This is a genomic window from Marivita sp. (assembly GCF_051859345.1).
In the GTDB taxonomy this organism is placed as follows: Bacteria; Pseudomonadota; Alphaproteobacteria; order Rhodobacterales; family Rhodobacteraceae; genus Marivita.
In genome coordinates this window covers 97397-148479 of sequence record NZ_JBHYFV010000007.1, presented here as the reverse complement: position 1 = coordinate 148479, position 51083 = coordinate 97397, and the positions used below count along the sequence as shown (strand labels likewise).

The window sequence follows — 51083 nt, the reverse complement described above, 5'->3', positions numbered from 1 at the left end:
GCCACGCCATGTCCTGATTGGGCAGCCATTTGCCGCCTTGAATCGTGTCCATGAAATGTCGTTCGACGCTGTCGCCATGGCCCAGCGCCACGTTATAGCCGCCCTGCACCATCCGCGTGCAGCCGCATTTGCCGATCAACCCCTTGACAGCAATCGTCACCTTGGTGCCCTCGGGTGCGGTCTGCATCGCGTGCAGGGCCGCGAACATGCCCGCCCCTCCGGTGCCCAGGATCAGGATGTCGGTGTCGTGCCGGTCGATGTCTTTTGTCGTGAACATATCAGATCGCCTGCATGAGAAAGGTTGTGGAGACAAGGAACGACCCGGCCACCGCCGCCGCCGCCCATGTCTTTTGCGGGGCCGACCAAGGCAGCCACTCCAGCGCGATCAGGCGCAAACCGCCAAAGAGATGCACCGCCAGAAGGAACACCAGACCGAACTCAGCCGCCTTGACCAGCGGTTGCTCGGTCAGCGTCAGGAAAGCATCCAGCTTGGCCGCGTCGTTCAGCGCATAGGACAGCACCCAGAAATGCAACGGCAGGAACAGGGCAAGGCCCAATCCCGACAGCCGGTGCAGGATGTAGGCCAGCCACAGCGGATGGGCGCGTTCGACCCTCATGTCGTCACCGCCCAGACGGCTTGTGCGCCCAGAGCGAAGAGACCCAGGCCGATGAGCACCGCCACAGAGTCACGCGCCCCACCGCGCAGGCCCGCCCATTCGCCCAATATCGTGCGCAGCCCGATGGATGCGTGGATCGATACGGCGACCACGAACATGCCGTAGAAGGCGAACCAGAACACCGACCCTTGCGTGCGGCCAAGGATTTCCGACGCCGACAACCCGCCTTGGATGGCGTAGATCATCACGCCGATATGCACGATCACGAAGGGCGCCATCACCAGCGCCGACAGACGTTGCGCCATGTAGAGGTGGAACTCGTTCATCCCTTGCGCCCTCCGAAGAACCGCTTGGCCGTCGCGCGCTTGAGGCCAAGAATGGCCGACAGCGGGTCAAGCTCGTTTGGGCAATAGGTCGTGCACGACCCCATCGAATGGCAGGAATGGCAGCCGCCCTTGCCCGACACCGCGTCAAGGATCGCGTCGCGGTCGGTATCCTTGGCGTCATTATAGAGCGTCCAAGCGCGTTGAAGCGCTGCGGGGCCAAGATAGTCGGGATTGCCCGCCACCGTGTCACAGGCCGAATAGCAGACCGAGCAGTTGATGCATTCGATCCCGGCGTTTGCCTCTTGCCGCTCCGACGCCACCGGATCAATCGCCTCGATGGCATCGTCGCGGGTGCGGGTCGGGTGGTGCCTGCCTTCGGCGGCGACCCATTTGTCGAAAAACGGGTCCATGTCGGCGGCGAGATCCTTGATCACCGGCAGGTTGCGCAGGGGCCCAACCTCGATCGTGTTGCCCTTGAGCACCTTGCTGACATGGGTGCGGCAGGTCCAGCGCGGCACGCCGTTGACCATCATCGCGCAGCTTCCGCACATGCCGACGCGGCAGGCAAAGCGGTAGGTCAGGGTCGGATCGGTGTTCTGCTGGATCCACGACACGACGTCCAGAACGGTCTGATTGTCATAGGCCGGAACTTCGAAGGTCTGGGGTCGCATTGGCGCATCCGGGCCACCGCGTTGCACCGTCACAGTCAAGTGGTCTTGCTCTGGCACCTGAGAGCCCGCCTCTTCTTGTTCCCAATGATGGAACAAGAATAACGGTCAGCTCCGGTAACGAAAAGGCAAATAATTTAACCGTATCCGTAACTGATGCTTACATAGTTGCTCCAATATGTTTTTTACCGTTTGGTAAAAAATCCGTGCCTGGTCAGACAAACGTCACCGTCTTGCCGAAAGGCATCTCGCGCAACCGTGTGCCCGTCGCAGCCCAGATCGCCCCGGCCAAAGCAGCGGCAGCAGGCGGCACCGGAGGCTCTCCGATCCCCAGAACCCGGTCGCCATTCTCCAACCCCCGCACAAAGATTTGCGGGCATTGATGCAGACGCATGCCGGGGTTCAAATCGAAATTCGACTGCTCGGCCACACCGCCCGCATAGGTGATCTCGGAATTCATCGCGTGACCAAGGCCGTAGATCACCCCACCCTGCACGAGGTTCTCGAAATTCACCGGATCGACGACGCGGCCCACCTCGGCGGCGACCCAGACAGTGTCGATGCGGATACCATTGTCAGTGTCCGTGACTTCGATGACCTGCGCGCAGTGCACGCCGAAGGACTTGGTCAGCGCCACACCGCGCCCGGTTCCATTTCCGCCGATACCGGACCAGTTCGACATCTCGGCTACGGCTTCCAGGACCTGCCGCGCGAGTGGATCATTGCATAGGCGAAGACGTTCTTCCATCGGGTCCGCGCCTGCCGCCTCAATCAACTCGTCCAATGCAGCGTTGTAGAAAAACCCGTTCGAGGATGCGCCGACCGAGCGCCAGGAACTGATCGGCGCCAATTCCGGCGCACGGTAGCCGGTCACGCGTTGGTGTGGAATGGCGAAGGGCTGTTCCCATGCGCCGGACACGATCTGGCTGTCCGGGCCGGGGGCGGATTGGTTCTGACGGCCCAGTTGCGAGGCCATGACCGAGGGCATGGCGATGCCCAGATCCAGCGCTTCGACCTGACCATTCGCCACTTTGCCCCGCATCCGGGCCATCGCAATCTGGCGGGGGAAGTCGTGCAGCATATCCTCTTCGCGCGACAGTGTCAGCTTGACCGGGGTGCCTTTCATCTGCATCGCGATCTCGGTCGCCTGCTTGACCACCTCGTCTTCAAGCCGGTGCCCGAAACTGCCGCCCATCATCAGGACATGCACGGTTACATTGTCGGCGGGGATGCCGGTGATGCGGCTGACATTGGCCTGAATGAAGCGCGGGATTTGCGTGCCGGTCCAGACCTCGGCGCGGTCGTCATCGACGCGCACGATGGCGTTGACCGGCTCGAGCGGAGCATGGGCCAGATAGGGCGCGCGATATTCTGCGGTGAGGATATCGCCGTCGCCCAGCGCGGTTTCCACATCTCCGTCATTGCGCTTCTGGCTGTCCTGCGCGTCGGGGGTGAAGGCGGCCTCGAGCGTTGCCCAATGATTGGCTTGTTCGAGAGGATATGCGGGGTCTTCCCACATCACCTGCACCGCTTCTGCCGCGCGGAATGCGCGCCAGGTGTTGTCGGCAATGATGCCCAACCCGCCAGTGATGGGAACGACGGCCTGAACGCCGCGCATATTCAGCGCCTCGGAAGCGTCGTAATCGCCCATGCCGCCACCCTGTGCGGGGTTCATCAGGACCGTGGCGTGGACCATGCCGTCCACCGCGGCGTCGATTCCGTAATCCTGTGTTCCCGTGCTCTTGGCCAGCATGTCGATCCGCTGCATCGGCTTGCCGATATAGCGCCATTGGGACGGATCGCGGAGGGGAACGTCCTGCACCACCTCAGTCTCTGCCAGATCGGCGGCGAGACTGGTGTAGGGGATTTTTTGACCATCTGGTAAAATCACGTTGCCGGCGGATGTTGTCAGATCAGAGACCGGAACACCGGTCTGCTCGGCCACCAAAGCCTTGATGGTCTCGCGGGCCGATGCCCCCGCCAAACGCAGTTTTTCGAACTGGTCCGGCACAGTGGTCGATCCGCCAGTGATCTGAAGGCCCATGACCTTCATCACGCTGTTCACGGCGCCTTCGGCCATGTTGTGCATCATTCCAGCGGCGGGCACCATGAAATCAGCCGCCTCCGCCGCAAGCGCGGTGTTCCAATAGGCGGGGCTTGGCGGGCCGGGATCGGCCTTGATCTGGTCGAGGTCAACATCCAGCTCTTCGGCAATCAGCGCGGCCTGCACATGATACGCCCCCTGCCCCTTGTCCGCGCGGGGCGTGATGAGGGTGATGCCGTCAGCGGTGATCTTGACGTAGGGCGTCAGAACCGCCTCCCCGGCCTGCGCCGTGAGTGGATTGGTGTGCGGTTTGCGCACTGTGTACACGCCAAAGGCGACGCCACCGACAACAGCGGCGGAGCCAATGAGAAATGTACGGCGGGCGATGGTTTTCAGGCGACCCATGATCAGCCCTCCATCATGCGGGCGGCGCGCTTCACGGCGGCGCGGATACGCGGATAGGTGCCGCAACGGCACAGGTTGCCGGACATGGCGTCGTCGATATCCTGGTCTGTGGGGCTGGGGTTGTCCGCCAACAACGACGCGGCCTGCATCATCTGGCCGGACTGGCAGTAGCCGCATTGCGCGACCTGTTCGGTGAGCCACGCGGCCTGCACGGCGTTCAGTGCATCCGGTGTGCCCAGACCTTCGATGGTGGTGACATCCGCACCTTCGGCGTCGATTGCCCAAGTCTGGCAGGACCGGACGGCGACGCCATCGAGGTGCACGGTGCAGGCACCGCATTGCGCGATGCCGCAGCCGAACTTGGTGCCGGTCAGGCCCAGCTCGTCGCGCAGCACCCAGAGGAGCGGCATGTCGTCCTCGACATCGACCTCGTGAAGGGTTCCGTTGATCCTGAGTTGCATGGTATCGCGCTCCGTCTGTCAGCCTGAATTCAGAGTATCACATAGGTGCCCGGTTGCGCGATGGAGCATTGACCTTGGGTCATGCACATCGGCCCTGCAAAAATGCAAAACGGCCCGCCGATGTGGCAGGCCGTTTGCAAAATCATCAGACCGGGATCAGGCCGCTTTGCGCGACCGGCTGCGACGGCTTTGACCACCGGGCTTGGCACCGGCGTTGGCCTGACGCGGCTTGCCGCCTTGCCCCTGACCGCCGCGACCGCGACCGCGCGATTGCTGTGCGGGACGGGCAACCGGATCCTTGGGGGCCGTGCCGCTGGCGACGGGCACCTCGATCTTCATCAGCTTTTCGATCTGGCGCAGCAGATCTGCTTCGTCCGGCGCGCAGAAGGCAATTGCCTCGCCTTCACGGCCCGCACGGGCGGTCCGGCCGATGCGGTGGACGTAGTTGTCGGGCACATCCGGCAGGTCGTAGTTGATGACATAGGCTACGCCCGGAATGTCGATGCCGCGCGCGGCCACGTCGGTTGCGACCAGCACCTTGATGTCACCATCGCGGAACGCCTTGATGGCGCGGTCGCGCTGGCCCTGGCTTTTGTTGCCGTGAATCGAGGCGGCGTTGTAGCCGTCGGCCACGAGACCCTTCATCAGCTTTTCGGCACCGTGTTTGGTGCGCGAGAAGACCAGTGTGAGGGCGTCGAGGTCGCGCGACAGGATCTCGCGCAGCTTGCCGGGCTTTTCGCCCTTGCCGGACAGGTGATGTACCGATTGGGTCACCTTGTCGGCGGCCTTGCCCGGAGGGGCGACCTGAACGCGCTGCGGATTGGTGAGATAGGCCTTGCTGAGGTCTTCCATCTGTTTCGGCATGGTGGCCGAGAACAGCATGGTCTGGCGCGGCGTGCCGAGTTTCGGCGCGATCCGGCGCAGGGCGTGGATGAAGCCCATGTCGAGCATCTGGTCGGCTTCGTCCAGCACCAGGTGCTTGACCGTGCGCAGATCGACCGCCTTGCGGTCCATCAGGTCGATCAGGCGACCGGGTGTCGCGACAAGGATGTCAGTGCCCTTGAGCAGGTGGTGGATCTGCTTGTTGATGGACTGGCCGCCAACGACGACATTCACCTTGAGGTGGGTTTTCTTGGTCAGGGTGCGCAGCGCTTCGGCGATCTGGTTCACCAGTTCGCGGGTCGGCGCGAGGATCAGCGATTTCGCAGTTTTCGCGGCGGGGCGATCGGGGCTGTCCATCAGGTGGCTGACCAGCGGGATGCCAAAGGCCATCGTCTTGCCGGTGCCGGTCTGGGCGAGGCCCAGAACGTCGTTGCCCGCCATCGCCAGCGGAATCGCCTTGTCCTGGATCGGGGTCGGGGTGGTGAGGCCTGCGTCTTTGAGAGCGGCGAGGAGAACGGGCTTGAGGCCCAAGGTGTCAAAATCAGACAAAAGGTATCCTTTGCGTCCGCATGCGATTGCGCACACGGAGGGTATGGTGCCGCATCATCGCGGCAAACGAGGGTGTCGCAGAACCTTAAGAAAATACGGGATCGCCCCGTACCGTCTGGTGCTGCGTCAGGGACCCTGCGTGATGGGGAACTGAATTCATGTATCGCCGGTGCGCCCAAGACTGCGGGTGCGGCAAGCTCACGCGGCTGCGCGGCGATGGGCTGCACATGGGGCCTAAAGACCGGCAAGTCAACCGATAAAGCGCTTGGAGGCGGTGATGTGTGTCATGGCTTTCGGGCGATGCCCATGTAGATGATCATCGTTCCCGGCACCCGTCCAAAGGTAATATCACCTCTGCCGTTGATCCCGCGCGGGCCGAGGCCGACCATTTTGCCCACCGCGAACCCGGCATTTTCGAGTTCGACGCGCAGTTCTGACGGTTTGATGAACATGTCTGGGTCATGGGTGCCTTTGGGCAACAGCTTGAGCACATCCTCGGCCATTGTGATGGTGGCCAGACGCGCGACCGGGGTGCGGTTGATCGTGTCGAACAGGAACAGCCCGCCGGGGCGCAGGACGCGGGCGGTTTCGGAAATGACCCTGGGCAGGCTCTGCACATGTTCGAGGACGTCGACACAGACCACCGCGTCGAAACTGGCGTCGGCATAGGGCAACGCCTCGCCCAGACCGACATCATAGCGGATGTCCCTGCCCGCGTCTTGAGCATGTGCGCTTGCGGCGGCAATGGCATCTTTCGCGGGGTCGATGCCGGTGACACGCGCGCCCCGATCATCCAGCGCCTCGGCCATGAAGCCCCCGGCGCAGCCAAGATCGAGCACATCCTTGCCTTGCCAGTCGATATGCGTGTCAAACCACTTGAGCCTTCCCGGCACCATGTTCTTGAGGGTGCGGATCCAACGGATGTCATCCGACCACCAATGCGCCGCGACATCATCATATATCTCAAGCTTGTTCCGCCGGGTTTGCGTCATCCGAACGCTCCTTCAAACTGCGTTTGCTCCGGACATAGCGCACGGTTCGTCAGCCGTCATGCCGGGGGTGCCGACATGGGGGCACTTTCATCACCCATGTCCCACTTGGCGACAAATCCGGCGGTTTTTGCCAGTTGCAGAACCGCGTGAAAGTCTGGCGTGTCATGCGGGATCATCTGCGCGCCGTGATCGAACTGAAACCCATCTTCGGCCCTGCGGGTGGCGACCCGTCCACCAATCCCGCGCCCCTTGTTGAAAACCCGTGGGGTCAGGCCCGCATTGGTCAGACGTTGTACGCAGGCAAGACCTGTGACCTCAAAGCCGATAATCGCGATGTCTGAAACGAACAACGCGCCCGTCGAGGGGCGCGCTGTCACAGGATCAGGGATGTGTGGTTCAGATTGCGAAAGGATCGTCGACCACACCGACCAGCTGGATCAGGAAGTCGCCGTTTTCTGTTCCCAACGCCTCGGTATAAAGGGTGTTGATCGCCTCGAACGCATCGTTGATCGTGCCCTGATCTCCACGCAAGAAGATATCCATGACGGTGTTGGCATCGGACACGTCGGACAGGCCGCGGATCACGGCAAAATAGGTGCCGAGATCGGTCTTGTCCGAAAGATAGGCGCGGTCCCCAAGCTGAAGGGTGATGTCTTCCTGCGAAGCCTCCGGGCCAAGATCGACCTTGGCCCCTCTGAGGGCTTCCAGAATGAATTGATCGCGGGTTACGAAACTGTCGTCGAGCGCCCCTGCCCAGAAGTCGAGCCCTGCCTGATCCGGCGTCCGGCCAAGAACGTTGGAGTAGACCTGTGTCACGAAATCCAGCGTGCTGAGCGTGTCGGGATAAGTGGCACGGGTTTCGGGTTGATCGAGGAACAGCGTTGCAATCTGTTCCAGCGAAAACCCGTTGGCAAAGGCCGATCCCCAGAAGTTCAGACCTTCGGCATCGGGCGCGCGGTTGAAATAGGCAATATAGAGTTCAACGAATGTCGCGATGTCGTCCGGGCTAAGCGATGCGATGCCCATTTGATTGGCGAGGTTGAAATCATCGCTCCCGGCGAAGGACAGAAGTTCGATCTCGCTGAGTGTGTCGGTGCCGTCACCTCCAGCGCGGTCGACGATGGTCACGCCATCAGCCGCGATCTGTACGGTGTAGCGCGCCTGCGGTCCGGAATAGACCGCCGTATCCGCGTTGCCATCGCCGCCAAACAGGGAATCGTCATCCGCGCCACCGGTCAAGCGGTCATTGCCGCCAAAGCCGAACAGAATGTCCTGTCCGCTGCCCCCGTCGAACACGTTGGGTCGATCATTGAGATAGAACCAGTCGCCTTCATCCGATCCGCTGACGCTTCCGTCCAGATTGACCACAAAGGTCGGATCAGAGTTGCGCGACCCTACAATCAGGTCGGCCAATGCGCCTTCAAGGCCCGGCAAGGTTCCGGTGATGGCATTGATGATTGCGTTGAACTGCGCGAGCGCCAACGCTTCGAATGCCGAAAGATCGACGTCACCTTGCCCCGTCAGGTCCGCACCGAACCCTTGCAAGGCCTCGAGTGCCGTCGCAGAGGCCGCTTCAACCGCTGTTTCCGCCTGCGCAAACGAAGCAACGGACACACCATCATTGATCAGCTGCTCGACAAGCGCCGTCTGCGTGTCAAAATACGAAATGATCGCACTGCCGGCCGCTTCGCCAAGAAGGGTCCACAATTCGACAAGCGTTGTACCGCTGAGCCCGGCCGCCCCGGCACCCGGAATAAACCAGCTTCCGGTATCCGGGTCGATCGTGAAGGTCGGCGACGTGAAAAGACCGTCTGTCTGGCTCCACAGCAATTCCGCAAGACGCGCCTCGGCATCGGCAAATGCCAGTTGAATATCGTCCTCAAGGGTTCCGCCGTTCCCGTCGAGCCCCTCTACGTTGATCAGAAGTGTGCTTCTGGGCACGCCGGACAGTTCGCCGCGAATCTGCTCGAAGGCCTGCGTCACGACGCCAAGATCGCCACTGGCCCAGTCCTGAAGAAACTGAAGCGACTCCGCATCAAGGTCCGCAGTAAACTGCGGATTGCTCAGTAGTGCCTGAATTTGCGGCCGATAGGTGACAAGCGCCTGTTCAGCGAGATCTAGCAGGTCAAGATATTCTCCTACGGTCAATTGCAGAAGATCAGCTTCGGATGTTGGCACCGTGAGGTTTCCAAATCCGGCAATTGGAGTCAGTGAAGCCAGCGAAGCCGCAAGGCTTTGTTCAAATTCATTTTCCATATATCCAGAAAAATCCCAAAAAGAGTTACCGTGTTGGTAAAGACCCAATTTTCCCACACTGAGTCAATTGTCATGATGCGTGGGCATGAAAAAATCGAACAAAAGTCGGGAGTTGAGAGCCCTCGTCAGGAAAACGCCTGTGACAGGCGCAGTTTTTGGAATCTGTCCATGTCATGCCGCGTCACTTGGTCAGCGTTTCTTCGGGGCGCCTTACAGAGGCAAGACGGTTGGTCGCGTGACCATAAATGCGAGTCGTGACGTGCGGGGTGCCTCTTCGTGTTCACCCTGGATCGGTCGCAGGAGCGCCGAGCTAACGTAACGTAACACCCTTGATACCACGCGGAATTCCGCCGGGCCTCGCGGAAAACCGCCGAAGTGTTGTGCTCCGATTCAAGGCGTCCAGATCGCAAAAAACCGGCCACGGGTCCCCCCGTTTCCTTTACGAAATGCACGACCGGCACGGCGACTCAGTTGCGGCATTTCGGTCACCACCTTCATCCGAGCTGGAATCGGGTCGTCACGGCGCAATGCCGGCACTTGGAAATCTGCTTTCTTGTGACCGAGCAAGCGCACATCCCAGTACCGACGGCCTGGTTTCGAGTCAGCGTGTTATGTCACCCATAAGACCGCAAGTGCTTCACAACACTAACGATTTCGGGATTTGAGTTGACGCAGCAACGCCACGACTACCCCTGAATCCGCAATCACACCTTGTTGCAAAAAACCGCCTCGATACTCTTGGAATCCCTCTGACATCTGGGTTAGACAGTCAGCCTGTTCTTTCGTGTTCCAAACGGGTCTCGTGCGTGTGTAATGTTGAGGCCGCTTTTGCCGCGACTTGGTTTTCTTAGCATGACATGCCGGAATTCACCCATGGCCCGGACAAAGTGCGCTGTACATGCCTGATGACAAGGTGGAGCCTGCCCGACTAAATGGATTGTTCGGAGTTTAGCAACAATCAGCCCAAAGTTGCTTGAATGACGACGAACACCGCCCTATAATTGAGTCACGGTGTTCGACGGTACTTAGTAAACTAGGTTCCAACTCTCTCAAACCCCAAGGCCTCCACCACCCTCTTTAAAGAGTTCTTGTGAGCGCAACGTGCCTCACAGCCAAAACATCCCGTGACGGTCCCACTACTGGAAACCAAAATGATAGACTTCATCGTCGGCGTCATCGCGCTCGCATATTTCCTGCTGATATCAGCCGCTACGAAGCAACACTTCGTGTCGGGAAAGTACGCGGCGGGTATGTATGTTATCTCTGTTCTTTCCTTGATCGGGATCTTCACATTTCTGATTCATGCGTTCGTCACTGGGCTGAACCTTCCTGTGGTTGCTTTGGCACTCATTCTGGCAGCCTTTTTGCTTTTTGGCTGGTCCATAAAGCACAGCAGACAAACGAGATTGGCGCTCGCGTTTGATCCGGATTCGAAAACGAGTGGAATCATCACAAACGGTCCCTGGAAATATACAAGGCATCCATTTTATTTGTCTTATTGCGCGTTTTGGTTCGCTTGCGCACTGGGCACCGCGCATATCTCATCCATTGCTGTTTTCTCGACCTTGCTTCTTGTCTATTGCTACTCGGCGATCAAAGAAGAGACGGAGCTTCAGAAAGGTAGCTTTGGGGATGAGTACAAGAATTATCAAAAGAAAGTCGGCTTCATTTGGCCCAAACTTCTGGTCAAGAATTGATTGTCATGCCCAAAGATTTCGATATCCAGCAAGTTCGATCCAAAAACGAATTGCGCGCAGTGGGTGCGCTTCGGTACAAATGTTTTTTGGCTGATGATCTGATCCACCCTGACCAAGAAGAAAGTCTCTTGGACAAATATGATTATGCTACGGCGACGCAAACTTTTGCCGTCAAGCATGAAAACGCTATTGTCGGTACAATCCGACTCCATATCTTGAACAAGGCCAGCCATAGATCGGCGACCATGTCCGCCTTTTCGGATATCTTGATGCCAAAGATCCTGTCTGGATCAACCATCATTGATGGCGCGCGCTTTGCAATCGACCCGGACCTGGGCGCTTACAGAATACTGATAGCACGATTGATCTTGCGTCAATATCTGAGCGTTGCAAGAGCCAACAATGCAAAACATGCAGTCGCTGCAGTACCCGTAAATCGGATCGAGCTATATCAACGCCTATACGGTTACACACAAATGTCCGAGCCGCGGGCGTACAGCCGCCTGAAAATCAAGTTGGCGCTGATCGGTGTGGACTTGCCACCTTACCGACCTGAAATGCGCAAGGAAAAAGAGCTGAGCAGCCAGACTTTCTGACGTCTGTCAGGATTGCTGATGACGCAACGATCAGCCGCGCGCTTAGGCGCGTGAACAGCCCGGTGGCTTGTGACCGAAAATCCGCTTTGACAGGCACAAGATCGCATGGGGATTGGGCATCTGACAGGGCAAACCCAGTTTGGGTCCAACCGGAAAAACTGTGGGCTTGGCACCCCAAGTGTCAAAAGGGCCGCTTTCTCATCATAGTATCGCCAAACTTCAACGATACCCAAGAGGCGTAACCATTACCAAGTTCCTCATAGTTTGCGACGACGTACTGACTTGCTAAATGGGTTGAAACGGAACCTCGATGCCCTCACGTTCACACAGAGTGCCTTGCTCAATGGAATGGGAATTGCCTCATAATCAGTTGCTTGAAGGCAGCTGGAAGGTTTTTTCGTGCGGTCAGAGAGTGTTTGGTGGCTTTGATGGGCGCTGATTCTCCGATCACCCGGTTTTCTTCCAAGTCTGAACAACTGCAAGAGAACCTGCGCAACTATTCCCGTGCCGTGAGGACACTGACCTGGCAGCGACAGGGGATCTTCACGGCGGTCGCGATTCTCACCGGATGGTTCTTTGTCCCCTGGAAGGCGGCGTTGTTCTTTGCCGTGTGCATGTTCTGCGAATATGTCGACCTCAAACTTGCGAACTGGGTCATGCGCATCAAACCCGGCGCAACAAAAGTGACAAGACGGGTCTATGCGGCCTTTGTCGTCAACACGATTGTCAGCGCCTTGGCAATCAGCAGCTACACGGTCTGGGTCGGCGTCACTGAACCCGGCGTCGGGACGTTCTCGGCGTTGTTCTGCCTGTTTGCCGCCGCCCTCTATGCCGCCATGAACAACCACCAGATTGTCAGCGCGCTTGCCGTCCGCCTGACGATCTACGGCATTTCGTTTCTTATCATCACCGTTCGGGATCTTTGGGTTTATCGCCCGCCATTGTCATCAGACATGTGGCTACAGTTTTTCATCGTCATCTTCGTGATGTACTTCCTGATTGATTGTTCCATCGGGTTTCTACGCCTTTACCGAAACGACCTTGGTCGCCTTAAAGAGCTTGAGATCGAGCATGAACGAGCAAAGGCAGCGCTCGTTCTGAAGTCGCAATTTATTGCTGTTGTCAGCCACGAACTCCGCACACCACTGACGTCTATAAAAGGGTCTCTGGACCTTATTAATTCCGGTCGGTTTGGTGAATTTACGCCGCAAGCACATTCACTGTTGCAGCTGGCTGGCAAGAACAGCAATCGCTTGGCAGACTTGGTTGACGACCTTCTTGATTTGCAGAAAATCGAGGAGGGTAAAATGAACTTCACGAAAGAAATGGTGAACATCCGCGACTTCATTTCAGACGCAATCGAAACCCATCAGGGTCTGGCGGAAAAGTATGATGTACACCTCAACGCTGACCTCAAAGGCATGGGTTCAATATTTGTGAACACGGATCCATCCAGGCTGATGCAAGTCTTGGGTAATGTCATTTCGAATGCTGCAAAGTTTTCGAACGAAAAGGGTGAAGTTGATATCTGGCTATCCACGTCGGATGATCATGTGCGCATATTCGTTCGCGATCATGGCGTCGGAATTCGCGACGATGCCAAGGAAGAAGTGTTTGGTCGTTTTGTCCAACTTGATTCCTCGGATCAGCGCCACTATGGCGGAACCGGGCTTGGAATGAATATCTCGCGAGAGATCATCGAGGCGCTTGGCGGGACAATCGACTATGAAAGCCAATTGGGCGCCGGGACCACGTTCTTCATCGAACTGCCATATACCAAGCCGCCCCTTGCGAAAACCAGCGCCAAGCCAATTCAAAAATCATCCGGGCCTGTTATTCCAAGCGCGTCGCGTGCCGAACTTGTGCGCTCTTAGGGTTCTGCTTGATTGACGGGAAGAACCGCTATTCACTGGTGACTGCGCGTCTGGCCATGGCTGATGGTGATCGAATGTTGTCGTCAGGACCTGCATATTCACCAATAGTTATCTGGCGCAAATCGCGAAGCGTCCAAATGGACCGCTTTAATGCGGTGGCACCAATTGGTGGATGTGCGTGATCAGGGATGCAGGGTCGAGGGGCTTGGGAAAATAGAGGCTTGCTTCGGCACGCCGGGGATCACCCGTTCTTGGATGATCAATCTCTGCGGTCATCAGGATAATGGGGGCGCGGCGGTTGGGATTTGCACCGCTCCGCAGGGCGCGGATGGCCCGGTCGCCTTGTATCGGCGGCATGTGTCGATCAAAGAGCAACAAGTCAAAAGGGCGCGCGACCGCTTCGACGATGCCGGAATGCGTATCGGCGACAGCCGTAACCTCGAAACTGCCCATACTTTCAAGGATCTCGGACAGTATGGCCTGGACGATGGCATCATCGTCGGCAACAAGGACCGTTCGTTTGGCACGGGCGTCCGGCGTGGCTGTGGGCTCATTCTTCATCGCGATCCGCCTTCGATTGCGAGATCAGGAATGGGGCCATGACATCCATCAGGGTGGCACGGCGGAAAGGCTTGGCCAGATAGCTGTCGAACCCAGCCACGATATAGTCCGCGATCTGATGCGCCATGGCATTTGCGGTAAAGGCAATGACCGGGGTTGGCGGCAAAGAGCGGGTCGCTTCTATCTCGCGAATGCGCCGTATTGCCTCGAATCCGTCCATCACGGGCATGGCGATGTCGAGCAGTATCAAATCAAACCGGTTTTCCTCTGGTCCGTCCAGGGCCGCCTCGAACGCCGCAACGGCCTCTGCCCCGTTATGGGCCTCGGCAAGCCTGCAATCTGCATGTTCGATCATACTGCGCGCGACGAAAAGGTTGGTGTCGCTGTCATCAGCCAAAAGCAAGCGGCGCCCCGCAAGCAAGGCTGCTGCGTCGTCTGTCGATAGATCGTCGACGGAGTCCGCTGTCACAGAGGGCAACGGCACCTCTGGCAAAGGCAGCGTGACGCGAAAGACTGTCCCGACATCGGGTGTACTTTGCACGTCGATCCGCCCGTCCATGAGACCGACAAGTTCCCGCACAACAGACAATCCAAGCCCGGTTCCACCGAACCTTGCCGATGTCGTGGTCTCGGCCTGTTTGAATGGTTCGAACACAACTGCGATCTGGCTGTCCGTCATGCCGATCCCGCTGTCACGGACTTCCAGGATCACTGGTGCCTCGGGCTCTGCGCTTACATGAAGGCTGACTGTCCCCTCGGATGTGAATTTCACCGCATTGCTCAGCAGGTTCTGCAGGATCTGGCGCAGGCGTTGCAGATCACCGGACCTGCCCCGATCAACCGCGCCATTCATCGTCAGATTGAACGAGATTCCCTTGGCCGCGCACAAGGACCCCCAAACTTTCCGGGTTTCCGTCGCGAGCTGTTCCATTGCAAAAGGTGCCGGGACAAGCTCGAGTTGACCCGCCTCGATCTTGGACATGTCGAGAATATTGTTGAGCAGACTGAGCAACAATTCTCCCGACGAATGGATCGTCGAGATCATCATTTTCTGGCGCTCGTCCTTCAGGCTGGGGGCCAGTAGTTCAGCCATGCCAAGAACGCCATTCAGAGGCGTGCGAATTTCGTGGCTCATATTGGCCAGGAAACGGCTTTTCGCCTCGTTGGCCTGAAGAGCATTCAACCGCTCATTGTAAAGCTCACTGACGTCTGTGCCGACACCGCGCCAACCCGTAACGGTTCCGTCAGCGGCTGCCATTGGCGTCATGGCCAACCGTAACCAGCGAGAGGTGCCATCGCGTGCCTTCGCCTCGAAAAAGTAAGGTTCGACGAGACCCTTGTCACTAAGAGCCGCCGTCAACTCTGGCCACCGCGCATTGTCGCCCCGCAACACTCCGGAAAGATCCCGCAGCTGGCCCAAGTGACGTCCGAGGAATTGAATGTTGGCAATCCCGGTCAATTTGGAAAAATTTTCGGACAGATAGGTGTGCCGCAATCCGGCATCCAATTCGAAGAACCAGTCGGTCGACAAGTCGGCAATATCGAAGAAGCGCCGCTCTGCTGCATCCCGCTGTGCCAAAGCCTCGGTCAAATCGGAATTCGCTTGCTTGAGCGCAAGTTCAACAGCTTTGCGTCCAGAGATGTCCATTTGCACGCCTGACACCCGCAATGGCCGTCCATCCGCGCTATACGACACTACCCTGCCCCGCGTTTCGACCCAAACGGCGTGGCCATCTTGGTGACGCATGCAAAATTCGCTGGAAAAGGTGTTGGATTCGCCAGTTACCAGATCTTGCATTGCCTGCGCCACACGTTCGCGATCCTTGTCGACGACCAGACTGATAAAACGTTGCACGGGTGCTCGATAAAGCTCGTCCATGGGGCGGCCCAGTATGGTGCAATAGCGTTCGTTCACCAGAACTTCATCTACGCCACGGACCCATTCCCAAGTCCCAACCTGCGCCCCGTCGATGATCCCGCCCAGGCGTTCCTCGGCCCTTTTCAGGGCAGTGATATCGACGCGCATCCCGACGCGACCGCCATCGGCGGTTGGCTGCTCAAGTATCTGCAGCCAGCGCCCATCGCTTAGCGATTGCTCAAGCGGGACACCCGGATTGCGGTGCCGATCAAGGCGATCCGCGATCCAGTCTTCCTCCTGTCCGTTCGCGGTGGCGTATTCCCCATGCGCTACTCCGTAGCGAATGAGGTCTTCAAAGGTCACACCCGGTTTGATGATTGGCGCGGTCTTTGGATAAAAGTCACGATAGCGTTCGTTGCAAATCACCAGTTTGTCGTCCGCATCGAAATAGGCGAAGGCATCGGGCAAAGCGGCGATGGCACTTTCGAGCAGGGACTTATAGTGCGCGAGTTCGGTCTGGACGGTTTTCTGCTTGGTAATATCGGTAGCGACATGGATCACGATCTTGCGACCGGAAACGCTTTCTCGCCGGAACGAGATGTTCAGATCGACCCAGTATTCCTCACCATGACGTGTCGCGTTCAGAATCTGGCCGGAATACGGGCGCTCCTGCGCCATTGACCTCATGATTTCGGACGAAGTTTCAGGGTCCGAGTTCGACGAACGGGTAAAATTGATCAGCGGCAACCCCTTCATCTCTTCGATCGCATAACCGGACTTATTGATGAAAGCGGGGTTGGCCCAGATCACCCGACCGTCCGTTTCGGTCAAAATGACAAGATTGGTCATCATGCGCGCGACAAGGCTCATCATCTCGATGTTGCTGCGCGCGCGCTCGTCCTCTGTTACGTCGCGCACAATGATGATGCTGCGGAAATCGTCAGATCCGGGAAAGCCGACCGGCGCAACACACATTTCGTGCCAAAGTGTCTGGCCACGACGCGTCACCTCGTACCGTTCTGGCTCAGAAGTCTTGCCGGTCTCGGCAACATCGACGCCGCGCGCTGCGATCTCGGCAATTTCCGGAGGCAAGACGTCGTGAATCCAACGCCCCTTTCGCTGATCCATAGGAACAAGCATGTCCTCAGCGCGCCCCATGGCAAGGCCGGTGTATCTCCGATCCTTGTCCAATTCGAAAATCAACACAGGGATTGCATCAAACAATCCGTTAAGCCGCCTGGCGCCAAGCAACAGTTCGTCCTGTGCATGCTGCTTTTCTGCTGAAATGCTCAGACGTTGCAGGGTCGTGCCGATAACGTCAGCCGCCGCTTTCAACAACGCCACAAGCGCTTCGTCGAACGGGACAGACTCGCGCGTGTTGTCAAACCCGACAAAGCCGGTCGCTTGCCCATCTTCGTTCCGAAACGGCACCAAGAGGATTGCCTTGATCCCTTGCTCCATCAGCATGTGCTGCATTTCATGGCCCTGCGCCCAGCGTCGCACATCAACGATATGCACAGGAGTGTCGGCATCGAAGTCCGGCATACACGGATCAAGCACGCTAAGCGGAACATTCTGCATATTGTCGATTTCGGCCGAGATCCCTGGCGCCACCCATTCGTGGGTGTTGCTGAACCGGCGTCCGGGAACAAACTGGAAAATGTAGCATCTGTCGGCGCACGCAAATCTGCCAAGCTTGGCCACCGCATCATCAAGAAGAGAATCCGCCCGATCCGCGCCGACACGGACCAGGTCGGCCAGAAGGCGCACAATCAGGCCCTCGCCCTTGAGGTCGACGGGTTCCCCGCGCACTGATGCCAACTCAACGTCGTGCATGATCAAACCTGATCCATTTGCAAGACCCGGAACCCTACGCCAGCGGACGCGGCGCACCTGCCGATGATCGAACGTGACCCAGTTCGACTGTTTCTGGCATGTCTTGCGGTGATCACACTCGTTTTGGCGAATGTCCGTCCAAAAACTGCGTGTTTCGACCCAATCACTGCACTGTCACCTTTCTATTCAGCGGATGCGTGCGGCGAACCCACGAACATCATCCACACTAAAGGTACGTGAGTTGTTTGTTTATATCGTGGCAATCACGATAGTAAGCATGAGAGAACGCCGTGATTCAATCAAGACGAAAGTCCATCCGAGACGGAAAAGACACAGTACCGCAACAATCCGGCGTTATTGACATGTGTCGCGATACAAGAAAGGCGTCAACACGCAGAAAAGAAGCAATATAAATATATCTTTCTCTTCCGCCTCCACGCGGAAGACCATGTCAGTGAACGCACAAGCACGCCTTCGTGCCGTCATTTGCGCATCAATGCCGCGTTGTTACGATCAGGCCTATGAAGAAAGCGACAGCACCAAAGGCGATTGGCCCTTAAACGCTTAACTTCAAGGGCTCGGAATCGCGCAAGTACATTTTCCTTTGCTCCATTCTGGCAATACTTGCCTTCATGGCACGTTTGAAATTGAGCTTGCTTGACCCGGACAATACCAACGGATCGCCAATCACAATCTCAAACGACAATTCTTCGCGGAATATTTTCGGCAGACCAACACTGTTGACCCAACGCGTAATCGACTGCTCTATTTCCGACGGATCGAACTCCCCTGCTTTGTCGATGGAAATAAGAAAGATTCCATTCCCGGCATGGGTGATAAACGCATTTTCCTTGGCCAGGACAGACATCGCCGCATCAGCGACAATCTTGAGAAATTCGACAAATTCAGCAGGCTTCACCTTGGAAAAGATATAGTGAACCTTTTTGACTTCCAAGGTGATCAGGTGAATTTCAAACCCGTCCGCGCGGGACAACTGTTCCACATAATTTCGAAACACAGAGAGAGACAGAAGTTTTTCACCCCGCACCGGCAGCTTTTCGCTTGTCAGATCAGAGTCCAGCTTGTACTTGCTTAGCTTGGATGAATCCTTCGGGTAGTCATAGGGCAAACTGTGCAGCGCAATATAGCTGTCCAAAGCCGCCTGACGTTCTTGAACAAGGCGCTCGGCAACTTTGATCCGGGTCAAGACCTCGAAGAATTCAAAGGGCTTGGTCACATAATCCGTTGCGCCCTTTGCAAAAGCTGCCTCAACGGCAACGCGGTTCTTGTGGCGTGTAATCATCAGAATCGGAGTATTCTGATATCCGTCCAAAGCCCGAATCTTCGAGCACAACTCTGTACCGCTCATATCCGGCATTTCAATATCCAAAAGGATACAGTCATAAGAAACGGGCGCCTCAGAGATTTTCTTCAAAGCAGCCTTGGGAGATGTCTCATACGTTACTTCACCAAACCCGCCCTGAGTCAGGCATTCCTTCAAGATCTCCAGAGCGGTTTGATCGTCATCGACGGCAATGATCCTCATGGAAATGTACTCCCCGGCTGTGAACGGTAGGCCTATGTCGCCGACATAGTTAACTCTTACACCCACAACAATAGTCGGGAACGTGGTGAAAATATGGAATTCCCAAAAATCCTTGGGTTTGCTGCCGTCGTCAAAAATAAAGCAAATTAATTCAACACCTTGGTTAATACGCGATATCCCGCCGGAATAGATGACCCCAAAAACGTTTGACGAGATTAAGACATTCAAATTCTCATATGTTAATTAACGTCGTAAAACCATAGACTTAGGCCAATCATGATCGTAATGCATGCCATAGCCACGGCCTCAAAAACACCATTATTGTTGGTCATCAAAACCCGTTATAACGACTCCTGATGACAAGGAGGTGAAAATCAATGCGCATCCTTTTGGTTGACGACGATCCGATCTTTACGGAAATGCTGACCGCCAGCCTGACCACGCGAGCCTCTTGCGAGACAACCGTGGTGCATTCCGCGGCCGAAGCGCTTGCCGTTGTTGATGAACAGCGTGTCCCATTTGATTGCTTTCTCCTCGACATCATGATGGAGAACACCGACGGCGTCGAGCTTTGCCGGCTTCTTCGTCAGCGAAAGGATTGCCGGTCGGCCCCCATCATCATGATCACCACCGGTTCCCCCGATCTTTACATGGAACGGGCTTACGAAGCAGGAGCCACGGATTACCTTCGCAAGCCACTGGACTTGGTTCAAATGGTCGGTCGGATCAAAACAGCCATGATGCTTGTAGAGGCCACCAAGCGAGAGAAAAGAGGCCGCTGGGCCTTGCGTACGCTGATCTCATATTCCTCTGAATTCAATCTCATCGACCTTAACGAACGGATTAGCTTTTCAGAAGTTGATGGTATGGTCGATTTCTACCAGATGGAGAATCGTTTGCTCCGACTAGAGCAAGGTCTCTATCCCATCACCTTGCTTCGCGTCCAAATTCGAAATTTCTCTGACCTGTACAGTAGCGCAAATCGCGGATACGTTCTTCAACATCTGCATGCGATCAGTTCAATTATTTCAGATGAAATTGTCGTGAAGCCATTTCAGATGGCGTATATTGGATATGGAACTTTTCTGATTTGCGTGGACGAGAAGAATTCCATCGTGCCGCAGTCCTTTCAAGGTCAATTGAACAACAAGGTTTCGCGTGCCATATGGGACGCCCCAGCCGAAGGTATAGAAGATGTCATCCTGGACGTTACTGCCCTGTCATCAAATCAGCTTCAGTCACGCGATGCGGTTCTTGAAACGCTGACCAAAGAAATCAATCGGATAAAAAGACGCGGGGTATCTTATTTGCCAAAGATTGATGATATCGAGGATTATATCTTCTCAAGGATAAAAGAAGAAGAGGAAAAGCAGTTTTCCGATCACTGAACTGCGATGATCAAAGTCTTCCACATCAGCGGCAAGTCACCGTCTAGTATTCTGCTGGTTGAGAGTTACTTGTCTTCTCGGCCTCAGGACACCAACCATTTGGTCTTAACCCGACATAGTTTAGCCAAGATCTTGGTGTAACATGGGTCAACGGAAAATGTTTGTTGCGTCGGAAAGCCGTGCAACGTTTGGGGGAACTCCAAGATGAAAATTTTGGCTGTTGATGACGACCCGATTATTCTGAGCCTTCTGAAAGAGGTTTTGGGGTGTATAGGCCTGACCAACGTCAGGTTTTGCATGTCGGCTGCGGAAGCGATCCAGACGATCGAGGACGAGGATGTCAAATTTGACTGTTTTCTCCTTGATATTCAAATGCCCGCCATGGACGGCATTGAACTGACGTCGATTATTCGCCGCATGCCTCAATATGCGCGATCACCAATTCTGATGATCACCGCGATGTCCGATCGTCAGTACATTGATCGCGCATTTGCAGCTGGCGCCAGTGACTATGTCACCAAGCCGTTTGAACTTGGTGAAGTTCACGCCAGGCTGAAATTGATCGCCGATCTGGTCAATCAGCGGAACCAAATGGAAGATCGCAATCCCGTGGCTTCAAAGGGGGACATGCGATCGCTCGTCAATCAGTCAATCCTGGACGAGCGTTTTCCATTGGTCGAAATTGATGGCTTCATCGACTATCTTGCGCTGGAAAACTACTTGCTTCAAGTGTCGCGAATGTCTTTGTTCGGGACTTATGCCTTTGGGATAGTTGTCCCAGATTGGCAACGCATGTTCCGCTCGAGTAGCGTTTACGAATACACCTCAGCGGTAAGTGATCTGGCCGAAGCGATCTCGGACAGCCTCAAACCAATGCAGTTTTTGGGATCACATGCTGGGCGAGGAGAATATGTATGCGTTCTCCTTGAGGGGGCACAATTCGACGTACAGCGCTTTGAATCCGACTTGAACAAGACAATTGCCGAGATGGATCTGCACTTCTGCGATGGACGCCCCTTGTCCCTAAGAGCAATTGTCGGTGACATGCTTTCATTGCAGACAAAGTCTCGCCGCAACATACCGATTTCATTGGTTCAGGCACTCGACCTTGCCGAGGCCGCGGCCAAATCCCCACGCCCCAAAAAGACAAAATCACTTGGACCACTCAAGCTTCTGTTCGACTTGTAGAGTGTCACAAATGACGAAAGTATGACCAATGACGACCCCAAGCCTGACAAGCGGACTTGCAAAAATCAGGATTCGATTTCTTGATGAGTTGAAACCGCGGCTAGAAGAGCTGACCATTCTACGCGCGCAGGCTGAACATGCCGATTCCGCAGAGACATCAATGACTCAAATTGGTTTTATCGCCCATAAGTTGGCTGGAACTGCAGCAACACTCGGATTTCCCGATCTTGGTCAAGCAGCGGCTGAATTAGATGACGTGGTCACCTTTGAATTAGGACACCGGAATTCGAAGAGTGATGTCCTTCACCGCGCCGATGATTTGCTCGCAGCAATGCACAGCGCACTTCAAGCGGAATCCGTTTCCAGTGCTTGATGTGCTTTTTCACACTTGGGTTCTTCGATAAGCGGAACGCAACTGGGGTGTGTATTCGGGAAAAGCGTTCACTCCACCACTTCGAAAAAAGTCCTTCGGTCAGAGTCCCATAACGATGCTGGCGGAGGCTCAGGGATTCGAACCCTGGGGACGCTCTCACGCCCAACGGTTTTCAAGACCGCCGCATTCGACCACTCTGCCAAACCTCCGGTGGCGATCACATAGCCCCAGGTTTGCGATTCTGAAAGCGGGGGATTGGGAATTTCTGCGCAACTTCACCGTCAGACTTTTCTTGGCGCGATGAAGACTGTAAGCTTTCGGCAAAACAAAAGCGGCGCGGGGCGGTTGGCCTGTAAGTGTGCACGCATTGGCATAGCAGAAAGCGAGCAGGCAATGAACATCAGGATCACCAACTCTCCGCTGTGGCGCAGCACACGAACCTACGCGATGTGTGGCGTTGCGGTGCTTGCGCTTGCCGGATGTGAGGGGGCCAACCTGCCCGGCTTCTTGCAAGGCGGATCAGGCACCGCGTCCGAGACCACACCCGTTGCGGACGGAGCCCGCGCGACACGACTTGTGGAACGCGATGTCGAAGCGCCCGAGGTGTTTCAGGTCTCCGAAGCTGGCTTGTGGGATGGACGCCCATCGCTGGGTGGAGTCTGGGCTGCACATCCGGATGTGTCTGATCCGGAGCGGGTCATCATTCGCAATGACGCCAATGGAAACTTCGTGATCGGCGCGCTGTTTCGCAAGGAACGGGAAACCCCCGGTCCACGTCTGCAGATCTCGTCTGATGCCGCGGCCGCGCTTGGCGTGCTGGCCGGCGCACCGACACAGTTGAACGTGGTCGCCTTGCGGCGCGAAGAAGTGCCGGATGATGCGACCGCAGCCCCGACGCAGGATGCGCCCGTCGCGGATGGCACACTGGCGGCACCGACCGAGGTGGCCGAGGCGACGCTGGATCCGATTGCGCAAACCGCAGCGGCTGCGTTGGACGCCACCCCGACCCCGGCCACCGCACCTCGCCCGGCGGCGTCCTCGCTGGACAAGCCCTTTATCCAGATCGGCATTTTCAGTGTCGAACAGAACGCCAACAACACGGCCACCGCGATGCGCCAGGCGGGCATGGTTCCGACGGTGCTTGAGCAATCCTCAAGCGGAAAGGCATTCTGGCGTGTGGTTGTAGGACCGGCACAGACCCGCTCAGAGCGCGATGCCCTGCTTGCCAAGATCAAGGCATCCGGCTTTACCGACGCTTACGCAGTCACGAATTGACCCCAAGCCCTCGCAGGTATGACAGGAGAGCTGCCATGATCCGCAAGTACCGTGCATTTCTCGCCGCCAGTGGTGCGGCGCTGATGTTGTCGACCAGCCAACTTGCCGCCTTTGATACAAGCGCCAGCGCGGCCTTTGTTCTGGACGAAAAGACCGGAACGGTTCTGCTGGCCAAGAATGCGGACGAAGCTTTGCCACCCGCCTCGATGTCCAAGCTGATGACGCTTTATATCGCGTTTGAGGCCGTGCGGGACGGACGTTTGCGGCTGGAAGAAGAACTGCCTGTCTCGGCACATGCCAATTCCTTTGGCGGTTCGACCCTGTTTCTCAGGCAGGGGGAACGCGTCTCGGTCGAAGACCTGATCCGGGGCATCATCGTTCTGTCGGGCAATGACGCCTGTGTGGTTCTGGCCGAAGCCCTGTCTCCGGATGGTTCCGAAGCCGGGTTTGCCAGCATGATGACCCAGCGCGCGCAGCAGATGGGTATGACCAATTCGGTGTTCAAGAACTCAAGCGGCTGGCCAGCCGACGGGCATCTCATGTCGATGCGCGACCTGACCTTTCTGGCGCAGCGCATCATCGAAGATTTCCCCGACTTCTATCCGATGTTTGCCGAAGAAGAATTCCTGTTTGACGAGACGGAATCGTCGAACAGGTTCAACCGCAACCCCCTGCTGACCCTCGGGATCGGGGCCGATGGTCTCAAGACCGGCCATACCCAGGAAGCGGGCTATGGGCTTGTCGGGTCGGCGAAACAGGGTGACCGCCGGGTGATCTTTACCATCACCGGGTTGGACACTGCGCAGGCACGGGCACAGGAATCGGAATCCATCGTCAACTGGGCGTTCCGTCAGTTTGCGGAAAGAACCGTCACCCGCGCCGGGGCCGTGGTCGCACACGCGGATGTGTGGATGGGCGCCGGCGATACGGTTGGACTGGTGGCCAGGGAAGACGTGACGCTCCTCTTGCCGAACACGCCCGGTCAGGATGTCACCGCCGAAGTTGTCTATACCGGCCCGATCGACGCACCGATTGCCGAAGGGCGGCAACTGGCCGAATTGATAATCAGCCCCGAAGGACTGCCGGAACACCGGATTCCCCTGTTCGCCGCAAGTGCCGTTCCCGCCAGCGGATTTGTGGCCCGCATGATGAGCGTGTCGCAGGTCTTGCTGGGTCGTCTGCAAGCCCCTGCCGAGGATACGATGTGAACCGATCCGGGCTGTTCGTCAGTTTTGAAGGGATCGACGGATCGGGCAAATCAACACAGGCGCGCATGTTGGCGGACCACCTTCGCGAGGCCGGACAAGACGTGGTGCTGACCCGCGAACCCGGCGGCAGCCCGGGGGCCGAGGAAATTCGCGCCCTTGTGTTGCAGGGCGATCCGGACCGCTGGTCGGCGGAAACCGAACTTCTGTTGTTCACCGCTGCCCGTCGGGATCATCTCGAACGCACAATCCTGCCTTCGCTTGATGCTGGCAAGATCGTGATCTGCGACCGCTTTGCCGACAGCACGCGCATGTATCAGGGACTGTCGCGTGGCAACTTGCGGGCCAAGGTGGACGCGCTGCACGATCTGATGATCGGGGTGGAACCTGACCTGACGCTGCTGATCGACATGGATCCGGCCACGGGGCTCAGCCGTGCCAAGGCCCGCAACACGCATGAAGAGCGGTTCGAGGATTTTGGCGCAAGTCTGCAAGAGGCGATGCGGGAGGGCTTTCTTGCTTTGGCCAAGGAATTTGCCACCCGCTTTCGTGTCATCAACGGCGCGCGCAGCACCGACTCCGTTGCAGAGGATGTCTGGGCTGCGGTAAACCCGCACCTGCCATGAGTGACGCGACACAGCCAGAACCAGACCGCATCGAGGGCGCGCCGCACCCGCGCGAGACGGTTCGGCTTTTCGGACAGGACAGCGCGCAGGCGGATTTCCTGCAGGCCTTCAGCTCGGATCGGCTGCACCACGGCTGGCTGATCACCGGGCCGCGTGGCGTTGGCAAAGCCACGCTGGCCTGGCAGATCGCGCGGTTTCTACTGGCAACGCCCCTGGCGCAGGGCGATGGCCTGTTCGGCGCGCCTGCACCGCCGACTGACCTGCATGTCGATGAGGAGCATCCGGTGTCCCGGCGCATCATGGCCGGATCGGAACCCGGCCTTTTCGCCCTGCGCCGCCCCTATGACGAAAAGGCCAAGCGCCTGAAGGCCCAGATCACCGTGGACGAGGTGCGTCGGCTCAAGAATTTCTTCGCATTGTCCGCTGCAGATGGCGGACGGCGCGTGGTGATTGTGGATGCCGCGGACGACATGAACGTGAACGCCGCCAATGCGCTTCTCAAACTCCTGGAAGAACCACCAGCCCGGACAACCCTGCTTTTGGTCAGCCACCAACCCTCGCGGCTGTTGCCGACCATCCGATCACGCTGTCGGGAATTGCGACTGGCACCGTTGGAGGCAGCAGATATGGCACAAGCCTTGGCGGCAACCGACATCGAACAGGCAGATGCCGACGCAGCCGCCCTTGCGGCGCTTTCTGGCGGATCGGTGGGCGAGGCGGTGCGCCTGATGCAACAGGACGGTCTGAAGCTTTACGCCGATCTGGTGAAACTGATGTCCACACTGCCCGACCTCAGCCGCCCACACGCCATCGCTCTGGCCGAAAGCGCTGCCGGACGGGGCAAGGAAGACCGGCTTGACCTGCTGCTTGGACTGTTTGACCGGGCACTGATCCGTTTGGCACGGACCGGTGCAACTGGACACCCGCCAATCCCGGAAGCGGCCAAGGCAGAGGCAGAGACATTCCAACGTCTGTGCCCGACACCCGGCGCTGCCCGGCAATGGGCGCAACTGGCGCAGGTTCAGGGCGAACGCCTGCGCCATGGACGTGCGGTGAACGTAGAGGCGGGATCGCTTGTGTTGTCCAGTTTTCTGGCGTTGCAGGACGGCTGCCCAAGGTCGTAACCCACGTCTTGACGCCCCTGTCTGCATCCCCGATACCACAGCCATGTCTACACCACAGATCACCGACAGCCATTGCCATCTGGACTTCCCGGATTTTGACGACGAACGCCCCGAGATCATCGCGCGTGCGCTTGATGCGGGTGTGCGTCGGATGGTCACGATCTGCACAAGGTTGCGCCTTGAGCCGCAGGTCCGCGCCATCGCCGAAGCGTTCGATCCGGTGTTCTATGCGGCTGGCACCCACCCGATGAGCGCCGCTGACGAACCGCTGGCGACGGTCGACCAACTGGTCTCGCTGGCGAAACATCCCAAGTTCGTCGGGATCGGGGAAACCGGGCTTGATTACCACTACACCGCCGAAAGCGCCGGGGTTCAGAAAGATTCGCTGCGCGTTCACATCGAAGCGGCGCAAGACACCGGCCTGCCGCTGATCATTCATGCCCGTGCGGCGGATGACGACATGGCGCGTATCCTCACCGAAGGGTTCAGGGCACAGCCCTATACCTGCGTCATGCATTGTTTTTCGTCGTCCGCAGCGCTGGCCCGCGCAGCGCTTGACCTTGGGTTCTACCTGTCGATGTCCGGCATCGCCGCATTCCCCAAAAGCCAGGAGTTGCGCGACATCTTTGCCGCCGCGCCGGTGGACCGGGTTCTGGTCGAAACCGACAGCCCGTATCTTGCGCCCCCACCACACCGGGGCAAACGCAATGAACCGGCCTATACCGCGCATACCGCGCGGGTCGGTGCAGATGTGTTCGGATTGGATTATGCGGATTTCGCCACGCAGAGCGAGGCCAATTTCGAACGCCTGTTCCACAAGGTCGCCAAGTACAAGGCTGCCGCGTAATGGGCGAAACGCGTTTTACCATACTGGGCTGCGGGTCTTCGGGTGGCGTGCCGCGGCTTGGCGGCATCTGGGGCGCGTGCGATCCCGAGAACCCCAAGAACGTGCGCCGTCGCTGTTCCCTGCTGGTCGAACGGGTGACGGATGCAGGTATCACCCGCGTGTTGATCGACACCAGCCCGGACATGCGCGCGCAATTGCTGGGCATCGGGATCGGAGAGTTGGACGCGGTTGTCTACACCCACAGCCATGCCGACCACGTCCATGGGCTCGACGATCTGCGGATGATTGTCTTCAACATGAAAAAGCGGCTCCAGGTCTGGGCCGATGGCGACACGCAGAACGATCTCTATTCCCGTTTTGGCTATGCCTTCATGCAGCCCGCAGACAGCCCGTACCCGCCAATCCTTGAAATGAACACGATCAAAGGACCGGTTCGGATTGACGGCGCAGGCGGGACGATCACCCTGACACCCTTCAAGGTCAATCATGGCAGCATCGACGCGCTTGGGTTCCGGATTGGAGACCTGGCCTATCTTCCGGATGTGGCCAGCATTTCCGAAGACGTCTGGACAGACCACCTGCAAGACCTCGATGTCTGGATCCTTGACGCGCTGCGACGCGATCCGCATCCGACCCATGCCCATCTGGCAAGATCGCTGGAATGGATGGACCGCGCGAAACCGCGACGGGGGGTTCTGACCAACATGCATGTCGATCTGGACTACGCCGCCGTGGACGACGAAACGCCTGATCACATCACCCCCGCATTTGACGGCATGGTGATCACGCAGCCACTTTGATGGTTGGTTCCGTACGATATCGCGGTCGAACCGTACGATTGCGCCGCTGACATGCAGGCTCTGATCGATGTCATCCTTCCTGTCTTTCTTGTTATCGGCTTTGGCTATGCAGCCGCGTGGCGCGGCCTGTTGGCGGAAACCTCTGTCGATGGGTTGATGATCTTCACCCAGAACATCGCCATTCCCTGTCTTTTGTTCCGGGCGATCTGGAACCTTGATCTCGGGGACAGCTTTTCGCTGCCCCTTCTGATCAGCTTCTACAGCGGGTCACTGACCTGTTTCCTGTGTGGCCTGTTCGGCGCGCGCTACCTGTTCAAGCGGGACTGGGAAGATGCGGTTGCCATCGGGTTTACATGCCTGTTCGCGAATTCGGTCCTGCTGGGCCTTGCCATCACCGAACGCGCCTATGGCGCGGATGCCCTGTCGGCCAACTATGCCATCATCGCGCTGCATTCGCCGTTCTGCTATGGACTCGGCATAACCGTGATGGAATTCGTCCGCGCCCGCGCCGCTGATCAACCCAACCGCGATGTTCCGCTGATCGTGGTCAAGGCGATGTTCCGCAATGCGCTGGTGATCGGGATTGCCATTGGCGCGGTCTTCAACCTGTTCAACGTCACCCTGCCGGGGCCGTTCACCGACGCGCTGGACATGATGGTGCGCACGGCCCTGCCCGCGGCGCTTTTTGCCGTGGGTGGGGTGCTCTATCGCTATCGACCAGAGGGTGACATGCGGATCATCCTGTTCGTCTGCGCGATCAGCCTTCTTCTGCACCCGTCGATCACCTGGACTCTTGGCACCGCCTTTTCGCTCGACGACAGCGCGTTCCGCAGCGCTGTCATCACTGCGGCAATGGCACCTGGCGTGAACTGCTATGTCTTTGCCAACATGTATGGCCGCGCCCGACGCGTGGCGGCATCGTCCGTGCTGATAGCAAGCGGGCTATCGGTCCTCACAGCATGGCTCTGGCTGGGGACGTTGCCCTAGGAACGGGCGGAGATCGCGCACCAGACCTTGGTGCATTTTGCCGATGATCCACCACACCATGTGACCCGTGCCGTGCCTGTTCGGGAACCTTAGTTGGTCTGATGCGTTATATTCCCGAACCGCTGCTGACGGAAACCGAGGATATGAAACATTTTTTTGCTGCTCTTATCGCCATCTCACTCCCCGCCAGCCTGAGCGCTGCGTCGCTATCAGAGGTGCTGGACAACTATGTGACATCGTTTGATGTGACAGAGCTGACCCAAGGTGCACGCGACGAGATCACCACGATCCATTCGCGCGATGATCTTGCCCACGGGATGAAGGTCTTGCTGGTGCATGATGTGCTGCTGAAGGCAGATGCGCTGGAACATGCAAACATGCATTCCGCAACCCCGCAACCGTTTCAACTGTCGTCTGCGGACTGAAGCCGCCGACCTTTACCCTTCGAAAACGCGCCCGCCCCGGCGCGTTTTTTTGTGCTGGGAACAGTCTCTTGGAGCTGTTTGACACTGTCTGGCGTCTTTCGTAAAACGTCTGTATCCAAACGGATACAATATGTTCTCATCAAGTCACACCCCCCATTCCAGCGGTGAAGCCGCCTATGCCAGTCTGATCGAAGCATTGCGCAGCGGAGAGTTCTCGCCCGGTGACCGCCTGCGCGAAGAGGATGTCGCAAAGCGGCTGAACCTGTCGCGCACCCCGGTGCGCGAAGCGCTGCGTCGGCTTGAGAACAACGGCATTGTCGAGCACCGTCCCCGGATCGGGGCCGCGATCCGAAAACTGTCCCACACCGAAATAGTCGAACTGTACGAGATGCGGATCGTGCTGGAACGCACCGCTGCCGACATGGCGGCACAACATGGATCAGAGGCCGAGTTCGACGCCCTGGACGACATGAACACCCGGATTTCCCTGATGGAAGAGACCCCGACGCTTGGTGCTGCGATCAATCAGGACTTTCACGAGACGCTCTATCTTGCCGCCCGCAACCGATTTCTGATCGCGGCGGCCAAGGCGATCAACAACGCGCTGATCCTGCTTGGCCCGACAACCTACACCGATCCCGACCGCATCCGGATCGTCGTCGCTGAACATGGCGACCTGATCAGCGCCCTGCGTCAGCGTGACGGATCACGGGCGGCGCAGGCTGCCGAAACGCATCTGCAAACATCGCTGCGGTATCGGCTGAAAAGGACACCAACGTGAAATCCATCCTGTCCACATTCGCGGTTGCGGGCGCAGGTGTTGCCCTGTTTCACCTGCTGCACTTGCCCCTGCCCTGGCTGCTGGGCCCGATTTCAGCCTGCCTGATCGCCGCCTTGTTGGGAATGCCGATGCAGGGGATCAAACCGCTGAACGACGCGATGCGCACCATTCTGGGTGTTGCGGTCGGCGCGACATTGACCCCGGCCGTGCTTTCCACCTTTCCGGGCATGTGGCCCACGCTGCTTCTGGTCCCGGTCATGGTGGCCTGTATCGGGTTGATCGGTGTGCCCTACTTCCAGCGCATTTGCGGTTATGACTTTCCAACCGCCTATTACGCGACCATGCCCGGTGGCCTGCAGGACATGATCGTTTTCGGCGAAGAGGCGGGCGCGAATGTGCGCGCACTCAGCCTGATCCATGCGACACGGGTGATGGTGATCGTTGCCGCCCTGCCCTTTCTGTTGATCGGGATCTGGGACGCGGATCTGTCCAACCCGCCCGGCGCACCGGCGACCAGCATTCCACTGATCGAACTGGGTTTGATGGCGCTATGCGCTATCGTCGGTTGGCGCGTGGCCGAACGCGTTGGTCTGTTCGGAGCGTCGATCCTTGGTCCGATGATCGTCACTGCCGCACTGACCCTTGCCGGTGGTCTGCATTTCCGTCCCCCGGCCGAGGCCATCTGGGCGGCACAGTTCTTTATCGGCATTGCCATCGGGACGAAATACACCGGCATCACCTTTGCCGAAGTGCGCAAGGATCTGACGGCGGGACTGGGTTTTTGTCTGATTCTGATTGTGCTGACGATGATCTTTGTCGAGGGCATTTACAGCCTTGGTGTCGCGCCAGGCCTGGAGACATTGCTGGCATTTGCCCCCGGCGGTCAGGCGGAACTCACGGTTCTGGCCTTGATCGCGGGTGCCGACATTGCCTTTGTCGTGGCGCATCACGTTCTGAGGATCGTCATCGTGATCATGGGCGCGCCGCTTGCCGCACATCTTTTCAGGAAGAGCTTCGACAAATAGGCTGGATCAGTCGTTCGGGAAAATATGGTGCGGTCGGAGAGACTCGAACTCTCACGGGTGTTACCCCACAGCGACCTCAACGCTGCGCGTCTACCATTCCGCCACGACCGCACTGTCTTGACTTGGTAGGCGGGTCATTAGCGAAACGTCCGACAAGGGGCAAGTGCAAATTTCGACAAACCGTCAGGCCCAAAGCTGTGTCCTGAATCGCGGCAGCATCACCCGCAGCACAACCAGTCCCAGAAGCGCCGAGATGACCACCCAACCCAGCTGTGATGGCTCTCCGAACAACATCCGGTTCAGCGTCCGTCCCGGCAGAAACGTGAACGAACCGGCGATGATCAGGCCGTTGGAATAGAGGCTGCGCAGGATCGCCTCGTGCCGGGCGATGTTGCGGGCGATGGCGGCGTTGATACCGGCCCAGAGCGACCAAAGCGTCAGAATTGCGAAGCCATGGAGCGGACCAATGCCGATCGGCGTAAAATGCGACGGGATCAAGAAAGAACTGATGGCCAGCACCGCCATGGCCGTCACCCAGATGTAGCCGACCACCTTATGTGTCCGGTCCCGCCTCCGCCGATAAAGGGCAACCGGCCCCAGCATCAGGGCCAGGCAGGCGGCAATCGCATGGACCTGAATCGGCAGCGGAGCAGAGAGAAAAGGTAAAAGTGTCATGGCATCCTCTTGTGGTGAAGGTGTCGATGAGGCACCAAAACGACGTCGCAGCGAATGCTGCCAGAGAGGATACGCAAATGACGGCCCAGTTTCGTGACTGACCCACGTCCGCAGCCCGCGCTTCGTGAATGGTGGCAGCATTTGCTGCATCCACTCACGTTGACGGCGCTTGCGGGGGTCAGCGCGATCTTGTGCCTGATCGGACCGTTCGGAACGATCTCGTCCCTGTCGCTTCTGCCCCGCGCCATATATTGGACAACGCTGACAGTGGCCGGTTACGTCATCGGGTATCTTGTCAGTTATGGCGTGTTGCGCGGGTCACGGTCGCCGCTGTCCCATGTGGTGCGCATCCTTGTGGCAGGTGCTCTGACAGGCATCGCGATGACCGCTTTGGTCAGCCTGTTGAACTGGGTGGTGTTCGATACCAGGCCGCTGGGCGACAGCCTGCAGACGCTGGCGGGAACGACGCTTTTGATCTCTGTAATCGTGATGGCGGTGATCGACGTCTTCTCGCGCCATCTTGGGTTGGACCCCGACACAACGGGCGCTGTGCCGACCGGCGCGCCGATCCTTGACCGCCTGCCTTTTGAAAAGCGCGGGCCGCTGGTCGCGCTGTCGGTTGAGGATCACTATGTCCGCGTCCGCACAACCAAGGGCGAAGAGATGCTGTTGATGCGGCTTGCCGACTCAATCCGCGAAGTCGAACCGACCCCCGGCGCGCAGGTGCATCGGTCCCATTGGGCCGCGTTTGACCAGGTGGCGTCCGTTACCCGCGAAGGCGACCGTGCGGTGCTGCACATGACCACGGGGGGTGACATCCCGGTCAGCCGACGTCATATCCCGACCATCAGGGAGGCGGGGCTGTTGCCCCGGTAAGACGCATGGTTGAATGGCGCATCACCGACGGGTTGACTGATTACGACGAGGCCGTGGCCCTGATGGAGGCTCGCGCGGCGGCGATTGCCGAAGGCTCTGCGGATGAGCTTGTGTGGCTGATCGAGCATCCGCCGCTTTACACGGCAGGCACAAGTGCGCGGATCGAAGACCTGAAAGACGCCGACCGCTTTCCCGTCCATCCCTCCAAGCGCGGTGGGCAATATACCTATCATGGGCCGGGGCAGCGGGTGGTCTATGCCATGCTCGATGTCGGCAAGCGCGGACGCGATGTGCGCTGTTTCGTGCAGGATCTGGAACGCTGGGTAATTGCGACCTTGGGCGAATTCGGACTGACCGGCCACATCCGCGACGGGCGCGTCGGGGTGTGGATCGAACGGCCGGACAAGAAACTTTTACCAAACGGTAAAATCGCCGAGGACAAGATTGCTGCCATCGGCATCCGCCTGCGCAAATGGGTGAGCTTTCACGGCATCTCGATCAATGTGGAACCGGACCTGAGCCATTTCGATGGCATCGTGCCCTGCGGGATCACGCAATACGGGGTGACATCGCTGGTGGATCTGGGGATGCCGGTGACGATGGACGATGTGGATGTCGCGTTGCGGCGCAGCTTTGACGGTGTTTTTGGCGATGCAGCAAAACTGACACAAACCTGTCACGGATCTGATACCCGAATCCGGTGAATTGCCTGCGACCGGAGCGGCGCATGTCGCTGCTGCCGGGTCAGGCAATCATCATCGGACATGGATCATGACACCCAAAGACATTCACGACCTTTCTGCAGACGACTGGGACGAACTGAACTTCCCGCGGCCCGAGGGCAATGACTTCGACAAAGTGGTCGAGCGCGCGATCTCGCGTCGCGGGTTCCTTGGCGGAGTTCTGGCCTTCGGGTCGGGTGCAGCCGTCATGGGCACAGCGATGCTCAAGGGCAGCACCGCGATGGCGCAGCCTGCCTCGCGCTTCCCGTTCACGCCGATCGCGGCACAGACCGACGGCACGATACATGTTCCCGAAGGCTACGCCTGGAAGACGCTGGTCCGTTGGGGCGATCCGCTCTTCTCGGATGCCAAAGGCGCGTTTGACCCCAAGGCAGGCGTATCGCTTGAACACGCAGATCGCGTGATGGGCGAAAACACTGACGGGATGGAGTTGTTCGACGTCGATGGCCGCGAAATCCTTGTCGTGAACAGCGAATACACCAACAACAAGACCAACCTGCCTCACCGCGAAGACGGGCTGCCGGGCAGCCTTGACGACGTGCGCATCCTTCAGCACCTTCAGGGTGTAACCGTGATGGAACTGGCGCAGGGTGATGACGGCTGGTCCGTCGTGGTCGACAGCCCCTACAACCGCCGCATCCACCACAACACGCCGATGACCTTCTCGGGTCCGGCGGCGGGTCACGACCTGCTCAAGACAGACGCCGATCCAACCGGCATGGCGTCGCTGGGCACGATGAACAACTGCGGATCGGGCCGGACGCCGTGGGGCACCTACCTGACCTGTGAAGAGAACTTCAACGGCTATTTCGGTGCCGCCTCCGAAGTCTCGGCAGACGAGATGGTGATGGACGGCTTTGGCCGCTACGGCGTCGTGACCAAGGTCGATCCGGGCCGCTACAACTATCACGGCTTCGATGCGCGCTTCGACATCGCGACCAACCCGAACGAACCGCACCGCGCAGGTTACATCGTGGAAATCGACCCGGCCAACCCGGACATGACCCCGATCAAACACACCGCCCTGGGCCGGTTCAAACACGAGAACGCGGCTTACGGCATCGCTGCCGACGGTCGTGTCGTGGTCTACATGGGTGACGATGAGCGCGGCGAGTTCATGTATCGCTGGGTCAGCCGTGACGTGTACGTTCCGGGCGAGGACACGTCATCGCTTTTGTCCGACGGCACCTTGTCGGTTGCCGTGTTCGAAGACGACATGAGCGGCAGCTGGGTTCCGCTGACACCTGCGACCACCGGCATGGATGCAGCACATATCGCTGTCTTCACCCGCATGGCGGCCTCCAAGGTCGGCGCGACCACGATGGACCGTCCCGAGTGGATCGCGGTACATCCGAACGCTTCTGAGGCCTATTGCTGCCTGACCAACAACTCGCGTCGCGGCGTGATGAACGACGACGGCACCGTGCGGACCAATGCCGGTGGCGATCCGATGACCGTGAACGCGGTCAACCCTCGCGAGACCAACAATTACGGTCAGATCGTGCGCTGGCGCCCCACGGGCGGTGATCACGGTGCCGACGGGTTCGCGTGGGATCTCTATGTGATGGCGGGCAACCCGACCGTTGCAGACGGCGCTCAGGCCGGGTCTGCCAACATCAACGCGGGCAACCTGTTCAACTCGCCGGATGGCATGGTCATCGATTCAACCGGGTTGATCTGGATTCAGACCGATGGCGATGACAGCAACGAAGGCGACTTTGCCGGTATGGGCAACAACCAGATGTTGGCGGGCGACCCGGTCACAGGCCGCATCGAGCGTTTCCTGACCGGTCCGAACGGCTGCGAAGTGACCGGCCTCTGCTGGTCGACGGATCGCCGCACCATGTTCATCGGCATCCAGCATCCGGGCAGCAACTGGCCGGATGGCGAAGGCGCCTTGCCGCGATCTGCGGTGATCACCGTCACACGCGACGATGGTGGCCTTGTCGGCTAACGCCAGACGGACACGGACACGACCCCGGGCACACCAATGTGTCCGGGTTTTTTTGATCAAACAGACATTTTGTAAACAATTGCAGAATGTTACCCGGAAATGCGCATATTTCACCTGGGGACGTACGCGACCAAAGTGCGACAATAAAGTTTGATCTGCGTCAAATACGTCCGTTGCCGCCACCAGCCTCACATTCTAAAACGGCAATGGAACAAATGGCGCGTGGAGAATCCCTGCGCCTTTTTATTGGGAACCAGCAGGAGGCAGATATGGCAGACGCCGCCATTCACGGCCACGAGCATGAAGACCAGCGGAGCTTTTTCACCCGCTGGTTCATGTCCACGAACCACAAGGATATCGGGATTCTCTACCTGATCGCCGCCGGTCTCGCGGGCTTCATCTCCGTGGCATTCACCGTTTACATGCGCATGGAATTGATGAACCCCGGGGTTCAGTACATGTGTATGGAAGGCGCCCGCCTGACCGCTGCTGCGGTTGGCGATTGTACCCCGAATGGACACCTCTGGAACGTGCTGATCACCGGTCACGGCATCCTGATGATGTTCTTCGTGGTGATCCCGGCGCTGTTCGGCGGTTTCGGCAACTATTTCATGCCGCTCCAGATCGGTGCGCCGGACATGGCGTTTCCGCGTCTGAACAACCTGTCCTTCTGGCTGTTCGTGGCTGGTACGACGCTGGCGATCTGTTCGGTCTTTGCGCCGGGCGGCAACGGTCAGCTTGGGTCTGGTGTGGGCTGGGTTCTGTACCCACCACTGTCGACGAACGAAGGCGGCATGTCGATGGACCTCGCGATCTTCGCGGTCCACGTCTCGGGTGCGTCGTCGATTCTGGGTGCGATCAACGTGATCACCACCTTCCTGAACATGCGCGCACCGGGCATGACGCTCTTCAAGGTGCCGCTGTTTGCATGGTCGATCTTCGTCACAGCCTGGCTGATCCTGCTGGCGTTGCCGGTTCTGGCGGGGGCGATCACCATGCTGCTGACCGACCGCAACTTCGGGACCACGTTCTTTGATCCCGCAGGCGGTGGCGACCCGATCCTCTACCAGCACATCCTTTGGTTCTTTGGCCATCCGGAAGTCTACATCGTGATCCTGCCCGCGTTCGGCATCATCAGCCATGTGATTGCCACGTTCAGCCGCAAGCCGGTCTTCGGCTACTTGCCGATGGTCTGGGCGATCATCGCGATTGGCGCACTGGGCTTTGTCGTGTGGGCGCACCACATGTACACTGTGGGCATGTCGCTGACGCAGCAGTCCTACTTCATGCTGGCAACGATGGTCATCGCGGTGCCGACTGGGGTCAAGATCTTCTCTTGGATCGCGACCATGTGGGGCGGCTCGATCGAGTTCAAGACACCGATGCTCTGGGCCTTCGGCTTCCTGTTCCTCTTCACCGTGGGTGGTGTCACCGGCATCGTTCTGAGCCAGGCCGCCGTGGACCGGGCGTACCATGACACCTACTACGTCGTGGCGCATTTCCACTATGTGATGAGCCTTGGTGCGGTGTTCGGTATCTTCGCGGGGATCTACTTCTGGTTCCCCAAGATGACCGGCAAGATGTACCCGGAATGGGCAGGCCAGCTGCACTTCTGGACATTCTTCATCGGGGCCAACCTGACGTTCTTCCCGCAGCACTTCCTGGGTCGTCAGGGCATGCCGCGCCGCTACATCGACTATCCCGAAGCTTTTGCGTTCTGGAACTACATCTCGAGCTGGGGCGCCTTCCTGTCCTTCGCATCATTCCTGTTCTTCATCGGCGTGATCGCATGGAGCCTTGCCAAGGGCCGTGCCGAGACCGCGAAGAACCCGTGGAACGAATACGCGGACACGCTGGAATGGACCCTGCCCTCCCCGCCGCCCGAGCACACGTTCGAGCAGCTTCCAAAGCGGGAAGACTGGGAAAAGACCCACGCGCACTAAGCTTTGCGTGAGCTGAAACGAATGGCCCCGGTGGAAACGCCGGGGCCTTTTGCCATCAAACCTACCGTTGTTTTCGGGTACGTCTTGCGGTAATTCTTTCCGCACAGGAGTGTCCCTCATGCCGCGCAAATCCACCAGCCTCAGCCTCGACGCCGACCTGATCGCCCGCGCCAAAGACGCCGGTGTGAACCTGTCCCGTGCCGCCGAGGCGGGGATAAAGGACCAGCTTCGACAAGCCGAAGCTGACCGCTGGGAAGAGGAAAACAAGGACGCCATCCAAGCCTATAATCGTCGGGTCGAAAACGAAGGCCTGCCCCTCGACGCCTATCGGAAGTGGTAGGCATGGCGAGGCAATATGATGTCTATCAAACGGACAACGATACCTATGTGCTTGTCCTGCAAAGCGACACTTTCGAGAGCCTTGCCACCCGCGTCGTTGCTCGACTGTTGCCCGAACACTGGCCTGAGCCACCGCTCAAGAACCTGAGCCCGAAACTGACCTTGGGTGATGTGACGCTGCGATTGCAAACAACCGAGTTGGCAACCTTGACGAAGAAAGAGCTTGGGACACGTCTTGGCTCGGCGTCTCACCAGCGCGACGAGATTGTGCGAGCGACCGATCTTCTGCTGACAGGATACTGACCCAACCATGCCCTATACATGGACAGACGAGTCCCAGACCACTTTGGAACTGCGGCTCTGGCCGCATCAATCGCTGCCCGCGCATGGGTTCGCGGCAACAATCCTCGGCATTTTCGCCCTGTCTACAATTCCGCTTTATGGGTTGATCGGCACGGTGCTGCTGTGGGGCATCCTGCCCTTCATGCTGCTGGCGCTGGGGGCCATGTGGTATGCGTTGCGGCGCAACGAGCGGGATCTTCAGATCATGGAAATCCTGACGCTGACGTCGGACGATCTGCACCTGACACGCCAGAGCCGCAAGGGCGCACCGCAGGAATGGCATTGCAACCCGTACTGGACGCAGGTCAACATGCACCAGAAAGGCGGCCCCGTTCCCCATTACGTCACCCTGTCCGGCGCTGGACGAGAGGTTGAGATCGGCGCGTTTCTGAGCGAAGACGAACGCAAAGAGCTATACGCAGAGCTGAGTGAAAAGGTTCGGCGCATCGCCACCCCCTGACCCGAGGCTCCATGGCACAGGTTCCCGCCGTCCCGAAACTCGCCCGCGCGCGCCACCTGTTGCGCGCAACTGTCCTGGGACAGACCACCCCCACGGCGGATATGGTCGCATCCGAACGCGCCGCCCTTGCACTCAGGGCGGCCAATCTCGCGCCCAGAACCGCAGAACAGGTGACCTTTCTGATCCCTCTGGTCGGTCCCCATCACGTCGGTGATTGGCCCTCCGTCACGGACCGGCTAAGGACCACGCTGCAAAGCTTCCTGGCACAGGACAATCCGAACTGGATCGCCGCGATTTGCTGCCAGACGGAACCGGACCTGCCGGACGACCCCCGCATCACCTATGTCCCCTTTGACGATCCGACGCATGGCAACGACAAATGGCGCAAGCTCGGTGTGCTGAACGCGGCCCTACCCCGACTGACACCGGCACCGGGCTATGTGATGTCCTTTGATGCGGATGATCTTTTGCGGCAGGGCACCGTTCAGGACATGCTCACCCGACAGGAGACCGGTGGATATCTTGTGCAGTCCGGTCTGGTCATGGATGTGGCGACGGGCGACATTGCCCTGGCGGATCAACCCAACCTTGTCACACCATTGCGCAAACCGTTCTGGAAGCTGTGTGGAAGCTGCGCGGCGGTGTATCACGATCCGTCAGAAACCGACTCCACTGCGTTTCTGGCAGAGATGACCCAGCACGAGCACAGGATGTTTCCCTATTTGGCAAAGCTGGCCGGTCAGCCCCTGAAGCGGTTGTCGCGCCCGTCCGTGCTGTACATGCTCAACCACGGCGAAAACTTTGGGGCGCGCAGAGGGCGTGTCGGCTACAAGACGCGCTTTGTGCAGTCCTACAAGATCAGCGATGCCGCCACGCTGGACGACATCAGACGCGATTTTCCAATTTGAACGAACCGCTGACGATGCGTCGACGCATCGCCGATTTTCCATCAATGGAAAATCACCCCTTACACGTTGGACAAACGATCCTTCACCATCGGACCAACCGCACCGAAATCCATCTGGCCATTATACTTGGCCTTGAGCGCCCCCATGACCCGCCCCATATCGCGGATCGAGGAGGCTCCTGTCTCGACCACTGCCGCATCGACAGCGCCCGCAACCTCGTCATCCGACAATTTGCGTGGCAGGAATTCCTCGATCACGCCAATCTCGGACAATTCACGCTCGGACAGATCAAGCCGCCCCGCCTCTTCATAGGTCTTGGCGGTATCCTTGCGCTGTTTCACCATTTTACCAAGGATACCAAGAACTTCTTCATCTCCGACACCGTCCTCATTGCCATCGCCGCGCGCAGCGATGTCGCGATCCTTGATCGCTGCATTGATAAGTCGAAGGGTCGAGAGCCGTGCACTGTCCTTGTCGCGCATCGCCTGTTTGATAGACGTGTTGATCCGGGTGCGAAGGTCCATGAATTTCCATCCCATGGTTGAACGAGCGGGCACATTAAGCGAGGACACCCTCAGACGCAAGCACCCAAGATTTTACCTAACCCCTTGAATTCTAAAGATATCACATTTTCTTACCTCCCTTGACCGCAAGGCAGCGCAGCCGTAGGTTCCGGACGATTTTACCCCTTGCGGAGTCGCGCCATGTCCCAGTTTTCCAATGACAAACCGACCGCGTGCCTCGCGCTTGCGGATGGCACGGTTTTCTATGGTGAGGGCTTTGGCGCAACCGGGACATCGGTGGCCGAACTGTGCTTCAACACCGCGATGACCGGCTATCAGGAGATCATGACCGACCCGTCTTATGCGGGTCAGATCGTGACCTTTACCTTCCCTCATATCGGCAATGTCGGTGTGAACCCCGATGACGATGAAACCGGCGATCCGGTGGCGGACGGCATGGTTGTCAAATGGATGCCGACCCACAGTTCGAACTGGCGCGCGGTGCAGGAGCTGAGCGACTGGCTGACCGCGCGCGGGCGCATCGCCATCGGCGGCATCGACACGCGCCGCCTCACCCGCGCCATCCGGCAACTGGGCGCACCACATGTCGCGCTTGAGCACAATCCGGACGGCAATTTCGACCTCGGCGCGCTGGTTGAAAAGGCTCGTGCCTTTCCAGGGCTCGAAGGGGTGGACCTGGCAAAGGATGTGACCTGCGCGCAATCCTATCGCTGGAACGAGATGCGGTGGGCCTGGCCCGATGGCTACACGCCCCAGACCAACGCCAAGCACAAGGTCGTCGCCATCGACTATGGGGCAAAGCGCAACATTCTGCGTTGCCTTGCCAGCGCAGGGTGTGACGTGACTGTGCTGCCCGCAACGGCAACAGCCGAAGAGGTGTTGGCCCACAATCCCGATGGTGTGTTCCTGTCCAACGGTCCGGGCGATCCGGCGGCGACCGGCAAATACGCGGTGCCGATGATCCAGACCATTCTGAACACCACGGAGTTGCCGATGTTCGGAATCTGCCTGGGCCACCAGATGCTCGCGCTGGCGTTGGGGGCCAAGACGGTCAAGATGAACCACGGGCATCATGGGGCCAATCATCCGGTCAAGGACACCGAGACCGGCAAGGTCGAGATCACCTCGATGAACCACGGTTTCGCCGTTGACAGCCAGACATTGCCAACCGGCGTTCTGGAAACGCATCTGTCCCTGTTTGACGGATCGAACTGCGGAATCCGGATGGCGGACCGCCCGGTGTTCTCGGTCCAGCAACACCCAGAGGCAAGCCCCGGTCCGCAGGACAGCTATTACCTGTTCGAACGGTTCGCAGAGTCGATGGGAAAGGCAAAAGCCGAAAAGGTCTGACGCGCATTAACGCCCGATTAACCGTTTAAGGATTAGCTCATCCCTGAAAGAACACCGGGGATGACATGGCACTGAAGACACCCATCACGGCCCAAACGCCGTTTGTGCTGGCGCCCTCTCGACGGATGCACCCCGCTGGGCCGGATGATCTGACCGCAGCAGTTCTGCGAAATGCCCGCAGCCTTGCCGCAAGTCGGCGAAGGCTGGATCCGGCGACAAATCCACCCGACCCTGCGCTGGATCACCTTCTGACCCCCGAATTCTGTCTTGAGCACCGTGTCCTTCCCTGGGGCACTCTGGGCGAAGCGATCCTGATCGGGGCGACGCCCGGCCGGGACAGATCGCAACTGCGCGACATGCTTGAACATGACATCGGACCAGTGCTTTTTGCGGACGTGGCCGAAGACGACATCCTGCACGTCATCTCGGAACGACACGGCGATTACCTGGCCGCCCGCGCCGAAATGCAGGTCGAGGATGATTACAGCTGTCGTGACATCAACAAGCTGACCGTGACCCGCGGGATCGCCGCATCGCTGTTCTTCGGGGTCAGCCTGGCGCTGATCTTTTACTTTCCGAACACGTTCTTTGCCGGGATCACAGCTGTTGCCGTGACCAATCTTCTGGCCTGCCAACTGTTCAAGATCGCGGTCTTCTTCGCTGGCTACAAGAAACCCCCTGAAAAGCCGGTGCATGTTCCACTGGCCGAGAAACCTGTGGTCAGCCTGATGGTCCCTCTTTTCAACGAGGCCGCGATTGCCCATGAGCTTGTTCAACGGCTGTCTCGACTGACCTATCCGAAGTCCCTCCTTGACGTGATCCTTGTGCTCGAGGCCGGTGACACGACGACCCGGCAAATGATCGAGGCAATATCGCTTCCCGGATGGATGCGGGTCGTGCGCGTGCCCGAAGGCCATCTGAAAACGAAACCCCGCGCGCTGAACTTTGCGTTGGGGCATACGCGCGGCGACATTATCGGCATTCTGGATGCCGAAGACGCGCCCGCCACGGATCAGATCGAACGTGTGGTCGAGGCGTTTCACATGGCTCCGGTCGAGGTTGCCTGCGTGCAGGGGATCCTTGATTTCTACAACACCAGATCGAACTGGATCTCGCGCTGTTTCACCATCGAATACGCCACATGGTTCCGGATCGTGCTGGCGGGTGCGGCACGGCTTGGATTTCCGATCCCTTTGGGGGGCACAACGGTTTACCTCAAACGGGCGGCCTTGACCCATGTCGGCGGTTGGGACGCGCATAACGTCACCGAAGACGCCGATCTGGGTGTGCGTCTTGGCCGGTTTGGATACCGCACGATCCTCATTCCCACCGTCACCCGCGAAGAGGCCAACAACCGGATTGTGCCGTGGATCAAGCAGCGGTCACGCTGGCTCAAGGGGTATATCATCACCTATCTCGTGCATATGCGACGGCCCTTGCGATTGTTGCGCGATCTGGGCCCGCGCAAGTTCCTCGGGTTTCAGTTCTTCTTTCTGACGACCATCCTGCAATTCACCCTCGCTCCGGCACTGTGGTCATTCTGGTTGGTCTGTTTCGGACTTTCGACACCCTTTCTGGACGTCTTTCCAGCCGAGTGGACAAAGGGCCTGCTGGCCCTTTTTCTTTTGACCGAACTGATTTCCCTGCTCATCGGGTTCGTCGCGGTCGGGCGCACGCAGCATGAAAAACTCATGCAATGGGTGCCGATGATGTTCTTCTATTTTCCGATGGGGGTCTTTGCCGTCTACAAGGCGTGGTCCGAACTGATCTTCAAACCGTTCTATTGGGACAAGACCCAGCACGGCCTGTCAGAGCCTGATGTCATCGGTGGCGACATTCATGTCACCCGCCGCTGACTACACCGCTTCCTTGGACATTGAATCAAGCTTGAGCCGGGTGACGAAGGCCACCGAGATATGATCGCGCAGCGCCTTGTAGGCGGCGTCTTCGTCACGCTGGGTGATCGCATCGACAATCGCCTGATGTTCGGCAAGTGCGATCTCTCCGCGGCCCTGCGCCGCGAGAGATGTTGTCGCCATGAGCGCCATGGAGCGGTGGACAAGGTCCAACTGCTGCACAAGGAACCGGTTGTGAGACGCAAGGTGGATCTGCTTGTGAAACCGCCGGTTGGCCCGCGCAAGGGCCGAAGGATCCTCCAGCAACGCCCGGTCATCCTCGACCATGCCTCTGAGAACCTGCACCTCTTCCTCGGTGGCATGCCGCGCGGCCAATCGCGCCGCCAAGCCTTCAAGTTCGGTGCGGACCACATACAGCTCGGCCATCTGGTTGTGATCCAGTGACGCCACAATCAGGGAACGCCCGTCCCGCGTCAGAAGAGACTGCGTTTCAAGCCGCTGCAACGCTTCGCGGATGGGAGTGCGGGACATCCCGAACCGTTCCGCCAGATCGCTTTCAACCAGTCGGTCGCCGGGCCGGTAGACGCCGACATCAATCGCCTCCAGGATCGAGGCGTACGCGTCCTTCTGAGGGGGCTTCACATCTTTCATACCGCGTGATCCTTGTTCAACTTTCCGCACGATAGCGCCGGGACGGCGAAAGACGCAAGTTGAGCCATTGCCGCGCCCTTACGGCGCGCGTAGATTGCATCCTATGGTAAAGTCAGCTTTCACACATGTGCGCCACTGGGTCTTTGACCTCGACAACACGCTTTATTCACCTGCGGTGCGTCTGTTTGACCAGATCGAGGTGCGCATGACCCAGTTTGTCATGGACGCGATCGGGGTCGACCGACACCGGGCGAATGAACTGCGGCTCGACTATTGGAAAACCTACGGCACTACGCTGGCTGGCCTGATGCGCGAACATGATGTGGACCCGTCACCCTATCTGCATGACGTGCATGACATTGATTTCACCGTTCTGTCCGAAGACCCCTATCTTGCGTCCCTGATCAAGGACTTGCCTGGACGCAAGATCGTTTACACAAACGGATCGGCCCCCTACGCGCGCAACGTGCTCAGGGCGCGCGGGTTGGACGATATCTTCGACGCGGTCTACGGCGTGGAACATGCCGACTTTCACCCGAAACCCGAACGCAGTGCCTTCGAAAAGGTCTTCGGCCGCGATGGTATCGACACAAAAAGCGCGGCAATGTTCGAAGACGACCCCCGCAACCTTGCCGCGCCGCATGCGATGGGGATGCGCACCGTCCATGTCGCCCCGGATGCGATCAAGGCCGATCACATTCATCACCATACATCCGAACTGACGGAATTCCTTGCGCGACTGACCTGACCGCATAATCGCCGCATTGCGGCAATTTGGCAGTTTTTGTCCGGCACAGCGCACCTATCTCCGATAGAGGTAAAAGAGGAATCCTACATGTCTGTTTCCGAGCCAATGCAGTCGCGCCGTCGCAGCGCGTTTTATTCCGTTCCCGTTTTCGGTTGGATCGCGCGCGATCTGAAAGAAGGATCATCCGACACGATTTATTATCTTCTGGTCGCCCTGCTGACACTTGTCGTGCTTGCGGTGATGAAGTGGGGCATCGTGGCTCTGAGCATGACGGCCCTCGCGATGGTCCCGGTTGTGATGGTGACGCTGATCCTGATTACGGTTGGTAAGTAACGCGGGCGCCCTGACGCATCGCGCTTTGCGATAAGCCGGGCTAGAACCCGATCAGGAAACTGCCCGAAGGGTCACGCCATGGACTATGACATCATCGTTTCAGGAGGCGGCATCGCCGGTCTTGCAGCCGCCGCTGCATTTGGCGCTGAAGGGTATTCGGTTCTGTGTCTCGATCCGACGCCGCCCGTGACCGACCGCGACGCCGAAGGGGCAGATCTGCGCACCACGGCGTTTCTGCAACCGGCGCAAGCGTTTCTGGAGGATATCGGCCTTTGGGCACGTCTGGCCGACCATGCCATGCCGCTTCAGGTCATGCGCATTGTCGATGCGGGCGGAGTCGCTCCGGACGCGCGCGTGACCAAGGCTTTCAATGCCTCGGACATCTCGGACCTGCCGTTTGGCTGGAACCTGCCAAACTGGCTGTTGCGCCGGGAATTTCTTGCGCATTTGCAGGGTCTTGAGACCGTCACGTTCCGCGCCGGCCTCGGAACAACATCGCTGTTCACCCGCGAGGCGGAAGCCCGCGTCGGACTGAGCGACGGCAGCAAGCTGCGCTGCAAGCTGGTGATCGCCGCCGATGGCCGCACCTCACCGATGCGAAAAGCCGCCGGGATCGACGTTCAGACCACCCGGTTTGGCCAGAAGGCATTGGCCTTTGCAGTCACCCACCCGATCCCGCATGAGAACATATCGACCGAGATTCATCGCACCGGGGGACCGTTCACCTTTGTGCCCCTGCCCGACCTTGACGGGTGCCCGTCGTCGGCGATTGTCTGGATGGAGGAAGGCCCGAAGGCCGATGCCCTGGCCGCGCTTGAGACTGAGGCGTTCGAAGAGGCCATGACCACCCGATCCTGCAATCTTTTCGGCCCGCTCAGACTGGCGTCGCGGCGCACCGTCTGGCCAATCATCAGCCAACATGCGGACAGGCTTAGCGGTGAACGGATCGCCCTTGTCGCCGAAGCGGCGCATGTGGTGCCACCTATCGGCGCGCAGGGTCTCAACATGAGTTTGACCGATCTCAGCGTCCTGCGCGATCTGGCGCGTCAGGCGGATGGGGATATCGGCAACCGCAGGATGCTGGACGCCTATCACCAAAAGCGCATCGTGGATATCCGCGCACGGGTCGCGGGCATTACGCTGCTCAACCGGACATCCATGCTCAGCGCGCAACCGCTGCGGGATATCCGCGCTAAGGGGCTGGATGCGCTTTATACGTTAAAACCGGTACGCAAGACGCTGATGCAACTGGGGCTTGGCGCACGCGGGAACTGAGGGCGTAAACTCTTCAAAGAGTTTACGCAGGATTTTCGAAAATCCTGCGGCGCTTATGCCGCGCGGAAGCTCAGGCTGACACCGTTGATACAGTGGCGTTTGCCCGTAGGCTGTGGCCCATCGTCAAAGATATGGCCCATATGGCTGCCACACCGGCGGCAATGGCATTCTGTGCGAGTTCCAAACAGGGACCGGTCCGGTTTTGTCTCGATCGCGTTGGCCTGTGCTTGCCAAAAGCTTGGCCATCCTGTGCCGCTATCGTATTTGTGCTCGGACGCATACAGCGCGAGGTCGCATCCCTTGCAATGGAACATGCCCGCGCGCTTTTCGTCATTCAGGGGTGAGGTAAAGGCCCGCTCTGTCCCCTCTTCCCGCATCACCCGGTATTCCTGCGAGTTCAGCATGGATTTCCATTCCGCCTCGGTGCGCGTCACTTCGAATGTGCCTTCGGCCGCAGTGGCCATCCTGGCGGAACCGGTGAAGCCCAACAATGCGGCTGTGCCTTGCAAGAAATGTCGTCTCAACATGGGATCCTCCTCGAACTACCAACTAGATGGTGCCCCAGCCCGCTGTGACGCAAGGCCAGGGCACACACTTTTGCGCGATCTCATCACTCCCCGTGGTGGGGATTGGGGGATTTACTGAGCCGGCAAAAGAACACGGTCGATCACATGGATCACACCGTTTGACTGCCTCACATCTGCAATTGTCACAGTCGCCTCACGACCGTTTTCGTCTGTGAGCGTGATGGTGTCGCCGCTCATCTCCGCCTGAAGCGTACAGCCACCTACGGTCGGAACGGGATGCATCCCGCCATCATCCGCGATCATCCCGGCAATGGCATCCGACATCGCGTTGGTGGCGACGACGTGACAGGTCAGGATCTGTGTCAGCTGCGCTTTGGCTTCAGGCTGAAGAAGCGCGTTCAGAGATTCGTCTGAAATACGGTCAAAGGCGGCATTTGTCGGTGCAAACACCGTAAACGGGCCTTCCCCCATCAGCGTATCGACAAGACCCGCAGCTTTGACAGCGGCGACCAGTGTGGTGTGGTCCGCCGAATTCACGGCGTTTTCGACAATGGTCTTGTCAGCGAACATGGCCGCACCACCCACCATCGGGTTGTCCGTGCCGGACATGCTCTGGGCAGAAGCGGCGCCCGTCAAAGCGGTTGCAGTCACACACGCGGTGAAAAGTGTCTTGAATGTCATGTCGTCCTCCAATTCTCCCCACCGGTTTTCGATGCGGGTCGGAGGTAGACACGGACGCCGTGCGGTCAGTGTTTCAACAATCACATCACATCGTGATCACGAAGGCGTGAGCGCGCCTGCCGCCCGCACGGCCCCTGTTGGAGCCCCGGTCGGGGACCCACCCGGCGGTTCATCGGAAATCGCGAGTACCGCGCCGGGCAAGAGGGCCAGCACCTGCTCTGGCAGATCAATCACCGTGCTTTCCTGTTCTTCAAGCAGACCCAGAGACACAGGCGCCGCGTCTCCGGCGATCAGCCACAGCTCGAACACGCGGCCGTCCGGCGGCTGTCCGCCAGCGCGCACAACCCGGACGGCACCACGGGTGGTGTCGACACTGGCGCTCAGAACCAGCCCCTCCCCATCCGGCGTAGGTGCAAGCTCTGCGACAAGATCGGCGCGCAGGGCGTCTTCGTCCGGAACGATCACGCCACTTGTGATGGCGAACCACAACACAAGCGCTGCGGCCACGCCGCCCAGACCATAGGGCCAAAGCTGTTGCCAGAACGACGGTTCATCGGATTTGAACAGGATCGATTCCAGCCGTTTGCGCACTTGCGGCGAAGGTGTCACTTCATCGACCTCGTCGATCATCAACCCGGCAAAATGCTCTTGCCAGGTCACAACCTCGTCGCGCAAATCGGGGTCTTCCGCCAAGCGTGCCTCAAAATCGGCCTGTACTTCATCGCTCAAGAGGCCCAGAGCATATTCCGCAGCCAGTGCGCGCGGATCATCGTCTTCTGGTCCCTGCGGCGGAGTTGTCATGTCACTCATCGGCTCAGACACTCCCGCAAGGACATCAGGCTGCGCCGCAGCCATGTGCGAATGGTGTTGAGGTTCACACCGGTCGCGTCTGCCAGATCGTTATAGCTGTCGCCATCCAGGTAAACGCGCCGCACCAGATGCGCCCGCGCCGTCGGCAATTCGTCAAGGCACTTCGTGATCTGGCGCGCTTCGGAAAGCGCAATCGCCGTGCCTTCGGGGCCCGGCTTGCTGTCGGGCATCAGATCGGCTGTCTCGATCGGTGCAGGCGGCTGCCTTAGCGCGCGGCGACGATCCACCGCGCGATTGCGGGTGATCGTGATCAGCCAGGTCATCGGGGAATACCCGTTGACCCTGTAACTGTCCGCCTTGTTCCACACGGTCACAAATACCTCCTGCAACACCTCCTCGGCTTCTGCGCGATCATTCAACACACGCAGACACACACCGAAAAGTTTCGCGGAGGTCCTGTCATAGAGGCTGGTAAAGGCACCACGGTCGCCCATCGCCACGCGGGAGAGAAGGGTTTCGACCTCTTCTTGCGGAGTCATCACCGAAATACCGTACCCTTTCCCTTGCCCCTCCCGCCATTATGTTGCACGACACAATCGCAAAACCCCAGCTGAGAAGGATGTCCGCAACATGGCCGACGGGACGATCGACATCAACGCCAAACCGACAGAAGAAATTTCGGCGCGTGAGGTGTTTGGCATTGATACGGACATGATTGTCCATGGCTTTCCCGAGCGCACGGAACGTGTCCCGGACATCGACAGCACCTACAAGTTCGACCGCGATACGACGATGGCGATTCTGGCTGGATTCCGCAACAACCGCCGGGTGATGATCCAGGGGTATCACGGCACCGGGAAGTCCACCCATATCGAACAGATCGCGGCGCGGCTGAACTGGCCCTGCGTGCGCGTCAACCTCGATAGCCACATCAGCCGGATCGACCTGATCGGCAAGGACGCAATCAAACTGATCGACGGCAAGCAGGTCACGCAGTTCCAGGAAGGCATCCTGCCCTGGGCGCTGCGCAACCCGACCGCCATCGTGTTCGACGAATACGACGCGGGCCGCGCCGACGTGATGTTCGTGATCCAGCGGGTTCTTGAGACCGACGGCAAGCTGACGCTGCTCGACCAGAACGAAGTCATCACGCCGCACAAGTATTTCCGCATCTTCGCCACGGCCAACACTGTCGGCTTGGGTGACACGACGGGGCTGTATCATGGCACCCAGCAGATCAACCAGGGCCAGATGGACCGATGGTCACTGGTGGCGACGCTGAACTACCTGTCGATCGACGCCGAGACATCCATCGTTCTGTCCAAGGCACCGCATTACAACACCGAGAAGGGCCGCAAGACCGTGCGCCAGATGGTGACCGTGGCGGACCTGTCGCGTACCGCGTTCATGTCGGGCGATCTGTCCACGGTGATGAGCCCGCGGACCGTGATCGCCTGGGCGCAGAATGCCGAGATCTTCCGCGATGTGGGCTATGCGTTCCGCGTGTCGTTCCTCAACAAATGTGATGAGCTGGAACGCCAGACCGTGGCAGAGTTCTACCAGCGCTGCTTTGACGAGGAACTTCCCGAAAGCGCGGCCAGCCTGAGTATTGGGTGACGCTGCGCCATCACATCCCTCTGATGTCCGCCACGCGACGTGGTGGACGCATGGCCCTTGCCCTTGCAACGGTGGCGGTTGGATCAATGGCCACGGCCCAAGACGCCCTTCACCCAGCCGCACAATGCGCCGCGTTCTGGTACGGGTACTCTGATTATGCCAAGGTTTCCGCCTATCTGGACACGGACCCAAGCGATGCGCAGGCAGCGGAGGCCTTTCGCAAGGTGGCGCTGCGACTGGCAGAGCGGGATGCAGAGGTCGATTCCTACATCGCTGCGCAACGTCCGCTGATGACGCGACTGATGGAAAGCTATATTTACGGAGGCGACACGCAAAGCCGGGACATCTTTGAACGGCTAAGTGCCATCTGTGAGGATTTTGCGGAACGCCATCCGGAAACACGGGACTTGAAATGAGCAAACCGACCGACAACCCCGCCGATCCGTTCAAGAAGGCCTTGGCCGAAGCGACCAAGGTCATGGCCCGCGACCCGGACCTGACGGTCAGCTATTCCGTTGATCCTGCCGGGATTTCCGGCGATGCGATGCGCTTGCCGCAGATCAGTCGACGGCTGACCCGCGACGAGGTTCTGCTGGCACGGGGCACGGCGGATGCAATGGCGATGTATCGCCGCTATCACGATGCGGGCACCCATGCGCGCTATGCCCCCCAAGGCGATCTGGCGCGCGAACTTTACGAGTCGATGGAAACCGCCCGCTGCGAGGCAATGGGCGCGCGCGACATGCCCGGCACGGCAGGCAATATCGATGCAAAGATCGGACACGAGGCCCTGCGCCGGGGGTATGACCAGATCAAGGAAGCGTCCGAGGCACCCCTGCCGTCGGCAGCGGGATATCTGGTCCGACATCTTGCCACAGGGCGCGACCTGCCCGAAGGCGCGCAGAACGTGATGGAACTGTGGCGCGGCTTTATCGAAAATCAGGCTGGCGGAACGCTGGAGAACCTGGACGATGTGCTGGACGATCAGGCCGCCTTTGCCCGCTTCACCCGCGCGGTGATCACCGACCTGGGCTATGGCGATCAACTGGGTGATGACCCGGACGAATTGGACGACGAGTCCCAGGATCAAGCCGAAGAGGGCAGCGACGACGATCAGGAACCCGACAGTACAGGTCAGGACGAAGACCAGGCCGAAGACAGCGACGCCAGCCCCGAGTCGAGCCAGGACGAAACCCAGGACCCAAGCCAGGCTCAGGTCTCGATGGACGAGATGGCCGATCAGGAAATGGGCGAAGAGG

The 51083-nt window shown here is 58.7% G+C and carries 51 protein-coding genes, 2 tRNA genes and 1 pseudogene; 32 read left to right on the top strand and 22 right to left on the bottom strand.

From position 1 onward, the window contains the following. The 10 genes from ACTIEN_RS07350 to ACTIEN_RS07305 all read right to left on the bottom strand — a co-directional run. Window positions 1-277, bottom strand: a 277-nt coding sequence (locus tag ACTIEN_RS07350) for an FAD-binding protein (protein WP_439522469.1), incomplete at its 3' end; no start/stop codon positions are given. A 1-nt stretch (window position 278) separates the two neighbouring features. After that, complete coding sequence (sdhC, locus tag ACTIEN_RS07345; protein WP_439522468.1) at window positions 279-617, bottom strand: succinate dehydrogenase, cytochrome b556 subunit; 339 nt, start codon at window positions 615-617, stop codon at window positions 279-281. After that, window positions 614-943, bottom strand: coding sequence for a succinate dehydrogenase (locus ACTIEN_RS07340; RefSeq protein WP_439522467.1), 330 nt, complete (start codon window positions 941-943; stop codon window positions 614-616). Before ACTIEN_RS07340 ends, sdhC begins: the two co-directional genes overlap by 4 nt. Next, window positions 940-1653 (bottom strand): succinate dehydrogenase/fumarate reductase iron-sulfur subunit, encoded by a 714-nt coding sequence (locus tag ACTIEN_RS07335; protein ID WP_439522472.1) that lies wholly within the window; start codon window positions 1651-1653, stop codon window positions 940-942. Before ACTIEN_RS07335 ends, ACTIEN_RS07340 begins: the two co-directional genes overlap by 4 nt. Window positions 1654-1825: 172 nt before the next feature. Next, window positions 1826-4060, bottom strand: coding sequence for a molybdopterin cofactor-binding domain-containing protein (locus ACTIEN_RS07330; protein ID WP_439522466.1), 2235 nt, complete (start codon window positions 4058-4060; stop codon window positions 1826-1828). Between the two features lie 2 nt (window positions 4061-4062). Continuing rightward, on the bottom strand, window positions 4063-4521 hold the full coding sequence (locus tag ACTIEN_RS07325) for a (2Fe-2S)-binding protein (RefSeq protein WP_439522465.1): 459 nt from the start codon (window positions 4519-4521) through the stop codon (window positions 4063-4065). 156 nt (window positions 4522-4677) lie between these two features. Further along, window positions 4678-5952, bottom strand: coding sequence for a DEAD/DEAH box helicase (locus tag ACTIEN_RS07320; protein ID WP_439522464.1), 1275 nt, complete (start codon window positions 5950-5952; stop codon window positions 4678-4680). A gap of 284 nt (window positions 5953-6236) precedes the next feature. Further along, window positions 6237-6944, bottom strand: a complete 708-nt coding sequence (ubiG, locus tag ACTIEN_RS07315) for a bifunctional 2-polyprenyl-6-hydroxyphenol methylase/3-demethylubiquinol 3-O-methyltransferase UbiG (protein WP_439522463.1) — start codon at window positions 6942-6944, stop codon at window positions 6237-6239. A gap of 56 nt (window positions 6945-7000) precedes the next feature. Then, on the bottom strand, window positions 7001-7294 hold the full coding sequence (locus ACTIEN_RS07310; protein WP_439522462.1) for an NAD(P)-binding protein: 294 nt from the start codon (window positions 7292-7294) through the stop codon (window positions 7001-7003). Window positions 7295-7340: 46 nt separating this feature from the next. Then, a complete protein-coding gene (locus ACTIEN_RS07305; RefSeq protein ID WP_439522461.1) occupies window positions 7341-9200 on the bottom strand; it encodes a DUF4214 domain-containing protein in 1860 nt (619 codons plus the stop codon). A 1151-nt stretch (window positions 9201-10351) separates the two neighbouring features. Here ACTIEN_RS07305 and ACTIEN_RS07300 point away from each other — a divergent pair. The 3 genes from ACTIEN_RS07300 to ACTIEN_RS07290 all read left to right on the top strand — a co-directional run bounded on the left by ACTIEN_RS07300 (window position 10352) and on the right by ACTIEN_RS07290 (window position 13367). Then, window positions 10352-10897, top strand: coding sequence for a methyltransferase family protein (locus tag ACTIEN_RS07300; RefSeq protein ID WP_439522460.1), 546 nt, complete (start codon window positions 10352-10354; stop codon window positions 10895-10897). 5 nt (window positions 10898-10902) lie between these two features. Beyond that, window positions 10903-11493: an N-acyl amino acid synthase FeeM domain-containing protein gene (locus ACTIEN_RS07295; RefSeq protein WP_439522459.1), complete on the top strand. Its 591-nt coding sequence runs from the start codon at window positions 10903-10905 to the stop codon at window positions 11491-11493. A gap of 428 nt (window positions 11494-11921) precedes the next feature. Beyond that, window positions 11922-13367 (top strand): sensor histidine kinase, encoded by a 1446-nt coding sequence (locus ACTIEN_RS07290; protein ID WP_439522471.1) that lies wholly within the window; start codon window positions 11922-11924, stop codon window positions 13365-13367. A 147-nt stretch (window positions 13368-13514) separates the two neighbouring features. Here ACTIEN_RS07290 and ACTIEN_RS07285 read toward each other — a convergent pair whose 3' ends face one another. From ACTIEN_RS07285 to ACTIEN_RS07275, 3 genes are all read right to left on the bottom strand, one after another. After that, window positions 13515-13928 (bottom strand): response regulator, encoded by a 414-nt coding sequence (locus tag ACTIEN_RS07285; protein ID WP_439522458.1) that lies wholly within the window; start codon window positions 13926-13928, stop codon window positions 13515-13517. After that, window positions 13918-17622 carry a PAS domain S-box protein gene (locus tag ACTIEN_RS07280; RefSeq protein WP_439522457.1) on the bottom strand — a complete coding sequence of 1235 codons (3705 nt, stop codon included), beginning with the start codon at window positions 17620-17622 and terminating at the stop codon, window positions 13918-13920. The genes ACTIEN_RS07285 and ACTIEN_RS07280 overlap by 11 nt, the downstream gene beginning before the upstream one ends. Window positions 17623-18178: 556 nt before the next feature. Then, on the bottom strand, window positions 18179-19396 hold the full coding sequence (locus ACTIEN_RS07275) for a response regulator (RefSeq protein WP_439522456.1): 1218 nt from the start codon (window positions 19394-19396) through the stop codon (window positions 18179-18181). 149 nt (window positions 19397-19545) lie between these two features. Between ACTIEN_RS07275 and ACTIEN_RS07270 the strand changes: the two genes are divergently transcribed. From ACTIEN_RS07270 to ACTIEN_RS07260, 3 genes are all read left to right on the top strand, one after another. Beyond that, the gene (locus tag ACTIEN_RS07270) at window positions 19546-20556 is read left to right on the top strand and encodes a response regulator (protein ID WP_439522455.1); all 1011 of its coding nucleotides are present in this window, start codon (window positions 19546-19548) and stop codon (window positions 20554-20556) included. A gap of 204 nt (window positions 20557-20760) precedes the next feature. Then, window positions 20761-21744, top strand: a complete 984-nt coding sequence (locus ACTIEN_RS07265; RefSeq protein WP_439522454.1) for a response regulator — start codon at window positions 20761-20763, stop codon at window positions 21742-21744. Between the two features lie 28 nt (window positions 21745-21772). Then, window positions 21773-22117 (top strand): Hpt domain-containing protein, encoded by a 345-nt coding sequence (locus ACTIEN_RS07260; protein ID WP_439522453.1) that lies wholly within the window; start codon window positions 21773-21775, stop codon window positions 22115-22117. Window positions 22118-22236: 119 nt separating this feature from the next. Here the strand turns inward: ACTIEN_RS07260 and ACTIEN_RS07255 are convergent. Continuing rightward, window positions 22237-22326, bottom strand: a tRNA-Ser gene (locus ACTIEN_RS07255). 184 nt (window positions 22327-22510) lie between these two features. On the opposite strand from ACTIEN_RS07255, the gene ACTIEN_RS07250 reads away from it, so the two are divergent. The 10 genes from ACTIEN_RS07250 to ACTIEN_RS07205 all read left to right on the top strand — a co-directional run bounded on the left by ACTIEN_RS07250 (window position 22511) and on the right by ACTIEN_RS07205 (window position 31212). Further along, window positions 22511-23392 (top strand): SPOR domain-containing protein, encoded by an 882-nt coding sequence (locus ACTIEN_RS07250; protein WP_439522452.1) that lies wholly within the window; start codon window positions 22511-22513, stop codon window positions 23390-23392. Between the two features lie 35 nt (window positions 23393-23427). Continuing rightward, entirely contained in the window at window positions 23428-24600 is a 1173-nt protein-coding gene (locus ACTIEN_RS07245) for a D-alanyl-D-alanine carboxypeptidase family protein (protein WP_439522451.1), read from the top strand. Then, window positions 24597-25223 carry a dTMP kinase gene (gene tmk, locus ACTIEN_RS07240; RefSeq protein WP_439522450.1) on the top strand — a complete coding sequence of 209 codons (627 nt, stop codon included), beginning with the start codon at window positions 24597-24599 and terminating at the stop codon, window positions 25221-25223. Before ACTIEN_RS07245 ends, tmk begins: the two co-directional genes overlap by 4 nt. Beyond that, on the top strand, window positions 25220-26347 hold the full coding sequence (locus tag ACTIEN_RS07235) for a DNA polymerase III subunit delta' (RefSeq protein WP_439522449.1): 1128 nt from the start codon (window positions 25220-25222) through the stop codon (window positions 26345-26347). The genes tmk and ACTIEN_RS07235 overlap by 4 nt, the downstream gene beginning before the upstream one ends. Window positions 26348-26390: 43 nt before the next feature. Further along, window positions 26391-27194, top strand: a complete 804-nt coding sequence (locus ACTIEN_RS07230; RefSeq protein ID WP_439522448.1) for a TatD family hydrolase — start codon at window positions 26391-26393, stop codon at window positions 27192-27194. After that, window positions 27194-27994, top strand: coding sequence for an MBL fold metallo-hydrolase (locus ACTIEN_RS07225; RefSeq protein ID WP_439522447.1), 801 nt, complete (start codon window positions 27194-27196; stop codon window positions 27992-27994). The genes ACTIEN_RS07230 and ACTIEN_RS07225 overlap by 1 nt, the downstream gene beginning before the upstream one ends. A gap of 51 nt (window positions 27995-28045) precedes the next feature. Continuing rightward, the gene (locus ACTIEN_RS07220) at window positions 28046-28981 is read left to right on the top strand and encodes an AEC family transporter (protein WP_439522446.1); all 936 of its coding nucleotides are present in this window, start codon (window positions 28046-28048) and stop codon (window positions 28979-28981) included. Between the two features lie 143 nt (window positions 28982-29124). After that, the gene (locus tag ACTIEN_RS07215) at window positions 29125-29406 is read left to right on the top strand and encodes a hypothetical protein (protein ID WP_439522445.1); all 282 of its coding nucleotides are present in this window, start codon (window positions 29125-29127) and stop codon (window positions 29404-29406) included. 130 nt (window positions 29407-29536) lie between these two features. Continuing rightward, complete coding sequence (locus ACTIEN_RS07210; protein WP_439522444.1) at window positions 29537-30187, top strand: GntR family transcriptional regulator; 651 nt, start codon at window positions 29537-29539, stop codon at window positions 30185-30187. Beyond that, window positions 30184-31212: an AbrB family transcriptional regulator gene (locus ACTIEN_RS07205; RefSeq protein ID WP_439522443.1), complete on the top strand. Its 1029-nt coding sequence runs from the start codon at window positions 30184-30186 to the stop codon at window positions 31210-31212. The genes ACTIEN_RS07210 and ACTIEN_RS07205 overlap by 4 nt, the downstream gene beginning before the upstream one ends. A gap of 25 nt (window positions 31213-31237) precedes the next feature. On the opposite strand, the gene ACTIEN_RS07200 is transcribed toward ACTIEN_RS07205, so the two are convergent. Together ACTIEN_RS07200 and ACTIEN_RS07195 are read right to left on the bottom strand one after the other, a co-directional pair. Then, window positions 31238-31323, bottom strand: a tRNA-Leu gene (locus tag ACTIEN_RS07200). Between the two features lie 72 nt (window positions 31324-31395). Further along, the gene (locus tag ACTIEN_RS07195; RefSeq protein ID WP_439522442.1) at window positions 31396-31887 is read right to left on the bottom strand and encodes a DUF2306 domain-containing protein; all 492 of its coding nucleotides are present in this window, start codon (window positions 31885-31887) and stop codon (window positions 31396-31398) included. Between the two features lie 93 nt (window positions 31888-31980). On the opposite strand from ACTIEN_RS07195, the gene ACTIEN_RS07190 reads away from it, so the two are divergent. From ACTIEN_RS07190 to ACTIEN_RS07155, 8 genes are all read left to right on the top strand, one after another. Continuing rightward, a complete protein-coding gene (locus tag ACTIEN_RS07190) occupies window positions 31981-32763 on the top strand; it encodes a LytTR family DNA-binding domain-containing protein (RefSeq protein WP_439522441.1) in 783 nt (260 codons plus the stop codon). 5 nt (window positions 32764-32768) lie between these two features. Further along, entirely contained in the window at window positions 32769-33467 is a 699-nt protein-coding gene (gene lipB / locus ACTIEN_RS07185; RefSeq protein ID WP_439522440.1) for a lipoyl(octanoyl) transferase LipB, read from the top strand. A gap of 67 nt (window positions 33468-33534) precedes the next feature. Continuing rightward, entirely contained in the window at window positions 33535-35460 is a 1926-nt protein-coding gene (locus ACTIEN_RS07180) for a PhoX family protein (protein ID WP_439522439.1), read from the top strand. 269 nt (window positions 35461-35729) lie between these two features. After that, window positions 35730-37403: a cytochrome c oxidase subunit I gene (gene ctaD, locus ACTIEN_RS07175; protein ID WP_439522438.1), complete on the top strand. Its 1674-nt coding sequence runs from the start codon at window positions 35730-35732 to the stop codon at window positions 37401-37403. 118 nt (window positions 37404-37521) lie between these two features. Continuing rightward, complete coding sequence (locus ACTIEN_RS07170) at window positions 37522-37743, top strand: type II toxin-antitoxin system CcdA family antitoxin (RefSeq protein WP_439522437.1); 222 nt, start codon at window positions 37522-37524, stop codon at window positions 37741-37743. Between the two features lie 2 nt (window positions 37744-37745). After that, window positions 37746-38045, top strand: coding sequence for a CcdB family protein (locus tag ACTIEN_RS07165; RefSeq protein ID WP_439522436.1), 300 nt, complete (start codon window positions 37746-37748; stop codon window positions 38043-38045). Between the two features lie 7 nt (window positions 38046-38052). Further along, on the top strand, window positions 38053-38544 hold the full coding sequence (locus tag ACTIEN_RS07160; RefSeq protein ID WP_439522435.1) for a DUF2244 domain-containing protein: 492 nt from the start codon (window positions 38053-38055) through the stop codon (window positions 38542-38544). Window positions 38545-38555: 11 nt separating this feature from the next. Further along, a complete protein-coding gene (locus ACTIEN_RS07155; protein WP_439522434.1) occupies window positions 38556-39452 on the top strand; it encodes a hypothetical protein in 897 nt (298 codons plus the stop codon). A 59-nt stretch (window positions 39453-39511) separates the two neighbouring features. Here ACTIEN_RS07155 and ACTIEN_RS07150 read toward each other — a convergent pair whose 3' ends face one another. Beyond that, window positions 39512-39976, bottom strand: coding sequence for a GatB/YqeY domain-containing protein (locus ACTIEN_RS07150; RefSeq protein WP_439522433.1), 465 nt, complete (start codon window positions 39974-39976; stop codon window positions 39512-39514). A gap of 180 nt (window positions 39977-40156) precedes the next feature. On the opposite strand from ACTIEN_RS07150, the gene carA reads away from it, so the two are divergent. Beyond that, complete coding sequence (gene carA, locus ACTIEN_RS07145; RefSeq protein WP_439522432.1) at window positions 40157-41326, top strand: glutamine-hydrolyzing carbamoyl-phosphate synthase small subunit; 1170 nt, start codon at window positions 40157-40159, stop codon at window positions 41324-41326. A gap of 65 nt (window positions 41327-41391) precedes the next feature. Then, window positions 41392-43182 carry a glycosyltransferase family 2 protein gene (locus tag ACTIEN_RS07140; protein ID WP_439522431.1) on the top strand — a complete coding sequence of 597 codons (1791 nt, stop codon included), beginning with the start codon at window positions 41392-41394 and terminating at the stop codon, window positions 43180-43182. On the opposite strand, the gene ACTIEN_RS07135 is transcribed toward ACTIEN_RS07140, so the two are convergent. Further along, window positions 43183-43833, bottom strand: coding sequence for a GntR family transcriptional regulator (locus tag ACTIEN_RS07135; protein ID WP_439522430.1), 651 nt, complete (start codon window positions 43831-43833; stop codon window positions 43183-43185). A 103-nt stretch (window positions 43834-43936) separates the two neighbouring features. Between ACTIEN_RS07135 and ACTIEN_RS07130 the strand changes: the two genes are divergently transcribed. From ACTIEN_RS07130 to ACTIEN_RS07120, 3 genes are all read left to right on the top strand, one after another. Then, complete coding sequence (locus ACTIEN_RS07130; RefSeq protein ID WP_439522429.1) at window positions 43937-44581, top strand: pyrimidine 5'-nucleotidase; 645 nt, start codon at window positions 43937-43939, stop codon at window positions 44579-44581. Window positions 44582-44668: 87 nt separating this feature from the next. Beyond that, on the top strand, window positions 44669-44914 hold the full coding sequence (locus ACTIEN_RS07125) for a hypothetical protein (RefSeq protein ID WP_439522428.1): 246 nt from the start codon (window positions 44669-44671) through the stop codon (window positions 44912-44914). Window positions 44915-44992: 78 nt separating this feature from the next. Then, window positions 44993-46189 carry a UbiH/UbiF family hydroxylase gene (locus ACTIEN_RS07120; RefSeq protein ID WP_439522427.1) on the top strand — a complete coding sequence of 399 codons (1197 nt, stop codon included), beginning with the start codon at window positions 44993-44995 and terminating at the stop codon, window positions 46187-46189. Window positions 46190-46242: 53 nt separating this feature from the next. Here ACTIEN_RS07120 and msrB read toward each other — a convergent pair whose 3' ends face one another. The 4 genes from msrB to ACTIEN_RS07100 form a co-directional block, all read right to left on the bottom strand. Beyond that, on the bottom strand, window positions 46243-46716 hold the full coding sequence (msrB, locus tag ACTIEN_RS07115; RefSeq protein WP_439522426.1) for a peptide-methionine (R)-S-oxide reductase MsrB: 474 nt from the start codon (window positions 46714-46716) through the stop codon (window positions 46243-46245). Between the two features lie 111 nt (window positions 46717-46827). Beyond that, on the bottom strand, window positions 46828-47397 hold the full coding sequence (locus ACTIEN_RS07110; protein ID WP_439522425.1) for a fasciclin domain-containing protein: 570 nt from the start codon (window positions 47395-47397) through the stop codon (window positions 46828-46830). Between the two features lie 96 nt (window positions 47398-47493). Beyond that, window positions 47494-48207 (bottom strand): anti-sigma factor, encoded by a 714-nt coding sequence (locus tag ACTIEN_RS07105; protein WP_439522424.1) that lies wholly within the window; start codon window positions 48205-48207, stop codon window positions 47494-47496. Then, entirely contained in the window at window positions 48204-48746 is a 543-nt protein-coding gene (locus ACTIEN_RS07100; RefSeq protein WP_439522423.1) for a sigma-70 family RNA polymerase sigma factor, read from the bottom strand. The genes ACTIEN_RS07105 and ACTIEN_RS07100 overlap by 4 nt, the downstream gene beginning before the upstream one ends. A gap of 91 nt (window positions 48747-48837) precedes the next feature. On the opposite strand from ACTIEN_RS07100, the gene cobS reads away from it, so the two are divergent. The 3 genes and pseudogenes from cobS to ACTIEN_RS07085 all read left to right on the top strand — a co-directional run. After that, window positions 48838-49824 carry a cobaltochelatase subunit CobS gene (gene cobS / locus ACTIEN_RS07095; protein WP_439522422.1) on the top strand — a complete coding sequence of 329 codons (987 nt, stop codon included), beginning with the start codon at window positions 48838-48840 and terminating at the stop codon, window positions 49822-49824. A 50-nt stretch (window positions 49825-49874) separates the two neighbouring features. Further along, window positions 49875-50240 carry a hypothetical protein gene (locus tag ACTIEN_RS07090; protein WP_439522421.1) on the top strand — a complete coding sequence of 122 codons (366 nt, stop codon included), beginning with the start codon at window positions 49875-49877 and terminating at the stop codon, window positions 50238-50240. Further along, window positions 50237-51083, top strand: a pseudogene (locus tag ACTIEN_RS07085) (cobaltochelatase subunit CobT); the annotation flags it as partial. The gene ACTIEN_RS07090 and the pseudogene ACTIEN_RS07085, both read left to right, overlap by 4 nt.

What these genes read in the sequence shown, in the direction of transcription:
- sdhC (WP_439522468.1), bottom strand. Translation starts at nt 617, where the DNA reads ATGAGGGTCGAACGCGCCCATCCGCTGTGGCTGGCCTACATCCTGCAC.
- ACTIEN_RS07340 (WP_439522467.1), bottom strand. Translation starts at nt 943, where the DNA reads ATGAACGAGTTCCACCTCTACATGGCGCAACGTCTGTCGGCGCTGGTG.
- ACTIEN_RS07330 (WP_439522466.1), bottom strand. Translation starts at nt 4,060, where the DNA reads ATGGGTCGCCTGAAAACCATCGCCCGCCGTACATTTCTCATTGGCTCC.
- ACTIEN_RS07325 (WP_439522465.1), bottom strand. Translation starts at nt 4,521, where the DNA reads ATGCAACTCAGGATCAACGGAACCCTTCACGAGGTCGATGTCGAGGAC.
- ubiG (WP_439522463.1), bottom strand. Translation starts at nt 6,944, where the DNA reads ATGACGCAAACCCGGCGGAACAAGCTTGAGATATATGATGATGTCGCG.
- ACTIEN_RS07305 (WP_439522461.1), bottom strand. Translation starts at nt 9,200, where the DNA reads ATGGAAAATGAATTTGAACAAAGCCTTGCGGCTTCGCTGGCTTCACTG.
- ACTIEN_RS07300 (WP_439522460.1), top strand. Translation starts at nt 10,352, where the DNA reads ATGATAGACTTCATCGTCGGCGTCATCGCGCTCGCATATTTCCTGCTG.
- ACTIEN_RS07295 (WP_439522459.1), top strand. Translation starts at nt 10,903, where the DNA reads ATGCCCAAAGATTTCGATATCCAGCAAGTTCGATCCAAAAACGAATTG.
- ACTIEN_RS07290 (WP_439522471.1), top strand. Translation starts at nt 11,922, where the DNA reads ATGGGCGCTGATTCTCCGATCACCCGGTTTTCTTCCAAGTCTGAACAA.
- ACTIEN_RS07285 (WP_439522458.1), bottom strand. Translation starts at nt 13,928, where the DNA reads ATGAAGAATGAGCCCACAGCCACGCCGGACGCCCGTGCCAAACGAACG.
- ACTIEN_RS07280 (WP_439522457.1), bottom strand. Translation starts at nt 17,622, where the DNA reads ATGCACGACGTTGAGTTGGCATCAGTGCGCGGGGAACCCGTCGACCTC.
- ACTIEN_RS07270 (WP_439522455.1), top strand. Translation starts at nt 19,546, where the DNA reads ATGCGCATCCTTTTGGTTGACGACGATCCGATCTTTACGGAAATGCTG.
- ACTIEN_RS07265 (WP_439522454.1), top strand. Translation starts at nt 20,761, where the DNA reads ATGAAAATTTTGGCTGTTGATGACGACCCGATTATTCTGAGCCTTCTG.
- ACTIEN_RS07260 (WP_439522453.1), top strand. Translation starts at nt 21,773, where the DNA reads ATGACGACCCCAAGCCTGACAAGCGGACTTGCAAAAATCAGGATTCGA.
- ACTIEN_RS07250 (WP_439522452.1), top strand. Translation starts at nt 22,511, where the DNA reads ATGAACATCAGGATCACCAACTCTCCGCTGTGGCGCAGCACACGAACC.
- ACTIEN_RS07245 (WP_439522451.1), top strand. Translation starts at nt 23,428, where the DNA reads ATGATCCGCAAGTACCGTGCATTTCTCGCCGCCAGTGGTGCGGCGCTG.
- ACTIEN_RS07235 (WP_439522449.1), top strand. Translation starts at nt 25,220, where the DNA reads ATGAGTGACGCGACACAGCCAGAACCAGACCGCATCGAGGGCGCGCCG.
- ACTIEN_RS07230 (WP_439522448.1), top strand. Translation starts at nt 26,391, where the DNA reads ATGTCTACACCACAGATCACCGACAGCCATTGCCATCTGGACTTCCCG.
- ACTIEN_RS07225 (WP_439522447.1), top strand. Translation starts at nt 27,194, where the DNA reads ATGGGCGAAACGCGTTTTACCATACTGGGCTGCGGGTCTTCGGGTGGC.
- ACTIEN_RS07220 (WP_439522446.1), top strand. Translation starts at nt 28,046, where the DNA reads ATGCAGGCTCTGATCGATGTCATCCTTCCTGTCTTTCTTGTTATCGGC.
- ACTIEN_RS07215 (WP_439522445.1), top strand. Translation starts at nt 29,125, where the DNA reads ATGAAACATTTTTTTGCTGCTCTTATCGCCATCTCACTCCCCGCCAGC.
- ACTIEN_RS07210 (WP_439522444.1), top strand. Translation starts at nt 29,537, where the DNA reads ATGTTCTCATCAAGTCACACCCCCCATTCCAGCGGTGAAGCCGCCTAT.
- ACTIEN_RS07195 (WP_439522442.1), bottom strand. Translation starts at nt 31,887, where the DNA reads ATGACACTTTTACCTTTTCTCTCTGCTCCGCTGCCGATTCAGGTCCAT.
- lipB (WP_439522440.1), top strand. Translation starts at nt 32,769, where the DNA reads ATGGTTGAATGGCGCATCACCGACGGGTTGACTGATTACGACGAGGCC.
- ACTIEN_RS07180 (WP_439522439.1), top strand. Translation starts at nt 33,535, where the DNA reads ATGACACCCAAAGACATTCACGACCTTTCTGCAGACGACTGGGACGAA.
- ctaD (WP_439522438.1), top strand. Translation starts at nt 35,730, where the DNA reads ATGGCAGACGCCGCCATTCACGGCCACGAGCATGAAGACCAGCGGAGC.
- ACTIEN_RS07170 (WP_439522437.1), top strand. Translation starts at nt 37,522, where the DNA reads ATGCCGCGCAAATCCACCAGCCTCAGCCTCGACGCCGACCTGATCGCC.
- ACTIEN_RS07165 (WP_439522436.1), top strand. Translation starts at nt 37,746, where the DNA reads ATGGCGAGGCAATATGATGTCTATCAAACGGACAACGATACCTATGTG.
- ACTIEN_RS07160 (WP_439522435.1), top strand. Translation starts at nt 38,053, where the DNA reads ATGCCCTATACATGGACAGACGAGTCCCAGACCACTTTGGAACTGCGG.
- ACTIEN_RS07155 (WP_439522434.1), top strand. Translation starts at nt 38,556, where the DNA reads ATGGCACAGGTTCCCGCCGTCCCGAAACTCGCCCGCGCGCGCCACCTG.
- ACTIEN_RS07150 (WP_439522433.1), bottom strand. Translation starts at nt 39,976, where the DNA reads ATGGACCTTCGCACCCGGATCAACACGTCTATCAAACAGGCGATGCGC.
- carA (WP_439522432.1), top strand. Translation starts at nt 40,157, where the DNA reads ATGTCCCAGTTTTCCAATGACAAACCGACCGCGTGCCTCGCGCTTGCG.
- ACTIEN_RS07140 (WP_439522431.1), top strand. Translation starts at nt 41,392, where the DNA reads ATGGCACTGAAGACACCCATCACGGCCCAAACGCCGTTTGTGCTGGCG.
- ACTIEN_RS07135 (WP_439522430.1), bottom strand. Translation starts at nt 43,833, where the DNA reads ATGAAAGATGTGAAGCCCCCTCAGAAGGACGCGTACGCCTCGATCCTG.
- ACTIEN_RS07130 (WP_439522429.1), top strand. Translation starts at nt 43,937, where the DNA reads ATGGTAAAGTCAGCTTTCACACATGTGCGCCACTGGGTCTTTGACCTC.
- ACTIEN_RS07125 (WP_439522428.1), top strand. Translation starts at nt 44,669, where the DNA reads ATGTCTGTTTCCGAGCCAATGCAGTCGCGCCGTCGCAGCGCGTTTTAT.
- ACTIEN_RS07120 (WP_439522427.1), top strand. Translation starts at nt 44,993, where the DNA reads ATGGACTATGACATCATCGTTTCAGGAGGCGGCATCGCCGGTCTTGCA.
- msrB (WP_439522426.1), bottom strand. Translation starts at nt 46,716, where the DNA reads ATGTTGAGACGACATTTCTTGCAAGGCACAGCCGCATTGTTGGGCTTC.
- ACTIEN_RS07110 (WP_439522425.1), bottom strand. Translation starts at nt 47,397, where the DNA reads ATGACATTCAAGACACTTTTCACCGCGTGTGTGACTGCAACCGCTTTG.
- ACTIEN_RS07105 (WP_439522424.1), bottom strand. Translation starts at nt 48,207, where the DNA reads ATGAGTGACATGACAACTCCGCCGCAGGGACCAGAAGACGATGATCCG.
- ACTIEN_RS07100 (WP_439522423.1), bottom strand. Translation starts at nt 48,746, where the DNA reads ATGACTCCGCAAGAAGAGGTCGAAACCCTTCTCTCCCGCGTGGCGATG.
- cobS (WP_439522422.1), top strand. Translation starts at nt 48,838, where the DNA reads ATGGCCGACGGGACGATCGACATCAACGCCAAACCGACAGAAGAAATT.
- ACTIEN_RS07090 (WP_439522421.1), top strand. Translation starts at nt 49,875, where the DNA reads ATGGCCCTTGCCCTTGCAACGGTGGCGGTTGGATCAATGGCCACGGCC.